General features: G+C 70.4%; 40 protein-coding genes, 1 tRNA gene, 3 pseudogenes and 1 riboswitch. Of the genes and pseudogenes, 26 read left to right on the top strand and 18 right to left on the bottom strand.

Annotation, left to right across the window (positions count from 1 at the left end; translation table 11 throughout):
- Positions 1-216 precede the first annotated feature (216 nt).
- The 7 genes from ACFVYK_RS27020 to ACFVYK_RS26990 all read left to right on the top strand — a co-directional run bounded on the left by ACFVYK_RS27020 (position 217) and on the right by ACFVYK_RS26990 (position 8456).
- A complete protein-coding gene (locus tag ACFVYK_RS27020) occupies positions 217-867 on the top strand; it encodes an SCO family protein (protein ID WP_389778457.1) in 651 nt (216 codons plus the stop codon).
- A 77-nt stretch (positions 868-944) separates the two neighbouring features.
- A complete protein-coding gene (locus ACFVYK_RS27015) occupies positions 945-1388 on the top strand; it encodes a copper chaperone PCu(A)C (protein WP_389778463.1) in 444 nt (147 codons plus the stop codon).
- 13 nt (positions 1389-1401) lie between these two features.
- On the top strand, positions 1402-3423 hold the full coding sequence (locus tag ACFVYK_RS27010; protein ID WP_389778455.1) for a copper resistance CopC/CopD family protein: 2022 nt from the start codon (positions 1402-1404) through the stop codon (positions 3421-3423).
- A gap of 7 nt (positions 3424-3430) precedes the next feature.
- The gene (efeB, locus tag ACFVYK_RS27005) at positions 3431-4759 is read left to right on the top strand and encodes an iron uptake transporter deferrochelatase/peroxidase subunit (protein WP_389778453.1); all 1329 of its coding nucleotides are present in this window, start codon (positions 3431-3433) and stop codon (positions 4757-4759) included.
- Between the two features lie 90 nt (positions 4760-4849).
- A complete protein-coding gene (gene pheA / locus ACFVYK_RS27000) occupies positions 4850-5782 on the top strand; it encodes a prephenate dehydratase (RefSeq protein WP_389778451.1) in 933 nt (310 codons plus the stop codon).
- A gap of 581 nt (positions 5783-6363) precedes the next feature.
- Positions 6364-7641, top strand: a complete 1278-nt coding sequence (gene serS, locus ACFVYK_RS26995; RefSeq protein WP_389778449.1) for a serine--tRNA ligase — start codon at positions 6364-6366, stop codon at positions 7639-7641.
- Positions 7638-8456, top strand: a complete 819-nt coding sequence (locus ACFVYK_RS26990; RefSeq protein WP_389778447.1) for an HAD family hydrolase — start codon at positions 7638-7640, stop codon at positions 8454-8456. Before serS ends, ACFVYK_RS26990 begins: the two co-directional genes overlap by 4 nt.
- A 438-nt stretch (positions 8457-8894) precedes the next feature.
- Here the strand turns inward: ACFVYK_RS26990 and ACFVYK_RS26985 are convergent.
- The 6 genes from ACFVYK_RS26985 to ACFVYK_RS26960 all read right to left on the bottom strand — a co-directional run bounded on the left by ACFVYK_RS26985 (position 8895) and on the right by ACFVYK_RS26960 (position 13129).
- Positions 8895-8981 (bottom strand) — tRNA-Ser (locus ACFVYK_RS26985).
- Between the two features lie 296 nt (positions 8982-9277).
- A complete protein-coding gene (locus tag ACFVYK_RS26980; RefSeq protein WP_389778445.1) occupies positions 9278-9502 on the bottom strand; it encodes a hypothetical protein in 225 nt (74 codons plus the stop codon).
- 113 nt (positions 9503-9615) lie between these two features.
- Entirely contained in the window at positions 9616-10335 is a 720-nt protein-coding gene (locus ACFVYK_RS26975; protein WP_389778443.1) for an ABC transporter permease subunit, read from the bottom strand.
- A gap of 10 nt (positions 10336-10345) precedes the next feature.
- On the bottom strand, positions 10346-11257 hold the full coding sequence (locus ACFVYK_RS26970) for an ABC transporter ATP-binding protein (RefSeq protein WP_389778441.1): 912 nt from the start codon (positions 11255-11257) through the stop codon (positions 10346-10348).
- Positions 11254-12162: an ABC transporter permease gene (locus ACFVYK_RS26965; RefSeq protein WP_389778440.1), complete on the bottom strand. Its 909-nt coding sequence runs from the start codon at positions 12160-12162 to the stop codon at positions 11254-11256. Before ACFVYK_RS26965 ends, ACFVYK_RS26970 begins: the two co-directional genes overlap by 4 nt.
- Positions 12152-13129 carry an ABC transporter ATP-binding protein gene (locus ACFVYK_RS26960; RefSeq protein WP_389778461.1) on the bottom strand — a complete coding sequence of 326 codons (978 nt, stop codon included), beginning with the start codon at positions 13127-13129 and terminating at the stop codon, positions 12152-12154. Before ACFVYK_RS26960 ends, ACFVYK_RS26965 begins: the two co-directional genes overlap by 11 nt.
- Positions 13130-13377: 248 nt before the next feature.
- Here ACFVYK_RS26960 and ACFVYK_RS26955 point away from each other — a divergent pair.
- The 7 genes and pseudogenes from ACFVYK_RS26955 to ACFVYK_RS26925 all read left to right on the top strand — a co-directional run.
- Positions 13378-13752, top strand: a pseudogene (locus ACFVYK_RS26955) (Xaa-Pro aminopeptidase); the annotation flags it as partial.
- On the top strand, positions 13749-15557 hold the full coding sequence (locus ACFVYK_RS26950) for an SDR family oxidoreductase (RefSeq protein ID WP_389778438.1): 1809 nt from the start codon (positions 13749-13751) through the stop codon (positions 15555-15557). The pseudogene ACFVYK_RS26955 and the gene ACFVYK_RS26950, both read left to right, overlap by 4 nt.
- A gap of 142 nt (positions 15558-15699) precedes the next feature.
- Positions 15700-16680, top strand: a pseudogene (locus ACFVYK_RS26945) (MerR family transcriptional regulator).
- A gap of 122 nt (positions 16681-16802) precedes the next feature.
- A complete protein-coding gene (locus ACFVYK_RS26940) occupies positions 16803-17366 on the top strand; it encodes an RNA 2'-phosphotransferase (RefSeq protein WP_389778436.1) in 564 nt (187 codons plus the stop codon).
- A gap of 76 nt (positions 17367-17442) precedes the next feature.
- The gene (locus ACFVYK_RS26935) at positions 17443-17886 is read left to right on the top strand and encodes a hypothetical protein (RefSeq protein WP_389778435.1); all 444 of its coding nucleotides are present in this window, start codon (positions 17443-17445) and stop codon (positions 17884-17886) included.
- 41 nt (positions 17887-17927) lie between these two features.
- The gene (locus ACFVYK_RS26930; RefSeq protein WP_389778433.1) at positions 17928-18830 is read left to right on the top strand and encodes an LLM class flavin-dependent oxidoreductase; all 903 of its coding nucleotides are present in this window, start codon (positions 17928-17930) and stop codon (positions 18828-18830) included.
- Positions 18831-18920: 90 nt separating this feature from the next.
- Positions 18921-19790, top strand: coding sequence for an HAD hydrolase family protein (locus ACFVYK_RS26925; protein ID WP_389778432.1), 870 nt, complete (start codon positions 18921-18923; stop codon positions 19788-19790).
- A 3-nt stretch (positions 19791-19793) separates the two neighbouring features.
- On the opposite strand, the gene cydD is transcribed toward ACFVYK_RS26925, so the two are convergent.
- The 4 genes from cydD to hisC all read right to left on the bottom strand — a co-directional run bounded on the left by cydD (position 19794) and on the right by hisC (position 27217).
- Complete coding sequence (gene cydD / locus ACFVYK_RS26920; RefSeq protein ID WP_389778430.1) at positions 19794-23324, bottom strand: thiol reductant ABC exporter subunit CydD; 3531 nt, start codon at positions 23322-23324, stop codon at positions 19794-19796.
- Positions 23325-23416: 92 nt separating this feature from the next.
- Positions 23417-24421 (bottom strand): cytochrome d ubiquinol oxidase subunit II, encoded by a 1005-nt coding sequence (gene cydB, locus ACFVYK_RS26915; protein WP_389778428.1) that lies wholly within the window; start codon positions 24419-24421, stop codon positions 23417-23419.
- A 20-nt stretch (positions 24422-24441) separates the two neighbouring features.
- The gene (locus tag ACFVYK_RS26910; protein WP_389778459.1) at positions 24442-25950 is read right to left on the bottom strand and encodes a cytochrome ubiquinol oxidase subunit I; all 1509 of its coding nucleotides are present in this window, start codon (positions 25948-25950) and stop codon (positions 24442-24444) included.
- 187 nt (positions 25951-26137) lie between these two features.
- Positions 26138-27217: a histidinol-phosphate transaminase gene (gene hisC, locus ACFVYK_RS26905; RefSeq protein ID WP_389778427.1), complete on the bottom strand. Its 1080-nt coding sequence runs from the start codon at positions 27215-27217 to the stop codon at positions 26138-26140.
- Between the two features lie 495 nt (positions 27218-27712).
- Here hisC and ACFVYK_RS26900 point away from each other — a divergent pair, with 495 nt between their 5' ends.
- From ACFVYK_RS26900 to ACFVYK_RS26890, 3 genes are all read left to right on the top strand, one after another.
- Positions 27713-28825, top strand: coding sequence for a LacI family DNA-binding transcriptional regulator (locus ACFVYK_RS26900; RefSeq protein WP_389778425.1), 1113 nt, complete (start codon positions 27713-27715; stop codon positions 28823-28825).
- A 719-nt stretch (positions 28826-29544) separates the two neighbouring features.
- A complete protein-coding gene (locus tag ACFVYK_RS26895; protein ID WP_389778423.1) occupies positions 29545-30630 on the top strand; it encodes a metallophosphoesterase in 1086 nt (361 codons plus the stop codon).
- A gap of 305 nt (positions 30631-30935) precedes the next feature.
- Positions 30936-31802 (top strand): hypothetical protein, encoded by an 867-nt coding sequence (locus ACFVYK_RS26890; protein WP_389778422.1) that lies wholly within the window; start codon positions 30936-30938, stop codon positions 31800-31802.
- A 254-nt stretch (positions 31803-32056) separates the two neighbouring features.
- On the opposite strand, the gene ACFVYK_RS26885 is transcribed toward ACFVYK_RS26890, so the two are convergent.
- Together ACFVYK_RS26885 and thiC are read right to left on the bottom strand one after the other, a co-directional pair.
- A complete protein-coding gene (locus ACFVYK_RS26885) occupies positions 32057-33529 on the bottom strand; it encodes a VWA domain-containing protein (protein WP_389778420.1) in 1473 nt (490 codons plus the stop codon).
- A 209-nt stretch (positions 33530-33738) separates the two neighbouring features.
- Positions 33739-35565: a phosphomethylpyrimidine synthase ThiC gene (gene thiC / locus ACFVYK_RS26880; RefSeq protein WP_389778418.1), complete on the bottom strand. Its 1827-nt coding sequence runs from the start codon at positions 35563-35565 to the stop codon at positions 33739-33741.
- Positions 35558-35745, bottom strand: a riboswitch (TPP riboswitch). It overlaps the preceding gene by 8 nt.
- A 413-nt stretch (positions 35746-36158) precedes the next feature.
- On the opposite strand from thiC, the gene ACFVYK_RS26875 reads away from it, so the two are divergent.
- Positions 36159-37691 (top strand): YibE/F family protein, encoded by a 1533-nt coding sequence (locus tag ACFVYK_RS26875; protein WP_389778417.1) that lies wholly within the window; start codon positions 36159-36161, stop codon positions 37689-37691.
- A 191-nt stretch (positions 37692-37882) separates the two neighbouring features.
- Here the strand turns inward: ACFVYK_RS26875 and ACFVYK_RS26870 are convergent, their stop codons facing one another.
- The 4 genes from ACFVYK_RS26870 to ACFVYK_RS26855 form a co-directional block, all read right to left on the bottom strand.
- Positions 37883-38329 carry an SsgA family sporulation/cell division regulator gene (locus ACFVYK_RS26870; protein ID WP_389778416.1) on the bottom strand — a complete coding sequence of 149 codons (447 nt, stop codon included), beginning with the start codon at positions 38327-38329 and terminating at the stop codon, positions 37883-37885.
- 100 nt (positions 38330-38429) lie between these two features.
- The gene (locus ACFVYK_RS26865) at positions 38430-39167 is read right to left on the bottom strand and encodes an IclR family transcriptional regulator (RefSeq protein ID WP_389778412.1); all 738 of its coding nucleotides are present in this window, start codon (positions 39165-39167) and stop codon (positions 38430-38432) included.
- A 338-nt stretch (positions 39168-39505) separates the two neighbouring features.
- Positions 39506-39718: a DUF5326 family protein gene (locus ACFVYK_RS26860; RefSeq protein ID WP_389778410.1), complete on the bottom strand. Its 213-nt coding sequence runs from the start codon at positions 39716-39718 to the stop codon at positions 39506-39508.
- A 182-nt stretch (positions 39719-39900) separates the two neighbouring features.
- Complete coding sequence (locus ACFVYK_RS26855) at positions 39901-40218, bottom strand: cupin domain-containing protein (RefSeq protein WP_389778409.1); 318 nt, start codon at positions 40216-40218, stop codon at positions 39901-39903.
- A gap of 58 nt (positions 40219-40276) precedes the next feature.
- On the opposite strand from ACFVYK_RS26855, the gene ACFVYK_RS26850 reads away from it, so the two are divergent.
- The 6 genes and pseudogenes from ACFVYK_RS26850 to ACFVYK_RS26825 all read left to right on the top strand — a co-directional run bounded on the left by ACFVYK_RS26850 (position 40277) and on the right by ACFVYK_RS26825 (position 44807).
- Positions 40277-40654 carry a phage holin family protein gene (locus ACFVYK_RS26850; protein ID WP_389778407.1) on the top strand — a complete coding sequence of 126 codons (378 nt, stop codon included), beginning with the start codon at positions 40277-40279 and terminating at the stop codon, positions 40652-40654.
- 7 nt (positions 40655-40661) lie between these two features.
- Positions 40662-41156: a low molecular weight protein-tyrosine-phosphatase gene (locus ACFVYK_RS26845; RefSeq protein ID WP_389778405.1), complete on the top strand. Its 495-nt coding sequence runs from the start codon at positions 40662-40664 to the stop codon at positions 41154-41156.
- Positions 41153-42310 (top strand): cystathionine gamma-lyase, encoded by a 1158-nt coding sequence (locus ACFVYK_RS26840; protein ID WP_389778403.1) that lies wholly within the window; start codon positions 41153-41155, stop codon positions 42308-42310. Before ACFVYK_RS26845 ends, ACFVYK_RS26840 begins: the two co-directional genes overlap by 4 nt.
- Before the next feature lie 118 nt (positions 42311-42428).
- Positions 42429-43220 (top strand): annotated as a pseudogene (locus ACFVYK_RS26835) (LysR family transcriptional regulator); the annotation flags it as partial.
- An 87-nt stretch (positions 43221-43307) separates the two neighbouring features.
- Positions 43308-43790 (top strand): NUDIX domain-containing protein, encoded by a 483-nt coding sequence (locus ACFVYK_RS26830; protein WP_389778402.1) that lies wholly within the window; start codon positions 43308-43310, stop codon positions 43788-43790.
- Between the two features lie 150 nt (positions 43791-43940).
- Positions 43941-44807: a GNAT family N-acetyltransferase gene (locus ACFVYK_RS26825; RefSeq protein WP_389778400.1), complete on the top strand. Its 867-nt coding sequence runs from the start codon at positions 43941-43943 to the stop codon at positions 44805-44807.
- A gap of 73 nt (positions 44808-44880) precedes the next feature.
- Here ACFVYK_RS26825 and ACFVYK_RS26820 read toward each other — a convergent pair whose 3' ends face one another.
- The gene (locus ACFVYK_RS26820; protein ID WP_389778399.1) at positions 44881-45300 is read right to left on the bottom strand and encodes a heme-binding protein; all 420 of its coding nucleotides are present in this window, start codon (positions 45298-45300) and stop codon (positions 44881-44883) included.
- A gap of 127 nt (positions 45301-45427) precedes the next feature.
- Positions 45428-46645 carry an MFS transporter gene (locus ACFVYK_RS26815; RefSeq protein ID WP_389778397.1) on the bottom strand — a complete coding sequence of 406 codons (1218 nt, stop codon included), beginning with the start codon at positions 46643-46645 and terminating at the stop codon, positions 45428-45430.
- 142 nt (positions 46646-46787) lie between these two features.
- On the opposite strand from ACFVYK_RS26815, the gene ACFVYK_RS26810 reads away from it, so the two are divergent.
- On the top strand, positions 46788-47258 hold the full coding sequence (locus tag ACFVYK_RS26810) for a MarR family winged helix-turn-helix transcriptional regulator (protein WP_389778395.1): 471 nt from the start codon (positions 46788-46790) through the stop codon (positions 47256-47258).
- A gap of 10 nt (positions 47259-47268) precedes the next feature.
- Positions 47269-47721: a GNAT family N-acetyltransferase gene (locus tag ACFVYK_RS26805; RefSeq protein WP_389778393.1), complete on the top strand. Its 453-nt coding sequence runs from the start codon at positions 47269-47271 to the stop codon at positions 47719-47721.
- The last annotated feature ends 65 nt before the right edge of the window (positions 47722-47786 follow it).

Genomic DNA, 47786 nt, shown 5'->3' with positions numbered 1-47786 from the left:
GCGTGCTCGCCGGCCGCCGCCCCCCCACCCCCGCGGCCTGATCCGCGCCGGGGTGGGGCGGCGGCCGCCGCCCCCCCCGGGCTCCCGACGATGCGCACAGGGCGCACAGGCTGCACGGGGCGCACGGGGTGCACAGCCCTTCTGCACACCCCTCGCGGCACGCTCGCCTCCGACCCCCGGTGCGCGCCGGATTTCCTACATCTGGGACATTTCTCTATGCGCAAGAAGACGCTCGCCGTGGCCGCGCTGCTCGCCGCCGCCACCTTCACCCTCTCCGCCTGCGGCAGCGACGGCGACAGCGGCAGTGCCGTCGCCGTCGTCTCCCAGGAGGCCGAGCAGCAGGCCGCGACCGTGCTCGACCAGCCCTTCACCAAGCCCCCCCTGGTCCTCACCGACACCCAGGGCAAGCCGTACGACCTCCGCAAGGAGACGGCCGGCCGGCCGACGCTGATCTACTTCGGCTACACCAACTGCCCGGACGTCTGCCCGCTGACGATGAACAACATCGCCGTCGCCAAGAAGCAGCTGCCCCAGGCCGACCAGGACGCGTTGCGCGTCGTGTTCGTCACCACCGACCCCGACCGTGACACCCCGGCGGCGCTCGGCAAGTGGCTCAGGGGCATCGACCCCCAGGTCATCGGCCTGACCGGAAAGTTCGCCACCGTCAAGGACGCCGCCTACCACCTCGGCATCACCGTCGAGGCGCCGCACAAGGACAAGAACGGCAAGATCGTCTCCACCCACGGCACCCAGGTCGTCGCCTTCTCCCCGAAGACGAACGCCGGCTACGTGCTGTACGGCGAGGAGGCCACGGTCGACGACTACACCAAGGACCTCCCCAAGATCGTCAGGGGCGAGAACCCGTGAGGCCGACCCGGTACACGAGCTCTCGCCGGGGCACCGGGCCCGGGCGGCGCACCCGTCCCGCCCGCCGCGCGCGCCTGATCGCCGTGCCCGCCTCGGCGGTCGCCGGCGCGCTGCTGCTGGCGGGCTGCGGTTCGGACGCGGACGGCAGGCCGGAATTGTCCGTCCGGGCCGCCTACATCCCGCAGCCCGTCTCCGACACCATGGCCGCCGGTTTCCTCACCATCGTCAACCAGGGCGGCGCGAAGGACGAGCTGACCTCCGTCACCAGCCCCACCGCCGGCAGCGTGACCCTCCACGAGACCGTCGGGTCGTCGATGGAGCAGGTCAGCTCCCTCGATGTGCCCGCACACGGTCAACTCGTGTTCAAGAGCGGCGGCAACCACCTCATGTTCGAGATGCTGAAGAGCAGACCGGTGCAGGGCGAGACCGTGACCGTCCAACTGCACTTCGCCGCCTCCGACCCCCTCAAGGTCGAGATCCCGGTGAAGCCCGCCACGTACACCCCCAAGACCGGCCACTGAGGGAGGGACCACCTTGACGCAGACCATCGCCCCCCGCGTCCGGATGCTCGCGCTGCTGTTCCTGGCGGTCGCCGCAGTACTCCTGGCCGGCGCCGGACCCGCGTCCGCGCACGCCGCGCTGACCGGCAGCGACCCCGCGCAGGGGGTGGTGGTCGACAAGGCGCCCACACAGGTGTCGCTGACCTTCTCCGAGACCGTCTCCATGAACGACGACTCGCTGCGCGTCCTGGACCCCAAGGGCGCCCGGGTCGACACCGGCAAGCCGTCCGACGTCGGCGGCGCCACCTACGCGGTGCAGCTGCACTCGGGACTGCCCGACGGCACGTACACCGTGACGTACCAGGTGATCTCCGCCGACAGCCACCCCGTCGCCGGCGCCTACACCTTCTCCATCGGCAGCCCTTCCAAGACCACCGTCTCGGTGTCCGATCAGGTCGCCGGCGGCGGAGTCGTCGGCTGGCTGTACGGCTTCGGACGGTACGCGTCCTACGCCGGGTTCATCGTGATGGTCGGCGGGGCCGTCTTCGTGCTGGCCTGCTGGCCGCGCGGCACCCGGGTGCGGGCCATCCAGCGGCTCGTCCTCTCCGGCTGGCTCACGATGACCGCCGCCACCCTCTTCCTGCTGCTCGTGCGCGGCTCCTACGCCGGCTCGGGCAAGCTCGGGGACGTCTTCGACCTCGACCTCCTGGGACAGGTCCTGCAGACCAAGACCGGCGCGGCCCTCGTCTCCCGGCTGCTCCTGCTCGCCGCGGCCGCGCTGTTCATCGCCGTGCTCTTCGGCGCCTACGACAAGCGCGAGCACGAGGAGAAACGGGACCTGGTCTTCGGGCTCGCGATCGGCGGGACCGTCGTGTCCGCCGGGCTCGCGGCGAGCTGGGCCATGGCCGAGCACGCCTCGACCGGCCTGCAGCCGGGCATCGCGATGCCCGTGGACGTCCTGCACCTGCTGGCCGTCGCCACCTGGCTCGGCGGCCTCGTCACCCTCCTCGTCGCGCTGTACCGGGCCCCCGCCGACCGGCCCGTCGAGGCCGCCGCCGTCCGCCGGTTCTCACAGGTCGCGTTCGGCAGCGTCCTCGCCCTGGTCGCCACAGGCGTCTACCAGTCCTGGCGCCAGCTCGGCTCCTGGTCCGCCTTCACCGACACCCGCTACGGACAGCTGCTCCTCGTCAAGATCGGACTCGTCGCCCTGCTCGTGGGCATCGCCTGGATCTCCCGACGCTGGACCGCACGACTGGCGGACACGACGACCGGGAAAGCGGCGACCGCCGTCTCCAGGTCCGCGTCTGCTTCTGGCCCGGCGACGGAGGCGGCCGTGTCCCAGAAGTCGGTGGTCACGGCCGGCAAGCGGACAGGTGACGCCCAGAAGACGGCCGCCGGCGACGCCAAGAGCGCAGCCGCCGACGGCAAGGGCGGATCCAAGGGCGCCAAGGCTGTTTCCGGAAGCGACGCGCGGGCCGCGCAGCTCGCCCGGCAGCGGGCCGCCGTCGACGCCACGCGCCAGAAGAGGCTCCGGGACTCCGACGCCGACCGCTTCGGACTGCGGCGCTCGGTGCTCGCGGAGGCCGGCGTCGCCGTCGTCCTGCTCGCCGTCACCACCGTTCTGACGTCGACCGAGCCGGGCCGTACGGAGCAGGAGGCCGCCAAGGCCACCGGTTCCTCGTCGTCCGCCTCGTCGTCGTCGGACTCCGCCTCCGGCGCGCTGACCCTGGACATGTCCTTCGACACCGGCGGCACGGACGGCAAGGGCGTGGTCAGCGTCGACCTCGACCCCGCACGCGCCGGCGCCAACGAGATGCACGTCTACGTGACCCGGCCCAACGGCCGCGCCTTCGACGTGCCCGAGGTCAAGGTCGCCTTCACCCTCGAAGCCAAGGACATCGGGCCCCTGCCCGTCACCCCCGACCACATCACCACCGGCCACTGGTCGGCGAGCGCGGTGCAGATCCCCCTGGCCGGCGAGTGGAAGATCGCCGTGACCGTGCGCACCTCCGACATCGACCAGGTGACCGTCTCCAAGAACGCTCAGATCGGCTGACCGCACCATGCCCGACCAGTCCCTCCCCGACGCGCGCACACCTGACGTCCGCCCGTCCAAGACCGCCCGTACCTCCGCGGAGCAAAGCGCCCTCCCGGATTCCGCCACCGCCCCCGTCGAGGGGCTGACGCGGCGCAAGCTGCTCGGCACCGCCGGAGCGACCGGACTGGTCCTCGGCGCGGCAGGCGCGGCCGCCGGATACGCCGCGGCCCCCGCGCAGGCGGCCCCGCTCTCCTCGATCGGGTCCGGGCAGGCGATGTTCCACGTGAAACATCAACCCGGGATCACTCAGGGCCTCCAGGCCCGCGGCCATCTCGTCGCCTTCGACCTCGCCGCGGGAGCCGGCCGCAAGGAAGCCGCCGCGCTGCTGCGCCGCTGGTCGCAGACGGCCCGGCTACTGATGGCGGGCGAGACCGCCGCGCACGGCGACACCGACGTGGCCCGGGACGCCGGCCCCTCCTCCTTGACGATCACCTTCGGCTTCGGCAACAGCTTCTTCGCCCGCACCGGTCTGGAGAAGCAGCGCCCGGTCGCTCTCGATCCGCTGCCGGACTTCTCCTCCGACCACCTCGACACCTCCCGCAGCAACGGTGACCTGTGGGTGCAGATCGGCGCGGACGACGCCCTGGTCGCCTTCCACGCACTGCGCGCCATCCAGAAGGACGCGGGCAGCGCGGCGAAGGTCCGCTGGCAGATGAACGGCTTCAACCGTACGCCGGGCGCCACCGCGCACCCCATGACGGCCCGCAACCTGATGGGCCAGCTGGACGGCACCCGCAATCCGAAGACGACCGACTCCGACTTCGACGAGCGCATCTTCGTCCCGGCCTCCGGCGCCAAGGACCCGGCGTGGATGGCCAACGGCTCCTACGCCGTCGTACGCCGGATCCGCATGCTCCTCGACGACTGGGAGAAACTGCCGCGCACAGCGCAGGAGCAGGTCATCGGGCGTCGCAAGGCGGACGGCGCGGCGCTGTCCGGAGGGACCGAGACCACCGAGATGGACCTGGAGAAGACCGACGCGAACGGCGATCTGGTCGTCCCGATCAACGCGCACGCCCGCATCGCGCGCCCCGACCAGAACGGTGGCGCCGCCATGCTGCGGCGGCCCTTCTCCTACCACGACGGCATCGACCCGGACGGCACTCCTGACGCCGGTCTGCTGTTCGTCTGCTGGCAGGCGGATCCCTTGCGCGGCTTCGTCACGGTGCAGCGCAAGCTGGACCGGGGCGACGCGCTGTCCCCGTACATCCGCCACGAGTCCAGCGGCCTGTTCGCGGTGCCCGGCGGGGCGGCGGAGGGCGAGTACGTGGGGCAGCGGCTGCTGGAGGCGTGAAAGTCACGCCCGGTCGTGCGGATTCATTCCCGCGAGGGGCGGTCGTGAGACACGCCCGCCCACCTCGGCAAGGGCCATTAGGGTGAGGTCATGCCATCGAGCTATGCCTATCTCGGCCCCGAGGGCACCTTCACGGAGGTCGCCCTGCGCACGCTTCCGGAGGCGGCCACCCGGCAGCTGATGCCGTACGTCTCGGTGCAGTCCGCGCTCGACGCGGTGCGCTCCGGCGAGGCCGAGGCCGCGTTCGTGCCCATCGAGAACTCGGTCGAGGGCGGGATCACCACGACCCTGGACGAGCTGGTCGCGGGCGCGCCGCTGATGATCTACCGCGAGGTGCTGCTGTCGATCACCTTCGCGCTGCTGGTCCGGCCGGGCACGAAGCTCGCGGACGTCAAGACCGTCTCCGCCCACCCTGCCGCCCAGCCCCAGGTGCGCAACTGGCTGAAGGCGAACCTCCCGGACGCCACCTGGGAGTCGGCCGCCTCGAACGCGGACGCCGCCCGACTGGTCCAGGAGGGCCGTTACGACGCCGCCTTCGCCGGCGAGTTCGCGGCCGCCCGGTACGGGCTGACCGCCCTGGAGACCGGGATCCACGACGCCGAGAACGCGCAGACCCGGTTCGTGCTGGTGGGCCGGCCGGCCCGCCCGGCGGCGCCGACCGGCGCGGACAAGACGTCCGTGGTGCTGTGGCAGCGCGACGACCATCCCGGCGGCCTGCGCGACCTGCTGGGCGAGTTCGCCACCCGCGGCGTCAACCTCATGCTGCTGCAGTCCCGCCCGACGGGCGCCGGCATCGGCAACTACTGCTTCTGCATCGACGCCGAAGGACATATCTCCGACCGTCGGATGGCCGAGGCCCTCATGGGGCTGAAGCGGATCTGCCGTGAGGTGCGCTTCCTCGGCTCGTACCCGCGTGCGGAGGTCAGTGCGGCGGACGTCGAGGCGCCGTTGCCCGGGACGTCGGACGAGGAGTTCGTGGCGGCCTCGGACTGGGTGGCGCGCTGTCAGGACGGCCGTTTCTAGCCGTTCCCGCCCGCCAGGCCTCGGCCCCACCTGCATGTCTTCGTTATCCACAGAAGTTATCCACAGGGCAGCTTCTCGACCTGGGGACAAGTCGACAACGAAGCACCATGCAGTCGACAAATCGGTCTCCGACCCTGCGGGGCGACTCGCCACCCGCAGGTCACCCCTCGTCCACCTGCTTCCTGCGATCAACCCCTTGGAGCGATGCATTTCCACCGAAAGTGGGCCCAGGTCGCGTTTGAGCAGGGAATTCCCCGGACCGCGAAGCGGCTACGGAATGATCCATTCCGATGTCCACAGATCTTTCGCACACCCTGTGGATAACTCACGCGGGGTGTGAACTCCTGTGGACAACCACGCCCCCAAATCCCGTGCGGCGCAAGGAAATCGGTTCCCTGCGACGCCGGTCGTCCGCTTCGTCCCGGGGAGGCAGACACGCTTCCCTGACACACAGGGCGATTAGCTCATAACGCCTCGTAAACAACGATTCGGAACACTCCGCGGCCCGCGTCGGAACACTCGGCGTGCGCCGCCGGAATCTGAGTCGTGAGCCGCAACCCCGCACGGGTAGCCTTGGCCGCGTGATTGACCTTCGCCTGCTCCGTGAGGACCCCGACCGTGCGCGCGCCTCCCAGCGTGCCCGTGGAGAGGACGTCGCGCTCGTCGACTCCCTCCTCTCCGCCGACGAGCGGCGCAGGTCGTCCGGCGTCCGCTTCGACGAGCTGCGCGCCGAGCAGAAAGCGCTCGGCAAGCTCATCCCCAAGGCCTCCGCGGACGAGAAGGCCGAGCTGCTGAAGAAGGCGAGCCAGCTCGCCGCCGACGTCAAGGCCGCCGACGCCGAGCGCGACACCGCCGACGCCGAGACCCAGGAGCTCCTCCAGCGGCTCGGCAACCTCGTGCACCCCGACGTGCCGGTGGGCGGTGAGGAGGACTTCGTCACCCTCGAGACGCACGGCACGATCCGCGACTTCGGCGCCGAGGGCTTCGAGCCCAAGGACCACCTGGAGCTCGGCCAGATCCTCGGCGCGATCGACGTCGAGCGCGGCGCGAAGGTCTCCGGCTCGCGCTTCTACTTCCTCACCGGCGTCGGCGCCCTGCTGGAGCTGGCCCTGGTGAACGCGGCGATCGCGCAGGCCACGGCGGCCGGCTTCACGCCGATGCTGACCCCGGCGCTGGTACGCCCGCAGTCCATGGCGGGCACCGGCTTCCTCGGCCAGGCCGCCCAGGACGTCTACCACCTCGACAAGGACGACCTCTACCTGGTCGGCACCTCCGAGGTCCCCCTCGCCGCGTACCACATGGACGAGATCATCGACGCGGACAAGCTGCCGCTGCGCTACGCCGGCTTCTCGCCGTGCTTCCGCCGCGAGGCCGGCTCGCACGGCAAGGACACCAAGGGCATCTTCCGCGTCCACCAGTTCGACAAGGTCGAGATGTTCTCGTACGTCACGCCCGAGGACTCGCAGGCCGAGCACCAGCGCCTGCTGGCGTGGGAGAAGCAGTGGCTGTCCGCCCTGGAGCTGCCGTTCCGCGTCATCGACGTCGCCTCCGGTGACCTCGGGTCGTCGGCCGCCCGCAAGTTCGACTGCGAGGCCTGGATCCCGACCCAGGGCAAGTACCGCGAGCTGACGTCGACCTCGGACTGCACCGAGTTCCAGTCCCGCCGTCTGTCGATCCGCGTCCGCGAGGGCAAGCAGGTCCGCCCGCTGGCCACGCTGAACGGCACGCTGTGCGCCGTCCCGCGCACGATCGTCGCCATCCTGGAGAACCACCAGCAGGCCGACGGGTCCGTGTACGTGCCCGAGGTGCTGCGCCCGTACCTCGGTGGCCGGGAGGTCCTGGAGCCGGTCGCCAAGTGAGCACCGTGCCCGCCGACGCGGCGTTCCCGTACCGCCTGATCGCGACCGACCTCGACGGAACGCTGCTGCGCTCCGACGAGTCGGTCTCGGGGCGCACCCGTGACGCCCTCGCCGCGGCCACCGCGGCGGGCGCCGCGCACATCGTCGTGACGGGCCGCGCGGTCCCGTGGACCCGGCACATCCTGGACGACCTCGGCTACGACGGCCTCGCGGTCTGCGGACAGGGCGCCCAGGTCTACGACGCCGGTTCGCACCGCCTGCTGACCTCGGTGACCCTGGACCGCCAGCTCGCCGGGGTGGCTCTGGCCAAGATCGAGTCGGAGGTCGGCCCGCTGTACCTGGCGGCCAGCCGCGACGGCCTGGAGGGGGACGTGCTGGTGGGGCCCGGTTACGCGGTCACCGGCAAGCTCCCGGCGACGCCGTTCACCGAGGCGTCCGACCTCTGGTCGGCTCCGCTGAACAAGATCTACATCCAGCATCCCGAGCTGTCCGACGATGAGCTGGCCGAGGCCGCACGACGGGCCGCCGGCGGCTTCGTCACGGTCGCGATGGCCGGCCAGGGCATCGTGGAACTGCTCCCGCTGGGCCTGTCCAAGGCGACGGGCCTCTCCCTGGCCGCCCGCCGTCTGGGCGTGAAGGCCGCCGAGACCATCGCCTTCGGCGACATGCCCAACGACATCCCGATGTTCGCCTGGGCAGCCCGCGGCGTGGCCATGGCCAACGCCCACCAGGAACTGAGGGCAGTGGCCGACGAGGTGACCTCCTCCAACGAGGAGGACGGAATCGCCGAAGTCCTGGAACGCCTCCTGCCCTGAGACGGGGCCCCGCACGAGCCCGCCCCGCGCACGGCAGACGATCAGGGGCGGGCGCGTGGTCCATGGGCCTGTGCCGATCACCGCAGGCGAGCACCGACCCCCGTGGACCACGGGCCCTGCACCACGGGCCCTGCACCGCGGGCCCTGGCACCGCAGCCGGTCCGGGCCGGGCGTGGACCACCGTCCCGGTCGCCGCGACGATCAGGGGAGCGGGGACTGCGCGACCGGCCACGACGCACCCGCGCCCGCACCCGCACCCGCACAGCCCACCGCCAGAGGCACAGGCACAGGCACAGGCACAGGCACGACAGCCCGCGGAACGCGAGGGCAGCACCGCCGCCCTCCGGCCCGCAAGGGCAGGAGACCCCGGCCCGGCCGCCGTCCATCAAAGGCGTCCCGAGCCAGAAAACCCGCCCCGGTCCCAGTGACGACGTCTCGCGGAGGATGCACGGATCGAACGTGCGCGGGGTGTGACCCCCGACCACGGCTTAGCAAGCCGGTGCCTTGCCACTCGGCCAATCCTCCGGGTGGGCGGCCCACGCGAGAGCGACATCGCGTGCTCGAAGCGGCCGCCCCGGGCAGCTCCCCTGTGTGAGCGGGTTCGACGGAGCCGTAACTACTCCGGAACCCGCCACGGGCTGCCCCGCAGGGAGCTCGACGTACTGCCGTGCATGGGCATCGTCGAACTCCTCACCCGGTCTGCGCCGCCGGATGTCCTCCGGCCGCCCCCGCTCCCTGCGGGTACGACCACTGTGCCCGCAGGGCGAGTCGGACGCCACCGAATAAAACACCCGTGCGACGACCGGGGTCGGGCGGGGTGACTAGCGGCGGCGCCACCTGCGCCGACGCGCCTTGCTGAAGAACCAGCCCGCCGGCGGGTCGTCGGAGCGCCAGGGCTGCGGCTCGGGCGCCCCCGCACGCCACCGCGCGGCGAGCATCCGGGCGCGGGCGGACGGTTCGGACGTCTCGGCGGCCCGTATGAAGGCCTCGTCCAGGACGAGGTCGTCGAAGAGCGCGTCCTCGGACCGCTCACGACCGCCGTCCACCGTGTCGTCGTCCGCCGTCCCCGTCCTCCCCGGGCTGTCGGCTGCGCCCGGTCTGCCGGGGCGCGGGTGAAGCCACCGTCAGAGACGGTCGCCCCGCGCCCCGGCAGGGTCGCTCACTCCTCGCCGGCGAGCGTCAGCGCCCGCAGCTTCTGTCCCGCGTACCAGGTGGCCAGCACGGTCACCACGACCAGCAGCACCGTCGCCGTGGTCAGTCCGACGTCCGACCTGACGAGGTCTCCGCCCGCCACCTTGTGGGCGACGGCCAGCGACCACTGCTGGACGCTGAGCGTGCGCGCGCCCGGCACCAGGGAGCCGAACAGGGCTTCCCAGACGAGGGCGTAGACGAGACCGAACACCACCGCGTGCCGGGAGACGGTGCCCAGGAGCAGGAAGACGGCGGCGTAGGCGATGGAGGAGACCAGCGCGGCCACGGTGTAGGCGACCGCGATCTGCTGGCCGTTGCCGTTGAGGATGAACCCGGCGATCAACGTCGGCAGGGCCGAGAAGACCATCGTCACCGCGACCGCCACGATCAGCTTGGTGAAGATGATCGTCGGCCGCTTCAGCGGTTTGGACAGCAGGTAGACGACGGAGCCGTCGTCGATCTCGGGCCCGATGGCGCCGGTGCCCGCGATCACGCCGATGATGGGGACCATGGTTGCCAGCGCGAGGCCGCCGAGCAGGTCGGACGCCGTCTGGTCGTCGGCTCCGGCGAGGCCGCGCACGACCACCGAGATCGCGATCAGCAGCAGGGGCAGCGCGCTCAGGATGAGAGCCCGGCGACGGCCGAGCAGGGCCCGGTAGGTGAGCCGGGCGACTGTGGGGTCGTACATCTTGGGCCTCCTACGCCGCGACGAGATACGAGAAGACGGACTCGAGGGACTCGTCGGACGGCGAGACCGTGAGCAGCCGGATGCCGTGGTCCTTGGCGACCCTCGGCAACAGGGCCGTGAAGCGGCCGAAGTCGACGGCCTGGACGCGCAGTGCGCCCTCGGCGAGGTCGACCTCGATGCCGGACGTCGACGGGTCGGCGATCAGCGCGGCCGCGAGGGCGCGGTCGTCGCTGGAGCGCACCAGATAGCGGTGCGGCCGGTCGGTCATCAGCCGGCGGATCTTGCGGAAGTCGCCGCTGGCCGCGTGCCGGCCGGCGACGACGACCTCGATGTGCCAGGCGAGTTGCTCGACCTCTTCGAGGATGTGCGACGAGAACAGCACGGTGCGGCCCTCGTCACCCATGCGCCGCAGCAGGTCCATGAGCTGCATGCGCTGGCGCGGGTCCATGCCGTTGAAGGGCTCGTCGAGCAGCAGCAGCGACGGGTCGTGGACGAGGGCGCTGGCCATCTTGACGCGCTGGCGCATGCCCTTGGAGTACGTCTGGATCTTGCGGTCCTGCGCGTACTCCATCTCGACGGTGGCCAGCGCCTTTTGGGCGGCCTTCGCGCTCAGGCCGTGCAACTCCGCGTTGGCGACGACGAATTCGCGGCCGGTGAGGAAGTCGTACATGGCCTCGCGCTCGGGGACGATGCCGATGTGCCGGTAGATGTCCTCGTTGCGCCAGACCGGCTGTCCGTCGAGGGTGACCGTGCCGGTGGAGGGGGCCAGGAAGCCGCCCATCATGTTGATGAGGGTGGACTTCCCGGCGCCGTTGGGTCCGAGCAGCCCGGTCACGCCGGGTCCGATGGTCATGGTGATGTCGTTGACGGCGACCACGTTGCCGAACCAGCGGGAGACGTGATCGATGTTGAGCGTGGTCACAGGCCCACCTTCCGGTAGCGGCGGATCAGGATGCCGTAGCCGGCGGCGATCAGGCCGAGGACGACGAGGACGTAGACGACGCCCTGGCCGTCGGAGGGGCCGACCCCGCCCGGGAAGGCGGAGGAGGCGCCCAGGAACGCCGACTGCACGCCGTCGATCAGCGTGACGGGGGAGAAGAGGCCGATCCAGGGAATGGAGCCGGTGCTGTTCTGGGCCTCGGCGATGGCCTGGAGCGTGGAGACGGCGCCGTAGGAGATCGTCAGCACGGCGATGACGGCGGCGATGCCGAAGCCGCGGCGCGGGGTCACCGAGGCGATGACCAGGCCGATCCCGGCGAAGAGCAGCGAGAGCAGTGCCACGGAGACGAGTCCCTGACCGAATCCCTTGGTCTGGTCGGCGAAGTCGAGCTTGGCCAGCAGGGCGCCCACGTAGAGCACCAGCAGCGGGGCCGCGGTGAGCACGAACAGCGCGGAGGCCAGCGCGGCGAGCTTGGCGCGTACGTAGTCGGCGGTCTCGATGGGACGCGAGAAATACAGCGGCACGGTCTTGAAGCGCAGGTCGCGCGAGACGGACTGGGGCGCCTGCGAGGCGACGTACAGGCTGATCACGGCCTGCATGATGATCGCGTAGCGCGTGTAGTCGACGGGCAGTTCCTTGGCCTTCGTGGCGACCGCGACGGCGACCATGATGGCCGCGGGCACGCACATCACCACGAAGAGCAGCATCGGCAGCACCTTGGACTTCACCGAACGGCCGAGGCCGTACGCGCCGCGCAGGGACTGCGAGTAGAGGGAGCGGCGGGCGTAGGCGCGGCCCAGCCGGGGGCCGTCGTAGCTGCGGTAGCCGATGTTGTGGATGCGGGTCTGGTCCCCCGCGGGGGCGGTGACCGGGTGTTCAACTGCCATGGCCTACGGCCTCCTTCCGCTGCTGGTCGTTTTCGGCGTCGCTGTCCGTGAAGACCTCGGAGATGTGGTGCCGGCGCTGTTCCATGCGGACCAGGCCGAGGCCCAGGTCGGCGACCGCGTCCCGGACGACGTCGTAGGTCTCCTCGCCCTGTGCGGTCAGCAGCAGGACGTGACCGGCGCCCGGCAGAGCGCTGTCGGCGTCGAGGACCTCCACCCCCCGCGCGCGGAGCGCCTCGCGCACCGCGCGGGTGCCGTCGGGGTGCGTGTCGGTGTCGGTGACCTCGATCGCGAGGGTGGTGGTGGTCTGGGTGAAGTCGGTGGTGGAGCTGGAGCGCAGGAGCTTGCCGCCGTCGACGACCACGACGTGGTCGCAGGTGCGCTCCAGTTCGCCCAGCAGGTGGGAGGTGACCAGGACCGAGATGCCGAAGTCGGTGTGGATGCGGCGGATCAGGCCGAGCATCTCGTCGCGGCCGACCGGGTCGAGGCCGTTGGTCGGCTCGTCCAGGAAGACCAGTTGGGGATCGTGGACGAGGGCCTGGGCGAGCTTCACGCGCTGCTTCATGCCGGTCGAGTAGCCGCCGATGGGACGGTAGCGCTCCTCGTACAGGCCGACGTGGCGCAGGGTGTCCGCGGTGCGCTCGCGCGCGGCGGTGGGCGGCAGGCCGGACATGCGGGCCATGTGCACGACGAACTCGGTGGCCGAGACGTCGGGTGGCAGGCAGTCGTGTTCCGGCATGTAGCCGACGCGCTCGCGGATGGCGGCGCCCTTGGTCGCGACGTCGAGGCCGAGCACCTCGGCTCGGCCCTCCGACGCGGGCGACAGACCCAGCAGGATCTTGATCAGGGTGGACTTGCCGGCTCCGTTGGCTCCGACGAGCCCGGTCACACCGGGTCCGACGTCCACGGAGAGCCGGTCAAGAGCGGTCACCCGGGGGAACCGCTTGCTCAGGCTTTCGGTCGCGATCACAGTCACGCCCTCAAAAATAGTGATGCACACCACGAAATTCGTCAGACCTCAGAGCCGTCTTCGCCTCAGACCTCAGATGTACGGGCCCGTAGGGGATGCCATGCCTGAGAGCTACGGGGGCCGGGAGCGGGCGGCGGACGGGTTCTCCCCAGGGCGGACCCGGCCTATTGACGCCGCCTCTAACAACTGTCACATTCGGTGATGCCAAGTTACGGGCGCGTAGCGCGGTCGGCGGGGCCGCGAGGCGCGTGATCGCGCACAAGGTGGGCCGGGTGTGGAAGCGCCGCTTCGCACCCCGCGTGTTCCGGTTCGGCACCCAGTCGCTCAAGGGGCCGGCCTCCGACGCGCTGCACGGCCACCGCGAGAGCTGGTCGCCGCTGTGGTCGCCGTACCGCTTCTGCGACCATCCGCCGAAGCCGGACCTGTGGGCGGTCGAACCCCATCTCGGGTTCCGGGGGACGGGCGCGGAGTTCGAGGAGATCCTCGTGGCCACCGACTCGGACGACCCGCGGGAGCGCGCCTTCCGGCTGGACGACGACCTGCCGCACGTGCGGCGCTGGGCGCGGGGGAAGGCGGAGGGAAAGGTGGCGGGCGGAGTGACGGGCGAGGTGGAGGACGAGTGACGTTGCCGCAGGGCGCGCGTGAGCGCCGGGTGCGAACGGGCGGGATCGAGCTGTGCGTGGCCGAGCTGGGCGATCCCGGCCGGCCGACGGTGGTCCTGGTGCACGGCTATCCCGACAGCAAGGAGGTCTGGTCCGAGGTGGCGACGCGGCTGGCCGACCGCTTCGGGCTGCACGTGGTGCTGTACGACGTGCGCGGCCATGGCCGGTCCGGCACGCCGAAGCCGCTGCGGGGCGGGTTCACCCTGGAGAAGCTGACGGACGACTTCCTGGCCGTGGCCGACGCGGTCAGCCCGGACCGGCCGGTGCACCTGGTGGGTCACGACTGGGGCTCGGTACAGGCGTGGGAGTTCGTCACGGTGCGGCGCACGGAGGGCCGGATCGCGTCCTTCACGTCCATGTCCGGCCCGTCCCTCGACCACTTCGGCCACTGGATCGACAAGCGCCTGAGGCGGCCGACCCCGCGCCGGGTCGGCCAGCTCCTCGGTCAGGGGGCGAAGTCCTGGTACGTGTACCTGCTGCACACGCCCGTGCTGCCCGAACTCGCCTGGCGGGGTCCGCTCGGCAAGCGTTGGCCGGGGATCCTGCGGCGGGTCGAGAAGGTGCCCGAGGGCGCGTATCCGACGCCGTCGCTGCCGTCGGACGCGGCCCACGGGGCGTGGCTGTACCGGGACAACGTGCGAAGCCGGCTGCGCCGTCCACGCTCCGACGCGTACGCGCACGCGCCCGTGCAGCTCATCACGCCCCTGGAGGACAGGTTCCTCTCGGAGCGGCTGTACGACGGGCTGGAGGAGTGGGTCCCGAGGCTGACCCGGCGCACCCTCGCGGCCGGGCACTGGATCCCGCGCACCCGCCCCGACCAGCTCGCTTCGTGGATCGACGACTTCGTCACGTCGGTGGAGCGCGAGCGGGCGGGCGAGGCGGCGGGCACGGGCCGGGAAGAGGGCGACACGCCGGTGCGCAAGGCGGCCGCGGGCCGGTACGCCGAGCGCTTCGGCGGTCAGCTGGTGCTGGTCACCGGTGCGGGCAGTGGCATCGGGCGGGCCACGGCGTTCGCGTTCGCCGAGGCCGGCGCGCGCGTGATCGCCGTCGACCGGGACGCGCAGGCCGCCGCCCGGACCGCCGAGCTCTCCCTGCTGATCGGCGCGCCCGAGGCCTGGGCGGAGACGGTGGATGTCTCCGACGAGCAGGCGATGGAGGAGTTGGCGGCGAAGGTCCACACCGAGCACGGCGTGCTGGACGTGCTGGTGAACAACGCGGGCATCGGGCTGTCGGGATCCTTCTTCGACACGACGTCCGACGACTGGCGCAGGGTTCTGGACGTCAACCTGTGGGGCGTGATCCACGGTTGCCGACTGTTCGGCCGGCAGATGGCCGACCGCGGGCAGGGCGGCCACATCGTCAACACGGCGTCGGCGGCCGCCTATCAGCCGTCCAAGGCGCTGCCCGCCTACAGCACGTCCAAGGCGGCGGTCCTGATGCTGAGCGAGTGCCTGCGCGCCGAGCTCGCCGGCCGGGGCATCGGCGTCTCGGCGATCTGCCCCGGTCTGGTGAACACCAACATCACCGACACGGCGACCTTCGTGGGAGTGGACGCCGAGGAGGAACGACGCCGTCAGAAGCGCTCCTCGCGCGCGTACAGGCTGCGCAACTACCCGCCGGAGAAGGTCGCGAACGCGATCCTGCGGGCCGTCATGCTCGACGAGGCGGTGGTTCCGGTCACTCCGGAAGCAAGGGTCTCCCACGTTCTGTCGCGTTTCCTGCCCAGGGCGTTGAGGGCGCTGGCCCGGGTCGGGCCGCCGCTGTGAGCCGCCGGACCGGCCGCCCGCAACGTTCTGTCGCGTTTCCTGCCCAGGGCGTTGAGGGCACTGGCCCGGGTCGGGCCGCCGCTGTGAGCCGCCGGACCGGCCGCCCGCGCGCGTCCCGAGCCGGTGCGAGCGCGGTGTGGGCATGGACGACGAGGCTTTCGGTGACGGCGAGTTGACCGCCCCCTCGTCGCCCCGCCCGCCGTACCGCATCGAGACCCTCGCACATCTCTCCGGCGCGACCGTCCGCACCACCCCGCGCCTACCAGGACCGCGGTCTCCTGCCCCGCCCGGAGCGCCAGGGGCGGGCCAACCACTATGCGAACGCCCCCCTCACGCGGCTGCACCAGATCGCCGATCTTCTGGACCGCGGCTACACCCTCGCCTCCATCAAGGAGCTCCTGGACGCCCACGACACCGGGCGTGACCTGGGCCGGATCCTCGGCCTGGTCGCGGAGGTCGACGGCCCGTGGACGGACGAGCAACCCGCGCGGATCTCCCACGCCGAGCTGACGCCCGCTTCGGCGGCCTCCCCGACGACACCGCGATCGCCGACGCGGTCGCCCTCGGCGTGCTGGAGCCCACGCCCGGCGAGGACGACGCCTTCCTCGTGCCCAGTCCTCAAGAGCTGTCGGTGGCAGGGAAGTTGCACGCGTCCGGGGTCCCGCTGAGCGAGATCACCGCGCATCTGCGCGAGTTGAGATCGCAGGTCGAGCACATCGCCTCCCGTTTCCTGGAGTTCACCCGCGAGCACGTCTTCGCTCCTGCGTTTGGACGGTCCGCATCGTCGACCGACGCCGACGTGGCCGAAGCGGCCTCGCTCGTACGGCGGCTGCGGCCGCTCGCCCGGCTGACCGTCGACACCGAACCGGCGCGGGCCATGGGGCTGTTCGCCACTCTCCAGCTGCGTCGACACCTGGGCTCGGGCGAGGCGCCCGCCGCCGCCTCCAGGACACGTTCCGTGGCGATGCCGGCCGAGACAATGCGGGCCGTGGAAGCTCTGGTCGGCGTGGATCACGCCGTCGAGTTCCTTCGCCTGGCGGCCGAACGCGAGCTGCACGCAAGGCGGTTGGATGAGCTCACCTTAAGTGATCTGCGATTGAATGATGTTGCCGAACACCCCTGAATCGACAGTCCGTTGTCCACAGAATCGCCAATTTGCCTGTGGATAACACCAGTTGCTTGTGGATCAAACCTCGAGCGCAAAACACCGTGCGTGATCCTCGTCTCGCACGCCATGCTGAGCGGATGAACGAGAAGGACCATGCCGAGAGACGCACCGTGAAGGTGTCGAAATACCTCTCGAAGCATCTGCGACACCAGCCCGAACGCATCGGCCTCACGCTCGACGAGGCGGGCTGGGTCGAGATCGACGACCTGATCGCGGCCAGCGCCGCCCACGGCTTCCCCTTCACCCGCGACGAATTGGACCATGTCGTCGCCGCCAACGACAAGAAGCGCTTCGCGATCGAGGGCACCCGGATCCGCGCCAGCCAGGGCCACAGCGTCGACATCGACCTCGGACTGCCCCCGGCGACCCCTCCGCCGTACCTCTACCACGGGACGGTGGGCCGCTACCTGGACGCGATCCGGGCCGAGGGGCTGCGCCCCATGAACCGTCACGACGTACACCTGTCGGCCGACCGCGAGACGGCGACCCGGGTCGGCGCACGTCGAGGGCGCCCCGTGGTGCTCTCCGTCGAGGCGGGGGCCATGCACCGCGACGGCCACGTCTTCCACGTCAGCGCCAACGGGGTGTGGCTGACGAAGACCGTCCCTCCCCGGTACCTGCGGTTCCCCGAGCGGCACTGAGACGCCTGCTCGCCTCGATGGAGCCGCGTGCACCTGCGCCTGCGCGTCCGCATCCTCGTTCGGGATGATCGCCGACATGACTCACCTTCCCTCCACCGAGGCGGCCGTCACCGCCCTTCGCGCCCTCGCCGCCGAGTACGCGCGCGAGATCGAGGTCACGCATGACATCGGGGCCGATCAGACCTCCCGACGCACCTCCGCCGGAGTGGGGGTGACCGCCGACCCGGACGGGTCGCTGCCGCACGAGGCGCTCGTCGAGCTCGGTGGACGGCCCAGCGTGAGCGTGCGGCTGTACCCCGATGACGACGCCCTGATCACCGTCGACGGCGTCGAGTGCCCGGACATCGAACGCGACGACGTGCCCGCATTCCTGCGTTCCCTCTACGACGGCCACGCCTGGGTGAAGGTCCGCCGCTTTCCTCCCGGCCACTTCCTGATGGTGCCGCTGCCCCGCGATCGGGTGCACAAGGAGTACATCCTGGTCGGGCTCAGCCCGTGGCTGGGCCACCGCGCCCGGTGAGCGTTTCACGTGAAACCGGCCGTCCGCATACGCTCGACGGCATGAGTCTGCGTCTGAGCACCGTGATCCTCCCCCACCGCCGCTGGCACGAGGGGGGCCGTTCCGCATGGATGCGGGCCGAGCAGCTCGGCTTCCACACCGCGTACACCTACGACCACCTGTCCTGGCGGAGCTTTCGCGACGGCCCCTGGTTCGGCGCGATCCCGACCCTGACCGCCGCCGCGTGCGCCACCGAGCGACTGCGCCTGGGCACGCTGGTGACCTCGCCCAACTTCCGGCACCCGGTGACCCTCGCCAAGGAACTGATCTCCCTGGACGACATCTCCGGCGGCCGGGTGACCCTGGGAATCGGCGCCGGCGGAACCGGCTTCGACGCCACCGCCCTCGGCCAGGAACCGTGGACCCCGCGTGAGCGCGCCGACCGCCTCGGCGAGTTCGTACCGTTGCTCGACCGGCTGCTCACCGAGGACTCGGTGTCCTACGAGGGCGACCACTACTCGGCGCACGAGGCGCGCAACATCCCCGGTTGCCTCCAGCGTCCCCGGCTGCCCTTCGCGGTAGCCGCGACCGGGCCGCGCGGGCTGCGGCTCGCCGCCCGCTACGGACAGGCGTGGGTGACCACGGGCGACCCCAAGCTGTACGAGACGGGCACGCCCGAGCAGTCGGTCCGGGCCCTTCGCGACCAGGCCGAGAAGCTCGCCGACGCCTGTGCCGCGCGTGGCCGGGACGTGACGGAGCTGGACAAGATCCTGCTCACCGGGTTCACCCCGGACCGCGGACGGCCCCTGGAGTCGCTGGCCGCCTTCGTCGACTTCGCGGGCCGGCACCAGGAGCTCGGCTTCACGGAGATCGTGGTCCACTGGCCCATCCCGGACTCCGACTTCGCCGCCGACGAGAAGGTGTTCGAGCGGATCGCCATGGAAGCCCCGGCACAGCTTGGCTGACCCGGGCGTCCGAGCCGGGCGCTGCCCGCCCCGGCCTCCTGTGGGCGGGCTCTCGCACGGCCGTGCGGGCATATACGCGAGAATAGCCCGGTGACTTCAGCCACTCGACAGCCCGAGACCCCGGCCGCCGCCCTCCCGCCGCGACTGATCGCCACCGATCTCGACGGCACCCTGCTGCGCGACGACAAGTCGGTGTCCGCCCGCACGGTCGCCGCCCTCGCCGCCGCCGAGGAGGCGGGCATCGAGGTCTTCTTCGTCACCGGCCGCCCGGCCCGCTGGATGGACGTCGTCAGCGACCACGTCCACGGGCACGGCCTGGCGATCTGCGGCAACGGCGCCGCCGTGGTCGACCTGCACGGCGGCCCGGGCGCCCACCGGTTCGTGAAGGTGCGCGAACTGGCGCGGGAGAACGCGCTGGACGCCGTGCGGCTGCTGCGGGAGGCCGCGCCGGGGACCATGTACGCCATCGAGCAGACGTACGGCTTCTACCAGGAGCCCGAATACCCGAAGATGCACCTGGAGATCCCCGACAACCTCGCGCCGGCCGAGCGACTGCTGGCCCCGGACGCCCCTGGGGCCGACGAGCCCGTGCTGAAGATCCTCGCGTTCCACCCCACGATCGACCCCGACGCCTTCCTCACCCTGGCCCGGCTGGCCATCGGCGACCGCGCCAACGTCACCCGCTCCAGCCCCAGCGCCCTGCTGGAGATCAGCGGCCCGGACGTGTCCAAGGCCAGCACGCTCGCCCTGTGCTGTGCGGAGCGCGGCATCTCGCACGAAGAGGTCGTCGCGTTCGGGGACATGCCGAACGACGTCGAGATGCTCACCTGGGCCGGCCGGTCCTACGCGATGGGAAACGCCCACCCGGACGTGCTCGCCGCGGCCTCCGGCCGGACTGCCGCCAACAACGAGGACGGGGTCGCCGTCGTCATCGAGCAGCTGCTCACCGAGCGGGCGTAGCGCTCACGACCCCACGGACGCGCCGCGAAGGGTCGTGACCGGCTCCGCGCCGCCGAGCAGCTCCGCGGCGTCCTCCCGCTCGGTCATTCGCCGCAGCGGGCCGTCCACGAGGGCCAGCTCCGCGTACGGGCCTCGCTGCACCACCTGGCCGCCCTCCATCACGAGCACCTCGTCGACCGCGTCGAGTCCGGCCAGCCGGTGGGTGATGAGCAGCGTCGTCCGGCCCTCCGTCGCGGCCAGCAGATCCCGTGTCAGCGCGTCGGCGGTCGGCAGATCCAGATGCTCGGCCGGCTCGTCGAGCACCAGGACGGGGAAGTCGGCGAGCAACGCCCGTGCGAGGGCGAGCCGCTGTCGCTGCCCGCCGGAGAGCCGGGCCCCGTGCTCGCCGACGAGCGTGTCGAGTCCGTCGGGCAGCCCGTCGGCCCACTCCAGCAGCCGGGCCCGCGCCAGCGCGTCCCGCAGGTCTTCCTCGCTCGCGCCCTTCCTTGCGAGCAGCAGGTTCTCCCGCACGGAACTGTCGAAGAGGTGCGCGTCCTGGGCGCACAGTCCGACCATGGCCCGGACGTCGTCGCCGGACAGGGAGCGGGCGTCCATCCCGGCCAGCGTGTACGAACCCGCGTCCGCGTCCAGGAACCGCAGCAGCACCTGCGCGAGCGTGGTCTTGCCGGAGCCGGAGGGCCCCACGACGGCGATCCGGCGGCCCCGGGTCAAGGTCAGGCCGACTCCCGTGAGCGCGTTCCGGTCCTGTCCGGCGTACCGGGCGGACAGCCCCTCGACCACGAGCGGGAAGGGCGACGCAGGCGCCTCACGAGGGCGCTCCGGCTCCCGTACCGGCTCGGGGGAGTCCAGCACCTCGAAGACCCGCTGCGCGCTTCTGCGCACCCGCTGGCGGTACTGCACGGCCGCGGGCAGTCCCAGGACGGCTTCGAAGGCGGCCAGCGGGGTCAGGACGACGACGGCCATGATCACGCCCGCGAGCCGACCGTCGGCCACGGCCCGCACGCCCACGAGGGCGGCCGCCGTGACCGTCAGGCCGGAGACGAGGGCGGTCAGCCCGTCGCCGAGCGCGGTGGCGGTCGCCGCACGCGAGGCGATCCGGGTGAGCACGCCGTCGGCCGCGCGCACCTGTGCCGCCCGGGCAGGCAGTGCGCCCGCGACGGTCAGTTCGGCGGTGCCGGTGAGCAGGTCCGCCGTGCGGGTGGCGAGCAGCCCCCGCGCGGGCGCGAGCCGGTGCTCCGCCCGGCGCGCCACGGCGGCGGTGACCAGCGGGACGCCCACCCCGGCCGTCAGCAGTCCGACGGCCAGCACGGCTCCCGCCTCGGGAAGCAGCCACACCGTGAACGCGACCGACCCGGCCGAGACGACGACGGCCGCGCCGGCGGGCAGCAGCCAGCGCAGCCAGTAGTCCTGCAGGGCGTCCACGTCGGCGACCAGCCGGGTCAGCAGATCGCCCCGCCGGGTCCGGCGGAGCCCGGCGGGCGCCAGCCGCTCCAGCCGCCGGTAGACGGCGACCCTGGTGTCGGCCAGCATCCGTAGCACGGTGTCGTGCGACACGAGCCGCTCCGCGTAGCGGAACACCGCCCGCCCGATGCCGAAGGCGCGGGTCGCCGTCACGGCCACCATCAGATACAGCACCGGCGGCTGCTGCGCGGCCCGTGAGATGAGCCACCCGGAGGTGGCCATGAGACCCACGGCGCTGCCGAGAGCGAGGCTGCCCAGCAGCAGGGCGAGGCCGAGCCGGCCGCGTCGGGCTCCTGCCATGGCGCGAACCCGGGCCGGCACACCGTCGCCATGCCGCACGGCGCCCGGCTCCACCGCCCGCCCGACGGTCGCCGTCGCCGTCGTCGTCCCCTCCGGCAGGACGGGCACGTGCTTGGGCGCGGCCGTCACGGGCTCACGCGGCTCGGTCCCGGCGAGTCGCACCACACGGTCCGCCACCGCCAGCAACGCCGGCCGGTGCACGACGAGCAGCACCGTCCGCCCGGCCGCGAGCCGCCGCACCGCCGCCACGACCTCCGCCTCGGTCTCTCCGTCGAGCGCCGCCGTCGGCTCGTCCAGCAGCAGGACGGGGCGGTCCGCGAGAAACGCACGGGCGAGCGCGAGCCTCTGCCGCTGCCCGGCGGAGAGCCCGGCGCCGTCCTCGCCGAGCACGGTGTCGGCCCCGGCGGGCAGCGCGTCGACGAACTCCAGCGCGCCCGCGTCCGCCAGCGCCCTGCGCAGGGACGCGTCGTCGGCCTCGGGACGCGCCAGCCGTACGTTCTCGGCGATCGTGCCGGCGTAGAGGTGCGGGCGCTGCGGCACCCACGCGATCCGCGACCGCCACTGCTCCAGGTCGGCCTGAGCGAGGTCGACTCCCCCGGCCAGCACCCGCCCCTCGTCCGGCCGTACGAAGCCCAGCAGGGCGTGCAGCAGCGTCGACTTGCCCACCCCGCTCGGGCCCGTCAACGCGACCGTCTCGCCGGGCCCGACGGTGAGGCTCACGCCGGAGACGGCGTCGCCGGAGCGTCCCGGGTAGCGGACGGTCACCGCCTCGAAGGCCACCCCGCCCTCGGTCACCGCGACCGTTCCCGACGCCGGTACCGGAGTCTCCAGCACTGCGAAGATCTCCTCCGCGGCCGCGAGTCCCTCGGCGGCCGCGTGATACTGCGCGCCGACCTGCCGGAGCGGGAGATACGCCTCGGGGGCCAGCACGAGGATCACCAGGCCGATGTACAGGTCCATCTCGCCGTGCACGAGTCGCATGCCGATCGTCACGGCGACGAGGGCCACGGAGAGCGTCGACAGCAGCTCCAGCGCGAACGACGAGATGAACGCGATCCGCAAGGTCCGCATGGTCGCCTGGCGGTACTCGCCGGTGATGCGCCGGATCGACTCGGCCTGCGCCTTGGCCCGTCCGAACACCTTCAGCGTGGGCAGCCCTGCGACGACGTCCAGGAAGTGCCCGGACAGCCGGGACAGCAACCGCCACTGGCGGTCCATCCGCGACTGCGTGGCCCAGCCGATCAGCATCATGAAGACCGGGATCAACGGCAGGGTGCTGACGATGATCGCGGCGGAGACCCAGTCCTCCGTCACGATCCGCGCGACCACCGCCACCGGCACGACCACCGCCAGACCCAGCTGAGGCAGATAGCGCGAGAAGTAGTCGTCGAGGGCGTCCACACCCCGCGTGGCGAGAGCCACCAGCGAACCGGTGCGCTGTCCGCTGAGCCAGCCGGGCCCCAGGGCGGCAGCCCGTTCCATCAGCCGCCCGCGCAGCTCCGACTTCACGGCGGCGCTCGCACGGTGCGCGGCGAGTTCGGTGAGCCAGGCGACCAGCGCCCGACCGACCGCCACGGCGGCCAGCAGCAACAGGGGAGTGCGCAGTTCGGCGACCGACATGCCGTGCTCGAACGCGCCGACCACCGCCCCGGCGATGAGCATGGCCTGAGCGATGACCAGCATCGCTCCGACAGCGCCCAGACCGACGACCGCTACCAGGAAGACGCGTGTGGCGCCGGCGTACCGCAGCAGACGCGGGTCGATCGGTTTCACGTGAAACACCCTCTTCTCGCAGAGCGTGTTTCACGTGAAACGCGCTCGCTCCTCACAGGGGGTGTTTCACGTGAAACCCCCCCGCCCAGGACTCAGTGAGCGGACTCGGCGATGTGCTGCGTACCGATCCGCTTGCGGAACACCCAGTACGTCCAACCTTGGTAGAGCATCACCAGCGGCGCGGCGACTCCCGCGCACCAGGTCATGATCTTCAAGGTGTAGGGGCTCGACGAGGCGTTGGTCACCGTCAGGCTCCAGTCCGCGTTGAGCGTGGACGGCATGACGTTCGGAAAGAGCGTCAGGAAGAGCATCGCCACGGCGGCCACGATGGTGACCCCGGAGAAGGCGAAGGACCAGCCCTCACGCCCCGCCCGGATCGTCACGAGCGCCGCGAGCAGTGCGGCAACCGCCACGACCAGGGCGACCAGGCTCTTGGCGTCACCGCTGTCGATCTGCGTCCACAGCAGGAAGACCAGCGCGACCACAGCGGTCAGGAGGCCCACCTTCAGGGCCAGTTTCCGCGCCCGCTCCCGAATGTCGCCGACGGTCTTGAGCGCCGTGAACACCGCGCCGTGGAAGGTGAAAAGCGTCAGCGTCACCAGGCCGCCGAGCAGCGCGTACGGGTTGAGCAGGTCCCAGACGTCGCCCACGTACTCGAAGTTCCGGTCGATCTTCACGCCCCCCACGATGTTGCCGAACGCGACGCCCCACAGGAACGCGGGCAGCAGCGAGGTCCAGAAGATCGCGGTTTCCCAGTTGCGCTGCCAGTCCTCCTCGGGCCGCTTCGCCCGGTACTCGAAGGCGACGCCGCGCACGATCAGACAGACGAGGATGAGCAGCAGGGGCAGGTAGAACCCCGAGAAGAGGGTGGCGTACCACTCGGGGAAGGCGGCGAAGGTGGCACCGCCCGCGGTGAGCAGCCACACCTCGTTGCCGTCCCAGACCGGCCCGATGGTGTTGATGAGCACCCGCCGCTCGGGCCGGTCGCGGGCGAGCAGCCTGGTGAGGATGCCGACCCCGAAGTCGAAGCCCTCCAGGAAGAAGTAGCCGGTCCACAGGACGGCGATCAGAACGAACCAGACGTCGTGCAGTTCCATGATGGTGCAGCTCCCTCGGCCTAGTAGGAGAAGGCCATCGGCTTGTCGGCGTCACGGGAGTCGCCGCCGATCTTCGTGGGCGGGGTGAGGTCGGACTCGGTGAGCTCGGGCGGGCCGGCCTTCACGTACTTGACCAGCAGCTTGACCTCGATGACGGCGAGGACCGCGTACAGCGCCGTGAAGATGATCATCGAGGTGAGCACCTCGCCCTGGGACACTCCGGGGGAGACCGCGGCGCGGGTCTGCAGGACGCCGTAGACCGCCCAGGGCTGGCGGCCCATCTCGGTGAAGATCCAGCCCCAGGAGTTGGCGATCAGCGGGAAGCCCAGGGTCCAGACCGCCGCCAGCCAGTAGAGCCTGGTCAGCTTGGGGCTCAGCGCCTTGTTCCGGAAGAGCACCACGTGCGGCACCTCGTCCTCGCCGACCCTCAGGTGCTGGGGCAGCAGGAACTTCTTACGGGTGAGCCAGAGCCCGGCCAGTCCGAGCGCGACGGACGTCATGCCGAAGCCGATCATCCAGCGGAAGCCCCAGTAGGCGACCGGGATGTTGGGCCGGTAGTCGCCGGGACCGAACTTCTCCTGTTCGGCCTTGTTCACGTCGTTGATGCCGGGGACGTACGAGCTGAAGTCGTCGTTCGCGAGGAAGGACAGCAGGCCCGGGATCTCGATCGCGACTTTGTTGTGCCCTTCCTCGACGTCGCCGTAGGCGAAGACCGAGAAGGGCGCCGGCGCCTCGCCGTCCCACAGGGCCTCGGCGGCGGCCATCTTCATCGGCTGCTGCTTGAACATGACCTTGCCGAGCACGTCACCGCTGACCGCGGTGAGCAGACCGGCGATGACCACGGTGATCAGGCCAAGCCGCAGCGAGGTCTTCATCACGGGGATGTGCTTCTTGCGGTACAGGTGGAAGGCGGCGATGCCGACCATGAAGGCGCCGCCGGTGAGGAAGGCAGCGGACATGGTGTGGAAGACCTGGCTGAGCGCGGTGTTCTGGGTCAGCACGGCCCAGAAGTCGGTGAGCTCGGCCCGGCCCTTCTCCTTGTTGATCCGGTAGCCGACCGGGTGCTGCATCCACGAGTTGGCGGCGAGGATGAAGTAGGCCGACAGGACCGTGCCGATGGAGACCATCCATATGCAGGCCAGGTGAACCTTCTTCGGCAGCTTGTCCCAGCCGAAGATCCACAGCCCGATGAAGGTGGACTCGAAGAAGAAGGCGATGAGGGCCTCGAAGGCCAGCGGCGCGCCGAAGACGTCGCCGACGAAGCGCGAGTAGTCGGACCAGTTCATGCCGAACTGGAACTCCTGCACGATGCCGGTGACGACGCCCATCGCGATGTTGATCAGGAAGAGCTTGCCCCAGAACTTCGTCGCCCTCAGGTACTTCTCGTTCTCCGTCCGCACCCAGGCGGTCTGCAACCCGGCGGTGAGGGCCGCGAGGGAGATCGTCAGGGGAACGAAGAGGAAGTGGTAGACGGTGGTGATGCCGAACTGCCAGCGCGCCAGTGTCTCCGGTGCCAGAGCCAGGTCCACGTCGTCACTCCTAACCTCACGCTCGTGGATCACGCTTGTGAAAGCGTTCACATTCACAAGCTAGTATGCCGCAAGGATTTTCGACATGCCGAAGGGGGGTCCCCTTACCCGCGGGAACCCCCCTGCCGACTGCCTGCCGACCGCCTGTCTAGCGCCTCTGACCAGCAGCGATCCGCTGGTCAAGGCATCACAGGTCCTTGCGGAACCCCTCCGCCACCTTCAGGAAGATGTCGTTCGCCTCGGTCTCTCCGACCGTCACCCGCACGCCCTCGCCGGGGAACGGCCGCACCACGACACCCGCCTGCTCACACGCCCCCGCGAAGGGCACCGTGTGCTCGCCGAGCCGCAGCCACACGAAGTTGGCCTGCGTCTCGGGCACCGTCCAGCCCTGCGCGCGCAATCCCTCGACCACGCGCAGACGCTCGCACACCAGCGAGCCGACCCGGCCGAGCAGCGCGTCCTCGGCGCGCAGCGAGGCGATGGCGGCTTCCTGCGCCAGCTGGCTCACCCCGAACGGCACCGCCGTCTTGCGCAGCGCCTCCGCCACCGGCTCGTGGGCGATGGCGAAGCCGACACGCAGGCCCGCCAGGCCGTAGGCCTTGGAGAAGGTCCGCAGAACGCAGACATGCGGCCTCTTCCGGTACAGCTCGACACCGTCGGGCACCTCGGGGTCGCGGATGAACTCCCGGTAGGCCTCGTCGAGCACCACCAGCACGTCACTCGGCACACGGTCGAGGAACCGCTCCAGCTCGGCCCGCCTGACCACGGTGCCGGTGGGGTTGTTGGGGTTGCAGACGAAGATCAACCGGGTCCGGTCGGTGATCGCGTCGGCCATCGCGTCCAGATCGTGCACGTCACCCGGGGTCAGCGGCACCTGCACGGCCTTGGCGCCACTGATCTGCGTGATGATCGGATAAGCCTCGAAGGAACGCCAGGCGTACATCACCTCGTCCCCCGGGCCCGCGGTCGCCTGGACGAGCTGCTGGGCGACGCCCACGGAACCGGTGCCCGTGGCCAGATGGGAGGCGGGCACCCCGAAGCGCTCGGCGAGCTCGTTCACCAGGCCCGTGCAGGCCAGGTCGGGGTAACGGTTGAACGAGGCGGCCGCGGCCGTCACGGACTCCATCACGCCCGGCAGTGGCGGATAGGGGTTCTCGTTGGAGGACAGCTTGTAGGCCACGGGACCGCCGACCATGGCCGGCTTGCCCGGCTTGTAGGTGGGGACCCCCTCCAGCTCGGCGCGCAGCTTGGGGCTCGTCTCGCTCACCGCAGTCCTCCTCATGACCACCACCGGCTTCAATACTGCTCACCTTATGAGGATTCGGCCCCCGTGCGAACAGGTCGTCGGCCGGAGATCGCCGCCCGGAACGCGCAGACCACGCAGGGCGGACGGGAGGGACGACGGAGGAACCGCGCAGCGACCGCCGGGTGGACGACGCAAGGAGGCCCGGGGGACCTCTACGACTTCTGAGGACGAAGGGCACGAAGGCGTACTCGTCGGGGGGCGCGCTGCACATATATCTACGCGCCGGTGGCTCACTCCGTGGCGCGCATCCCTCGTGCAGGTGAGTTGAGACCTCTTCGAAACATCGGTGCCTTGGCAGGCTCATCCGTGCCGACACGTCACGTACTGGCACAGAAACGATCAATTGGCTTTGTTTCCAAGGCAATTGGCCCCCACAAGCCTTGCAGAAACGTGCCTGTCAACGCGTGCATATGCGTCCGCCCTACCCCACCTGATGAGCCCTACTATCGGCTCGCCATGACAGCAGCAGGGAAGCACCAGGTGAGCCGCGCGGAAACCTCACGCCGAGGCAGCCGACCGGGCCGGGCGGGCATCAGGGACGTGGCCGCCGCCGCCGGAGTCTCCATCACGACCGTCTCCGACGCCCTCAACGGCAAGGGCAGGCTCCCAGACGCCACCCGACGCCATGTCCGCGAGGTCGCCGACCGACTGGGCTACCGCCCCTCCGCGGCCGCCCGAACCCTTCGTACCGGCAAGTCGGGCCTCATCGGCCTGACCGTGACCACGTACGGGGATGAACCTTTCACCTTCACCGAGTTCGCGTACTTCGCGGAGATGGCGCGCGCCGCGACCTCGGCCGCGCTCGCCCGCGGCTACGCACTCGTCATCCTCCCGGCGACCTCACGGCACGACGTGTGGTCGAACGTCGCCCTGGACGGCACGGTCGTCATCGACCCCTCCGACCACGACCCGGTGGTCAGCGAACTGGTCCGGCAGGGCTTACCGGTCGTCTCCGACGGCCGCCCGGCCGGCACGCTCCCGGTCACCGCCTGGGTGGACAACGATCACGAGACCGCCGTCCTCGACATCCTCGACCACCTGGCCGACGCCGGCGCCCGCCGCATCGGCCTCCTCACCGGCACGACGACCGACACCTACACGCACCTGTCGACCAGCGCGTATCTGCGGTGGTGCGAGCGGGTGGGCCAGGACCCCGTCTACGAGGCCTACCCCGCCCACGACCCCTGCGCCGGCGCCGTGGCAGCCGACCGGCTGCTGGCCCGCCCCGACCGCCCCGACGCCGTCTACGGCCTGTTCGACCCCAACGGCACGGACCTGCTGGCCGCCGCCCGCCGCTACGGGCTGCGGGTGCCGGAGGATCTGCTGATCGTCTGCTGCAGCGAGTCCACGGTGTACGCCAACACCGAGCCGCCCGTGACGACCCTCTCGCTGAAGCCGCGCCGCATCGGAACAGCGGTCGTCCAACTCCTCATCGACGCGATCGAGGGCGTGGATGCGGACGGGCCGGTCGAGCAGGTGGTCCCGACCGAGCTGATCGTGCGGACCTCGTCCCAGCGACGCCCCCCTCGGACGACGGTCAGCCCGCCGAGGGGCCCGGAGGGGAAGTAGGCCGAGCAGCTGCCGCCGTCCCGCCGCCGTCCCGTCGTAGTTCTCCAACGGGGGTGGGACGGTGCCGGGTTCGGGTTCGCGCTCGGGTTCACGTCCGGGTTCGCGTCCGGGTTCGGTTCGGGTTCGGGCTCACGTCCGGGGTCGGGTTCGGGTTCGGGCCCATGTCCGGGGTCGGGTTCGGGTTCGGGCTGATGTCCGGGTTCGGGTTCGGGTTCGGGCTGATGTCCGGGTTCGGGTTCGGGTTCACGTCCGGGTTCGGGGTCACGTCCGGGGCCGGGTTCGGCGGCGTTCGTCACCGGCGGCGTTCGTCAACGTAGGTGGGCGAGTGGCGCGTATGGGCGATTTCCGTTCCGCCTCCCGGCCGGGAATCGGCGCCCCCGGCTCCCGCTCGCGGCCGCCGTCCACCGTCTGCGGTCCACAGCCCGCAGGCCCGCAGGCCCCGGAAGGGGGACCGCCGCAGAGCACCGTTTGTCCCGGCGGAGCCTGTCGTGGAGGTGGGGCGCGGGCAGGGGCGCGGTGTGTTCCCTGTGAGTTCCGACTGCCGAAGCCCGGTCCAATCGGGGCGAAAGCCGCGATGAACTGGAGCCTTGCTCCGATTCACCACCCCTGGGTCATCACACGGCACGATCCGCATTCCTATGATGGGCGCACGGCACCGCGGGCCGCTGCGACCAAGCAGCCCGAAGGGTGCAGATGCGGCGCGATGGTGGAGGGGTCTGATGACTCAGGGGGCCGGTCAGGGACCCGAGGTGGAGCGGACGGCGACGTTGCGCGACTTCCGGGTGCCCGCGTACGTCAACGAGACCGGTCCGTACGACCACGGCACACAGCCCGGCGACGCGGCGCCGCCCCTCGACGAGCCGCTGGAGCATCCCGACGGCTACACGCCCACCCAGCGCGATTTGCCCGTCATCAACCGCCGCGGCGACACCCTCCAGGTGGCCGTGGACCCGGCGACCGCGCAGGCTCCGCTGCCCGCGACCGGCCCTGGCCCGCTCTTCGTCGTCGGCGACGTGCACGGTTACCTCGACGAACTGGTGGCCGCACTGCAGGAGAAGGGCCTGATCGACGACGCCGGCAACTGGTGCGCGGGCACCGCCCGGCTGTGGTTCCTCGGCGACTTCACCGACCGCGGGCCGGACGGCATCGGCGTCATCGACCTCGTCATGCGGCTGTCCGCCGAGGCCGCCGCCGCCGGCGGATACTGCAAAGCCCTCATGGGCAACCACGAACTGCTGCTGCTCGGGGCCAAGCGCTTCGGCGACACGCCCGTCAACTCCGGCGCCGGCACCGCCACCTTCCAGGCGGCCTGGCTGCTCAACGGCGGCCAGAAGTACGACATGGACCGTCTCCAGGATCACCACCTTCAGTGGATGGCCCGGCTCGACGCCGTCGAGGAGGTCGACGGTCATCTGCTCGTCCACTCCGACACCACCGCCTACCTCGACTACGGCGACTCGATCGAGGCCGTCAACGACACCGTCCGCGAAACGATCACGCGCAACGACGCGGACGAGGTGTGGGACCTGTTCCGCAAGTTCACCAAGCGCTTCTCGTTCCGCGACGAAGGGGGCGCCGCCGCCGTCCGCTCCCTGCTCGATACGTACGGCGGCACCCGCATCGTTCACGGGCACAGCCCGATTCCCTATCTGCTCGGCGAGGTCGGCTCCGAGGAGGACGAGGACAGCGGCGGCCCCCACGTCTCGGGCCCGCACGTCTATGCGGACGGACTGGCCATCGCGATGGACGGGGGCGTGACGATGGCCGGCAAACTGCTGGTCCAGCAACTTCCCCTGGACGTCTGAGCGTTCCGGCAAGGCTCGCCGGCGGCCCCTCGGGGTCTTTCTCGGACCTTCGCGGGGCCTCCTCGGGAGCTATCTCGGGAGCCCTTCTCGGTGGCTTCAGGGTTTTCCCAGGGTCTTCTCGACGACCGACGCGCCTCGTTCCGGGATCACTCGCGACACCCGAGGCCGGGGGCCAATTTCGGCAAACCCCCTGTCACCCCATGCCGTCGCCGCTCTACCATCGGCTTATCCGTAGCAGGCTCCCCTCCGTTTCTGCCCGACGGCTCGTTGGCATGCGAGCCCCAAGCCCTACGGAGCATCGGGGGATGCACATGAACAGCGTTCCGCAGCACCTGCACAGCGAGGACCGCCAAGAGTACGAGCGGATCCTCGAAGAGGCGCTGCGCTCCGCCCCACACCACCCGGACCTCGTCGCTGTGGGACAGCGGCTCAACTCCGAGCAACTGCGCACCATGGCGCTCAACGCCTCCGCGCTCATAGCGGTGGCCGCGGCGGCCGAGTACCAGCACTACGTGAAAGTCCGCGAGGAACTGCGCCACCCCGCGCCGTCGACCGCGACGGCCACGCCCGAGTCCGCTCCCGTCGAGCCGGGCGCGGCCACGATGGACCTGACCACGACCATGGGTGATGCGGCCGAGGCCGCCGGGGCGGGCGCCGTCGCCGCCGTCCTCACCCCCGTACTCGCCGGAACCGCGGCGGTGATCTTCCTTCTGGTCGGGTACGTCCTCAGGGCACTCGCCCCCGAACAGGGGTTCGCCCGGACCATGGTCGCGGCCGGCTGGGCGTTCGGTGCGGTCGCCGCCGCCGCGATCCTCGTCGCCACCGTCGCTCTGCTGCTCACCGCCCTGCGCAACCGGCCCTCTCTGGAGGCCGGGCCGTACGGCGAGCTGAACGAGGAGGTCAGCCGGGCCAAGGAAGCCTGGCGCGAAGCCCTGCTCGAACGCGGCATCCTGCCGTTCCTCCGGGAGGCTCTCGCGGATCCCGGCACGGCGACCGCCCTGGACACCGAACCCAACCCACCGGCTCCCACCGGTCGCCTCCCGAAGATCGGTTACGGCCGCCCGGGCTTCAGCAGCCCCGACGACGGCCGCTCCACCGGTCCTCGTCCGAGCTTCAGCAGCCCCGACTACTCGAGCCCCGATTTCGGCGGCCCGGAACACCACCCGGAATAGGCACCACTGCGACACAGGCCGGAGGAGGGCGGGCCGTACCGCGCCGCGTCGGGCCGGATGGGGCTGAATTGGGCCGGCCCGTATTGCGCCGGGTCGGCTCGGGCCGGACGGGGCCCGCGCTGCACCGGTCCTGAACCTGTCGGCCAGGGGCCCGCGCTGCTTCCGGTCCTGAACCTGTCGGCCTGGGCACATCGGCTCCGCCCGCACCGGCCCGGGGCCCCTCCCTGCGGGCTTCCGTGCGGCCCGGCGTCTCATCAGAGGATGCCGGCCCGCGTCGCCGCCTTGATCCAGTCGGGGAACTCGGACAAGAGCCGGTCATAGAGCTCCTGGTCGGGGACAGTGCTGATGTCGTCCACCGCGAAGAATCCCACGTTGTCGACGCGCCGCCCGGGCAGCGTATCGAACCGCTCCAGCACCCCGTAGTCGGATCGCCCGAGCCCCACGAACTGCCAGAAGATCGGCTCCTCGACCGCAGCCCTCAGCTCCCGCTCGATCGCCGCGTCGCGGTAGACCCCGCCGTCGGAGAAGAACAGCACCAAGGTCGGAGCGCTCGCCGGATTCTCTCGCACATAGGCTCTGACCTGGGCGATCGCCTTCTGCTCCTCGTTCTGGATGCCGACCGTGCGCATGTCGACCTGCCCGGGCTCCAGCCCCTTGCGGGGCTTCTTGGACCGACGGAAGAGACTCATCTCACCCACCCGCACATGCAGCCGCAGCCACTCGGGGAGTTCACCCAGGCGCAGGTCGGGCAGACGCGCGGCCTCACTGGCGAACGTCCAGGCCTGCATCTCACCGTCGTCGTCGAGCTGGGCCGCCACCGCAGCCATCCGCTCCACGACGTCCGCCACCACGCCCTTGGAGTACAGGAACGACATGGACCCGGAGGCGTCGAGGACCAGCAGGATGCGCGCGCTGATGCCGGTCGCCCCGCGCTTGCTGAGGCTGACGGCGACCTGCTCCTTCCGCAACGACAGCCGCTTGCGCATGTCGACGGGAAGCCGCTCCTCGCCCTTCGTCAGACGAGGCTCTGAAAACGGACCCGCCGCGGTCGACTCCGGGCGGACGACCGAAGGCGGCGCCGGACGGACGGCCGGGGGCGATTGCGGGCGGCTGGGCAGCGGCACGTCCGCACGGGCGGGTGTCGGCGACCCGGGCTGAACGGGCGACACAGGCGGAACGGTCGTCGCGTCCGGTTCCTCGTCGACCGTGATCCCGAAGTCGATGGCCAGTCCCGCCAGTCCGGAGGCGTACCCCTGTCCGACCGCGCGGAACTTCCACCGGCCTTCGCGCTGGTACAACTCACCCCCGATGAACGCCGTCTCCGTGCCGGCCTGCATGTCGAAGCGAGCCATCTCATACCCACCGCCCGTACCGAACAGCCGCAGCATCAAACCGGTCACCTGCCCGAAGGTGCCGCCGTCGGCGGACGCGCACAGCACCACCCGGGTGATCGCCCCCTCCAGCGAGCGGAGATCGACGTCGACGGCATCGGTGATGACGCCGGCGGCACGACGCTTGCCGACGTGCCGCACGGCGCCGGACGCATGCAGCGGCTGGTTGTAGAAGACGAAGTCCCCGTCGTTGCGGACCCGCCCGTCGTCGGTCAACAGCAACGCCGAGACGTCGATGTCCGGCCCGCCGACGCCCTCGGCCCAGCTGAGTTCGACCCGGACATCCGGTGAGTCGACCGGCAGATTGGCACTCTTGCTCATGGATCGCGCTGTCATGGAGGCAAGTCTGCCGAGTCGACGTCCGACTTCAATGAACGAACAAGCACGTCACCTGTACCCGTTGATCCGTCCATCGGCCCCCTCGGTAGGTGCTTCGTTCGGTTCCCCCGTCAGCTCCCCCAGCACTGCCGGTTCGGGGATGCGCCCGAACCGACAGCACCGACGGCACCGACGAGGATCGACGAGGATCGATCAGGACCGTCCGGTCAGTCGGCCAGCGGCAGGTACACCCGGTTCCCGTTCGCGGCGAACTCCTTCGATTTCGCCAGCATCCCCTCGGCGATCTCGTCGGCCGAGGCGCCCTCTGTGGCCCCGGCGCCGAACCGCTCCGTGATGCTCTGGCTGATCTTCATCGAGCAGAACTTCGGCCCGCACATCGAGCAGAAGTGCGCCGTCTTCGCGGGCTCGGCCGGCAGCGTCTCGTCGTGGAACTCCCGTGCTGTGTCCGGGTCGAGAGCAAGGTTGAACTGGTCCTCCCAGCGGAACTCGAACCGCGCGTCGGACAGCGCGTCGTCCCATTCCTGCGCACCGGGGTGGCCCTTGGCGAGGTCGGCTGCGTGGGCGGCGATCTTGTAGGTGATGACGCCGGTCTTGACGTCGTCGCGGTTGGGCAGGCCCAGGTGTTCCTTGGGCGTGACGTAGCAGAGCATGGCCGTGCCCCACCAGGCGATCATCGCGGCGCCGATGCCGGAGGTGATGTGGTCGTACGCCGGCGCGACGTCCGTGGTCAGCGGGCCGAGCGTATAGAACGGAGCTTCATCACAGATCTCCTGCTGAAGGTCGATGTTCTCCTTGATCTTGTGCATCGGGACATGGCCCGGGCCTTCGATCATCGTCTGTACGTGAAAACGCTTGGCGATCGTGTTGAGTTCCCCGAGCGTCCTCAACTCAGCGAACTGGGCCTCGTCGTTGGCGTCCGCGATCGACCCCGGACGCAGGCCGTCACCGAGCGAGTAGGTGACGTCGTAGGCGGCGAGAATCTCGCAGAGTTCCTCGAAGTTCTCGTACAGGAAGGACTCCTTGTGGTGCGCCAGGCACCAGGCCGCCATGATCGAGCCGCCGCGCGAGACGATGCCGGTCTTGCGGTTGGCCGTGAGCGGGACGTACGCAAGACGGACTCCGGCGTGGACCGTCATGTAGTCGACGCCCTGTTCGGCCTGCTCGACGACCGTGTCCTTGTAGATCTCCCAGGTCAGCTCTTCGGCGCGACCGTCGACCTTCTCCAGCGCCTGGTACAGCGGCACCGTGCCGATGGGGACGGGGGAGTTGCGCAGCACCCACTCGCGAGTGGTGTGGATGTTGCGTCCGGTGGACAGGTCCATGACCGTGTCGGCGCCCCACCGGGTCGCCCAGGTCATCTTCTCGACCTCCTCCTCGATGGAGGAGGTCACGGCCGAGTTGCCGATGTTGGCGTTGACCTTCACCAGGAACCGCTTGCCGATGATCATCGGCTCGATCTCCGGGTGATTGACGTTGGCCGGCAGCACCGCACGGCCTGTTGCGATCTCCTCGCGGACCACTTCGGGAGAGACGTTCTCCCGGATGGCCACGAACTCCATCTCGGGCGTGATCTCCCCCTGGCGCGCATAGGCGAGCTGGGTGACCGCCTTGCCGTCCCGGCTGCGGCGCGGGAGCCGCGGCCGGCCGGGAAAGACTGCGTCGAGGTTGCGCAGACCACCGCGCGGCGCGGTGTGCTTGATGCCGTCGTCCTCGGGGCGGACCGGACGGCCGGCATACTCCTCGGTGTCTCCGCGGCCGATGATCCAGCTCTCACGCAGCGGCGAGAGCCCCCTGCGGACGTCGGTCTCGACGAGAGGATCGGTGTACGGGCCGGACGTGTCGTACAGCGTGACCGACTTCCCGTTGGTGAGGTGCACCTGACGGACCGGCACCCGCAGATCGGGGCGAGTGCCCTCGACGTACCCCTTGTGCCAGCCGATGGACTTCCTGGCCTCCGCATCGGCGACGTCGACCGCGTTCTCGCTGGTCGCGTCCTGCATGGAGGCAGGCGTGCGTGCGTCCTTCTTGGTCATGAGACCTACTCCCTACGCCGGCATTACCCGGTAACAGGTTCGGCGGTCGACGCAGCGGCTACCGTCTGCCGACGTTTCCTGTGAAACCTCACTCGCCGTGAGACGTTCCACGTGAAACATCGCGAAAACGGAGGTCAGCGCCCTCTCAGCCCGGTGCTCCGAGCTCCCGCGTGTGCAAAAGTGCCTCCACGCTAGCGTCAATTCGGGCGCGGTGAACAGAGGGCCCCCTTCGTTCTTGCGATGATCGGTCGGTGACCACGACACCCCATCCCCCGCTTCCGCCCGAGCCGCGCCGTCGGTCGGGTACCGGAAACGGCCCCGCCGACGGTCCCGGTCCCGCGCAGGAGCCGGGGTATGCGGGAGGACTGGGCGGCCTGGCCCGCGGTCGAGCCCCCGGTCATCAGGGCCCGGCCTCCGGGCCCGACCGCGCCCCTGCCCCTGCTGGTCCCGGCCCTGAGCCCGAACGCGGGTACGGGTACGGATACGGCAGCGGCAGGCATGGCGATGGTGGCGGTGACAGCCACGAGAGCCGTCATGGGTACGCATACGGTCCCGGTCCCAGCACCGGCACCGGCGGCGGCACCGGTCAGGGCATGGGATCCGGGGGCGGGCACGGGGCCGGTTACGGCGGTGCACATGACCCCGGCCACGGCGAGGAGCAGCATGCCCAGGAGCGCAGCGACGGGCGCGGGCCCGGTCAGGGCGAGGGGCAAAGGCCCGCGCACGAAGAGGGCCACGGGCATGCCCACGGCCACAGCCACAGTCACGGCCCGGCCGCGCCCGTCTCCCGGCACCTGCGCAAGGTCATCGCTGCCATCCTCATCCCGTTCGGCGCCGCGGTGCTGGTCGGGCTCGTGGTGCTGTGGCCCGGCGGCGCCCCGGCGCACGAACGCACCGGGGTCGGCTTCGATCGGCAGACTCAACAGGCCACGGTCACCAAGGTCGTGAGCGTGAGCTGCGCCTCGGTGAACGCCTCGGGCGACACTCCGACCGGCGACACCTCCACAGCCGAGGGCTCCTCGGCGCAGCAGCAGGCGAGCGGCATCTGCAAGAGGGCCACGATCCGGGTGGACACCGGCCACGACAAGGGCCGTACGTTCGCCGAGATCATCCAGCCGGACCAGACCCGGCAGTTGGACCAGGGCGAGAAGGTGGTGGTCGCCTACGAGCCTTCGGCGCCGAGGGAGCTGCAGTACTCGGTCACCGACGTGAACCGCCGCATCCCGATGTCGGTGCTGGCCATCGTCTTCGCCGTGGCCGTCGTGATCGTCGGGCGGCTTCGGGGCGTGATGGCGCTGGTCGCGCTGGCCATCAGCTTCCTGGTGCTGAACTTCTTCGTGTTGCCGGCGATCCTGCAGGGCTCGAACCCGTTGGTGGTGGCCGTGGTGGGGGCGAGCGCCATCATGCTGATCGCGCTCTATCTGTGTCACGGTCTGTCGGCCCGCACCTCCGTCGCGGTACTCGGCACGCTCGTCTCCCTGCTGCTCATCGGCGTCCTCGGCTCGGTCTTCATCGACTGGGCGTCCCTGACCGGCAACACGGACGACAACACCGGCCTGATCCATGGCCTGTATCCGTCCATCGACATGAGCGGCCTGCTGCTCGCCGGCGTCATCATCGGCTCGCTCGGGGTCCTCGACGACGTGACGGTCACGCAGACGTCAGCGGTCTGGGAACTGCACGAGGCCAATCCGTCGATGGGCCGACGCGGGCTCTACCGGGCCGGCATCCGCATCGGCCGCGACCACATCGCCTCGGTGGTCAACACGCTCGTCCTCGCCTACGCCGGCGCCGCCCTGCCGCTGTTGCTGCTCTTCTCGATCGCGCAGAGCAGTGTGGGCGCCGTCGCCAACAGTGAGCTGGTGGCGGAGGAGATCGTGCGCACGCTCGTGGGGTCGATCGGCCTGGTGGCCTCGGTGCCGGTGACGACACTTCTGGCCGCTCTCGTGGTCTCCGCCGATCGTCCGGGAACCGACGCGGCGGCCGTGGCGGCTCCGAAGGCGCCTGCCGCGGGTGCGCTGGGTCCGGTGAGTTCCGCGGACCCGGTGGGTGCTGGGGCTTCGGTGGCTGCGCCGACCGGTCCGGCGCCGGCCTGGGGCGGCCGGGGCAAGCGCCGCAAACGCTGACCCGGCCGGACCACGCCCAGCCCCCGAATGGGAGCCGGGCGCTCGCCCGACGGACCGGTGGGACCGTGGGAGCGGCGAGTGGCATGCGTGGTGCCGGCGGCACCGGCAACACCGCGGAGAAGCGTTACTGCGCGCCCGCACCCGGTGACGGAGCTCTCCGTTGCCGCTCGCCGCCGCTCGCCGCCACTTAGTCAGCCCGCGCTCTGTTCCTCCGCCAGAATGCGGCCCAGCGCCTCGTCCAGATGCGCGTCGAAGTCGGCGAGCGCCCCCTCCTGCCCCAGAGGCACCAGCTTGTCGGTGCGATCGAGGAAGGCCACCAGAGGGGCCGCCGAGGAGCGGAACACAGCCTGGTCCCCACAGACCTGAAGCCGGATCAGGACCTCTCCGAGCACGTCCGGATCCACGGGCGAGACGCGGACGTCGCCCTCACCGCACGGCCTGCCCACTCCGTCGATGAGCAGTTCTCGACCGAAGGCCCAGGTCACCGGGGCGTCGCCGGGCAAATGGAAGGTGAGCCGCACCGCGTAGGGATCGCACGACTCGTAGCCCAGCTCCACCGGGATGCGGAACGAGAGATCCTCGGACACGAGGAAGCTCATCATGACCTCTGCCTGTACTGCCTGCACGGACTCGCGCATCGCCTAACCCCGTCATTTGCCGTCGATTGGCCGGGAATGAACCTTCTGACACTGCAGGCATCTTGCTGAACGTACACAACAGATCACAAGGAGTGAGTTTTCAGATACTGATAGAGATGGCGAGGGAGCCCAGCAGGCGTCCGACCTCGTTCTGCAGTTGGCGGGCCGCGGCGTGCAGCCGGTCGGCATGATGGGCGGGCAGCGAGATGGCCATCGTCGCCGCCGTGGTGCCCACGGTGATCGGAATGGCGGCGCACACGGTGCCCAGCGCGTACTCCTGTCGTTCGACGACCGGTTCCATGCGCGGCATCCGCTCCAGGCGCCGCAGCAGGGTGTGGTTGTCCCGCACGGTGTACGGGGTGATCGACCGCGCCGCGTAGCGGCTCAGGTGGTCCCGGCGGGCGTCCTCGTCCAGTTGGGAGAGCAGGCACTGGCCGATGGCGTGGGCGTGTCCCGTCTCGCGGAAGTCGGCCCATTCCTCGACCGCCGGGTTGCCCGGGGTGTCGGAGACGCACATGATCTCGATCTCGCCGTCCCGATACCGTGCGTAGTACACGGGGACACCGATCGAATCGCGCCATTGAGCGAGCGTGTCGGCGACGGTGCTGCGACGTTTCTGCGCCGCTCCGCTGCTGCCGAGTCGTTCGGCGGCGTCACCGAGGAAGAACAGACCCTTGTCCCGGCGCAGATAGCCCTCGTGCACAAGAGTGCGCAACAGGTGGTAGGCCGTGGGCAGGGCGAGACCGGTCTCACGGGCCAGTTGCTTCGCCGGGGCTCCGAACTCGTGCTCGGCGACGGTTTCCAGCAGCCGCATGGCGCGCTGCACGGATCCGATCAAGGTGGCCGCCGAGTGGGGCTGCTCGGGGTCGGCCGCGTTCGGCGGGCGCTGGAGCGGAGGTACGAGGGAACGCGGTGGGGTGGGGGGTGCATACGGTTGCGCGGTTGCGGTGTCGACCGTGGGCAAGGGGGCTCCCGAGGCGCGAGGGGGCGGTCCGTGCGGGGGGACACGGGAGGGGGCGTACGCCGCTCGCGGGGCGTCGTCCCCGCGTCGAGTTCCGGACTTTAACCGTCTGCCACCGCTTGCAGACCGGCTGTGGGAAAACTTCCCCCGGCCGAGGGAACCGGTGATTCCTGTTACCGATCACCGGTCTCCGGCACCGCTCACCCGCCCGCGCCTCACCAGTCGCTGCGCGACGACGAACTCGACATGAACTTACGTACGACATAGATCAGTCCGCCGACCAGCGCCACGAAGACCAACAGCTTGAAGAGCAGGCCGATCACGAAGCCGACGACGCTGGCTATCAGCCCGCCGAACACGACCAGGGCGATGACCGGCACCGCGACCCACTTCACCCACCACGGCAGTCCCGTGAAGATCTCTTGCATCGCTCTCGTCCTCATCCTCTTCGATCGACGTCCGGCGCTCGTGTCGCGCCGGATCCTTTCGATGTCCTGCGTCGATGCTAGGGCCGAAGAGGGCACGGACGGGGTCCTCGCATCCCTTGTCCTCCCCTGATCGAACCCTTAGGGAACCCCGAGACGGCGCGTCGGCTGGGAGACGGAGAAGCTCAGCCCTCGGGCGGCGAGAACACCACCAGGACCCGCAGATCCTCGCTGATGTGATGGAACTTGTGGGCGACGCCCGCCGGGACGTACACCACGCTCCCGCGGGCCACCTGCGTGGTCTCCAGGCCGACGGTGATCGAGGCGCGCCCGCTCACCACGAAGTACACCTCGTCCTGCTGGTGCGGGCTCTGGGGATCATGCGTGCCGGCGTCGAGCGCGTACAGCCCGACAGACATGTTGCGCTCACGCAGAAACTGCAGATAGGCACCGTCGTTGGCGGCTCGCTCCGCCTCCAGTTCATCCAACCGGAATGCCTTCATCGATCTTGTCCGCTCTCGTCCGGTGCTCGTTGGCGATCTCTCTGCCACGATCAGACACATGATGAATTTCGTAGTCAAGACGATCGCCAACGCAGGCGCCCTGGCGGTCGCCGTCTGGCTGCTCGACAAGATCACCCTGACCGGTGACAGCACGGGCAAGAAGATCGGCACCCTCCTTGTCGTCGCCTTGCTCTTCGGTCTGGTGAACTTCCTGGTCAAGCCGGTCGTCAAGGTGCTGACCTTCCCCCTGTTCATCCTCACGCTGGGGCTGATCACCCTGGTGGTCAACGCCCTGATGCTGCTGCTCACTTCATGGCTGGCCGACAAGCTCGACGTGAGCTTCCATGTGGAGGGCTTTTGGACCGCCGTCCTGGGCGGCCTGATCATCTCGGTCGTCTCGTGGGCGCTCAACGTCGTGATGCCCGACGAGGACTGAGCCGGCGATGACCTACCGCGTCTGTTTCGTCTGCACCGGCAACATCTGCCGTTCGCCGATGGCCGAGTCGGTCTTCCGCGCGCGGGTCGAGGACGCGGGTCTCGACGGGCTGGTCGAGGTCGACAGCGCCGGGACGGGCGACTGGCACGAGGGCGAGAACGCCGACCCCCGCGCCCTGTCCGTACTGGAGGAGCACGGCTACGCGCTCGACCACACGGCCCGTCGCTTCGAGCCGTCCTGGTTCGCCCGCCTCGACCTGGTGATCGCCCTGGACTCCGGTCACCTCAGGGCGCTGCGCCTTCTCGCGCCAACCGTGCAGGACGCCGCGAAGGTGCGGCTCCTTCGTTCCTACGACCCCGCCGCGGCCGACCAGGATCTCGACGTCCCCGACCCTTATTACGGGGGCCGCGACGGCTTCGAGGAGTGCCTTGAGATGGTGGAGGAGGCGAGCACCGGTCTGCTCGCCGCTGTGCGTGACGACGTGGAAGGACAGGTGGCATGAGCGGTTCCGCTACGACCGGGGGGATCTCCCCGGGTTCCGGCGACGGCACGCGCGCGGTGCGGGCCGGACTGCCCGAGCCGGTGAAGTACGAGCCCACCCTTCCCGGCCCGGTCTTCGCGGCGCACTTCCACCTGCCGGGCGAGCCGACGGGCCCGTACACCTACGGTCGTGACGAGAACCCGACCTGGACGCACCTGGAGCACGCGATCGGCGAACTGGAGGCGCCGGGGGAGGACGGCGTCGAGACGCTCGTGTTCGCCTCCGGCATGGCCGCGATCTCCTCGGTGCTCTTCTCGCAGCTGCGCGCCGGGGACGCGGTCGTACTGCCCAGCGACGGTTACCAGGCGCTGCCGCTGGCCCGCGCTCAGCTGGAGGCGTACGGCATCGAGGTGCGCACCGCGCCGACCGGCTCGGACGCCCAGATCGAGGTGCTCGACGGCGCGAAGCTGTTGTTGATCGAGTCCCCCTCGAACCCGGGGCTCGACGTGTGCGACATCCCCAGGCTCGCCGAGGCGGCACACGCGCGTGGCGCGCTGGTGGCCGTGGACAACACCCTCGCCACTCCGCTCGGGCAACGCCCGCTGGAGCTCGGCGCCGACTTCTCCGTGGCCAGCGGAACCAAGCAGCTCACCGGTCACGGAGACATCCTCCTCGGCTATGTCACCGGACGAGCCGGCGAGCCGATGACGGCCGTACGACGCTGGCGCAAGATCGTCGGGGCGATCCCCGGGCCCATGGAAGCCTGGCTCGCACACCGCTCGATCGCCACGCTCCAGATGCGCGTCGACCGGCAGGACGCCACCGCCCTGGCCGTCGCCGAGGCCCTGCGCGGCAGGCCCGAGGTGAGCGGGCTGCGGTATCCGGGGCTGCCCGACGATCCCTCCCACAAGATCGCCGCGCAGCAGATGCGCCGATACGGGTGCGTGGTCTCCTTCACGCTGGCCACACGCGCACGAGCCGAGCGATTCCTGGACGCGCTGCGCCTCGTGGACGAGGCGACGAGCTTCGGCGGGGTGCGCTCCACCGCTGAGCGGCGCGGACGCTGGGGCGGGGACGCCGTGCCGGAGGGCTTCATCCGACTGTCCGTCGGCGCCGAGGATCCCGAGGACCTGGTGGCGGACGTGCTGCGCGCGCTGCGGGAATCGGAGCGGTGATGGGTTTACGGAGGCCCTGTCCGGACCCCGCTGACCGCGGCGGACGGTCCGAGCCTCCCCCCTCGTGGCTCGGACCGTCCTCGGTTCTGCGCGCGAAGAACCGCGCGAACCAGGCTAGTTGGAGCGGCAACTGGGCCGGCCCCTGTTTCTGCGGCAGGCCCGCGGTGTGACCCCGACGAGCATCGGGGACGAGCTCGCCCACAAGGCCGCTCCCCATCTCGACGCTCTGGTGGAGATCGCCGAGACCGGCCTCGACGACGAGTCCTCCGTACGGACCTTGCACCTGGCCGGCCCTCCGGAGTTCACCGCCGAACGGGCTCTTCCCGCGCTCACCGAACTGTCCGGCGACGATGGTCAGCGCTTCGCCCTGCGCGCCTCGTTCGGTAACGCCGAGGAGGTTCTGGAGGGGCTGGCCGCAGGGCACCACGACCTGGCGATCAGCACGGCCCGGCCCCGTGGAGCGCTGCTCACGGCCGCCCCGCTGTGCGCCGAGGAGCACGAGCTGATCGCCGGCCCGCAGTGGGTCGAGCAGATCGACACCGCGAGACTGCGCCGCCAAGGCGCGCCCGCGCTGAAGAACCTCCCCGTGGTCGAGGTGCACGAGTCGCTCCCGTTGGTCTCCCGCTACTGGGCCTCCGTCTTCGATTCCCGTCCCACCGCCTCGGGCGCCGTCATCGTCCCCGATCTCCGGGCGGTCCTCGCCTGCGCGGTCGCGGGAGCCGGTCTGGCCGTGCTGCCGCGCTATCTGTGCGCGGCCCCTCTGGCGCGCGGGGACGTCGTCGCGGTGCACGAACCTGCGGTGCCGCCGCTGCGGACCTACGTCCTGGTGGTACGCACCGGGACGCTGGCGATGCCGCATGTCGCGCGGGCACACGACTGGCTGCTGGGTGCGGCAGCCGAGTGGTGCTGACCTGCTGGACAGTGAGGTCACGAGGTGAACTCGACCAGTGGCCTCTCGCGATGTTTCACGTGGAACCAGCAGGGCCACATTTCTCCCATGACCGTCCGACCCGTGGTCAAGCGCACCGCACGAGCCGTTCTGCTGGACGGCGACAACCTGATCCTGATCAAGCGCACCAAGCCCGGTGTCGATCCTTACTGGGTGACGCCCGGTGGCGGGGTCGAGCCGGACGATGCCACGGTCGTGGACGCACTACACCGGGAGGTCTATGAAGAACTCGGCGCCAAGATCAAGGACGTGGTGCCCTGCTTCGTCGACACCGTCGAACACATCGGCGCGGACGCCACCGCGACCGGTGTGAAAGTGCAGCACTTCTTCGTGTGCCGTCTGGAGTCCATGGACCCGGCGCTGCGGCACGGACCCGAGGTGGAGGAACCCGCGGGCGAGTACGAGATCGTCCGCGTGCCGTTCACCCGGGTCGGCATCGCCTCCGTCCACCTCGTGCCGCTGTCCCTGCGGCACTATCTGGACGGGAACATCGAGGGCGTCCGGGCCATGCACGCGCCCGACCTCGGCTGAGGCCGCGAGATCCAGACGGGAGATCTTTCCTGTTTCACGTGAAACGCTCCCGTCGACGCACTTCACGGAAGGCCACTGGGTGGCCAAAACAACGCACGTCCAGGCCAATCAGGTGGACGACGACCCCGCGGTTCGGACAGCCTGGCTCGCGTGCCGACTCCTTCTGACACCGCTCTGCCCATCCGCCGTCTGACCCACCGCGATCTCACCGCCTGTGCCGACTTGTCCGAGGATCGGGGGTGGCCACGTGAGGAGCACAAGTGGGGCTTCCTGCTGTCCGCCGGACAGGGTTACGGCATCGACGATCCCGCCGGAGGCCTCGTCGCCGCATGCGTCGTCACCGAGTACGGTCCGCACGGACACCCGCGCCTCGGTGCCATCGGCATGGTGCTGGTCGCCGAGCGGCACGCCCGGCAAGGTGTCGGCCGGAGGCTGATGCGGCAGGTGGTGTCGCTGATGGGGACCACGCCTCTCACCCTCCACGCCACGCCGAACGGCCGGCCGCTCTACGAGGAACTGGGCTTCAAGTCCACCGGACGGGCGGAAATGGTGTGCGGGCACTTCACTGCGACGGAAGCGGCCGCCGACGTGGCCACCCGCGCGGCCACGGCCGAGGACCTCACGTCGATCCTGCGACTCGACGAAGAGGTGTTCGGCGTTGATCGCACGCATGTGATCACCCGGCTCCCGGCCTTCTCCGACCAGCTGCGGGTCGCGGAGGACGGGGGCCACATCATCGGCTACGCGGCCGCGTGGCCCAACATGGAGACCCAGGTCGTGGGTCCGGTGATCGCCCGGGACACGGAGACCGCGAAGGCTCTCGTGGCCTCCCTCGCCTCCGGCACGGACCGACCCCTGCGCACCGACATCGACGTACGGCACGAGGAACTGCTGGCCTGGGTGAAGGCGCGCGGTCTGGAAACCGTGGCCTTCAACTCCGTGATGACCTACGGAATCCCGGAGTTGCCCGGCGACTGGCGTCGCCGTTTCGCTCCGCTGACGGTGGCGGCCGGCTGACGACCCGCGAGCACACACCGGAGCGCCGACTGCCCGTTCACGGGAGTCGGCGCTCGTCGTGAGGGGGCCGGGGTCAGGCCAGTGCCTTCACGGCGGTCGTGGCGAAGCAGTGATCCTGCTCCGGAGCGCCGCCGCCGACCCCGATCGCGCCGACGAGACGGCCGTCGCGGTGAACCGGCACCCCGCCCGCGATGAACAGCAGCGGCCGGTCGAGCGCGGTGGGCAGGGTGTGGAAGAGGCCGCCGGGCTGAACGGCGTCGACGAGGTCCGCGGTGGGCGTGTTCAGCTGGAGGGCGGTGTACGCCTTGCGCGTGCTCGTCTCCCCGGAGATCAGTACAGCTCGGTCGTCCCTGCGGAAGGCCAGCAGATGGCCGCCCGCGTCCAGGACGGTGACGCTGACCGTGGCCCCGGCGGCCTCGGCGGCAGTGCGGGCCGCCGAGACGAGGGCTTCGGCGTCGTGAATGGTCAGGGGCGCGACAGTGGTGGTGCTCATGACGGAGGTGCTCCCTCTGGATACGGGATACGGGATACGGGATGCGGGAGTGTCGGCGGGCGGCGGGGCGTGTCGAACGCCTGACAGCCCGTTCGTCGGGACGGTGCTGTCGGCCATCCGGACGGATTCAGTGCTGGGCGGCCGTCTGCCGCTCGGCGGCGGTGCCGCCCGTGACGACGTGATCAGTTGCGCCGCGGGCGTTGTCGCGGCGCTCCAGGGCGGCCGAGACGACGGCGAGCAGCAGGGCGCCCGCCGCGAGGGCGGCGCCGACCCAGTTGGGCGCGGTGTAGCCCAGGCCGGCGGCGATCACGAGCCCGCCGAGCCAGGCGGACAGCGCGTTGCCGAGGTTGAAGGCGCCGATGTTCACCGCTGACGCCAGCGTGGGGGCGCCGTGGGCCTGGTCCAGGACGCGCTTCTGCAGCGGTGGGACGGTGGCGAAGCCCAGGGCGCCGATCAGGGCGATCGTGACGGCCGCCAGAACCTTGTTGTGGGCGGTGAAGGTGAAGAGCGCCAGGACGACCGCCAGTGCCCCCAGGGAGACGTAGAGCATGGGCATGAGAGCGCGGTCGGCGTACCGGCCGCCGATCAGGTTGCCGCCGACCATGCCCAGGCCGAAGAGGACCAGCAGCCAGGTGACGGAGCCGTCGGCGAATCCGGCGACGTGCGTCATCATCGGCGCGATGTAGGTGATGGCCGCGAAGACCCCGCCGAAACCCAGGACGGTCATCGCCATGGCGAGCAGGACCTGCGTGTTCTTGAACGCGGCCAGTTCGTGCCGAAGGCGCACGCCCTGGGCCCGTGGTATCTCGGGCACCAGCCTGGCGATGCCGACCAGACCGACGACACCGAGCGCGGCGACCAGGGCGAAGGTGACCCGCCAGCCGATGCTCTGTCCGACGAGCGTGCCCAGGGGGACGCCGACCACGTTCGCGACAGTGAGCCCGGTGAACATCATCGCGATGGCCCCGGCCTTCTTGTCCGGGGCGACCAGGCCGGCCGCGACGACGGAACCGATGCCGAAGAACGCGCCGTGGGCGAGAGAGGCGACCACCCGGCCGATCAGCATCACGGCGAAGACCGGGGCGACGGCGGAGAGCAGGTTGCCCACGACGAACAGGCCCATCAAGAGCATGAGCATCCGCTTGCGGGACACCTTGGTGCCCAGGACCGTCATGAGCGGGGCGCCGAACAGGACCCCGAGCGCGTAACCGGTCACGAGGAAGCCGGCGGTGGGGATGGAGACCCCGAAGTCGTCCGCGACCTCAGGCAGCAAGCCCATGATCACGAATTCGGTGGTTCCGATTCCGAAGGCCCCGATCGCGAGGGCCAGTAGCGCGAGAGGCATAGGGGGTGACACCTTCCGATGATTGCAGGAGCGCTTTGAGTGCTTCGACAATAGTTGCAGACGCGGGCTATGGGCAAGCGCCGACAATTGCAGGAGTGCTCTATCCTGGGTGTCAGCCGTTCTGGGACGGAGGAGAAACGCCATGACTGCGACGGACCCCGCACTCACCGCCCTCGCCCAGGGCTGGTGCGCCCTCTCTCTGCTGCACGGGAGGATCGAGGCTCACATCGAACGCGCGCTGCAGGCGCGCCACGACCTCAGCGTGCGCGAGTACTCGCTGCTCGACGTACTCAGTCGGCAGCACGACGGCGAGGGCGGGCATCTGCAGATGAAGCAGGTGGCCGACGCGGTCGTCCTCAGCCAGAGCGCGACCACCCGGCTGGTGACCAGGCTCGAGGACCGCGGACTGCTGGAGCGCTACCTGTGCCCCACCGACCGCCGCGGCATCTACACCAACGTGACCGACCCCGGCCTGAAGCTGCTCGCCGAGGCCCGTCCGACCAACGACGCAGCCCTGCGCCAAGCCCTCGACGAGGCTGCCACGAATCCGGAACTCGCCCCGCTCGTACAGGTCGTCGAATCGCTCAAGGCGCCGGTGACCCTGCCTGCGTAGAGTGACGGGCATGGGAGATCTTGAGATACGGCCCGCCATCGCCGAGGACATCCCCGCGATCGTCGGCATGCTCGCGGACGACCCGCTGGGCGCTCAGCGCGAATCACCGGACGACCTCAGCCCGTACCTGGCCGCGCTGGAACGGCTCACCGCCGACCCGAACCAGCGCCTGGTCGTCGCCGTCCGGGAGGGACGCGTGGTGGGCACCCTCCAGCTGACGATCGTCCCGGGCTTGTCCCGGCGTGGTTCGACCCGCTCCATCATCGAAGGCGTCCGCGTACACGCCGATGAACGCGGCAGCGGTCTGGGCACCAGGTTCATCGAGTGGGCGATCGACGAATCCCGTCGGGAGAACTGCCAGTTGGTGCAGTTGACCTCCGACAACACCCGCGCGGACGCTCACCGCTTCTACGAACGGCTCGGGTTCGTGGCCTCCCATGTGGGTTTCAAGCTGCAGCTCTGAAGGCTCCCCTTCCGAAAAGGAAAGTACCGGCAGCGGGGAGGCCGCTGTTTCACGTGAAACAGCGG

Source organism: Streptomyces sp. NPDC058291, from assembly GCF_042880855.1.
Lineage (GTDB): Bacteria > Actinomycetota > Actinomycetes > Streptomycetales > Streptomycetaceae > Streptomyces.
Note: the sequence above shows the minus strand (reverse complement) of the source record. Positions and strands in the feature narration are given on the sequence as shown.

Bases quoted from the DNA above. Each gene is read 5' to 3' on its own strand.
- ACFVYK_RS26850 (WP_389778407.1), top strand. From the start codon at position 40,277: ATGATGAATTTCGTAGTCAAGACGATCGCCAACGCAGGCGCCCTGGCG.
- ACFVYK_RS26830 (WP_389778402.1), top strand. From the start codon at position 43,308: ATGACCGTCCGACCCGTGGTCAAGCGCACCGCACGAGCCGTTCTGCTG.
- cydB (WP_389778428.1), bottom strand. From the start codon at position 24,421: ATGGAACTGCACGACGTCTGGTTCGTTCTGATCGCCGTCCTGTGGACC.
- pheA (WP_389778451.1), top strand. From the start codon at position 4,850: ATGCCATCGAGCTATGCCTATCTCGGCCCCGAGGGCACCTTCACGGAG.
- ACFVYK_RS26845 (WP_389778405.1), top strand. From the start codon at position 40,662: ATGACCTACCGCGTCTGTTTCGTCTGCACCGGCAACATCTGCCGTTCG.
- ACFVYK_RS26815 (WP_389778397.1), bottom strand. From the start codon at position 46,645: ATGCCTCTCGCGCTACTGGCCCTCGCGATCGGGGCCTTCGGAATCGGA.
- ACFVYK_RS26930 (WP_389778433.1), top strand. From the start codon at position 17,928: ATGAGTCTGCGTCTGAGCACCGTGATCCTCCCCCACCGCCGCTGGCAC.
- ACFVYK_RS27020 (WP_389778457.1), top strand. From the start codon at position 217: ATGCGCAAGAAGACGCTCGCCGTGGCCGCGCTGCTCGCCGCCGCCACC.
- ACFVYK_RS26965 (WP_389778440.1), bottom strand. From the start codon at position 12,162: ATGGCAGTTGAACACCCGGTCACCGCCCCCGCGGGGGACCAGACCCGC.
- ACFVYK_RS26875 (WP_389778417.1), top strand. From the start codon at position 36,159: ATGGGATCCGGGGGCGGGCACGGGGCCGGTTACGGCGGTGCACATGAC.
- ACFVYK_RS26810 (WP_389778395.1), top strand. From the start codon at position 46,788: ATGACTGCGACGGACCCCGCACTCACCGCCCTCGCCCAGGGCTGGTGC.
- efeB (WP_389778453.1), top strand. From the start codon at position 3,431: ATGCCCGACCAGTCCCTCCCCGACGCGCGCACACCTGACGTCCGCCCG.
- ACFVYK_RS26860 (WP_389778410.1), bottom strand. From the start codon at position 39,718: ATGCAAGAGATCTTCACGGGACTGCCGTGGTGGGTGAAGTGGGTCGCG.
- ACFVYK_RS26935 (WP_389778435.1), top strand. From the start codon at position 17,443: ATGACTCACCTTCCCTCCACCGAGGCGGCCGTCACCGCCCTTCGCGCC.
- ACFVYK_RS26870 (WP_389778416.1), bottom strand. From the start codon at position 38,329: ATGCGCGAGTCCGTGCAGGCAGTACAGGCAGAGGTCATGATGAGCTTC.
- ACFVYK_RS26940 (WP_389778436.1), top strand. From the start codon at position 16,803: ATGAACGAGAAGGACCATGCCGAGAGACGCACCGTGAAGGTGTCGAAA.
- ACFVYK_RS26805 (WP_389778393.1), top strand. From the start codon at position 47,269: ATGGGAGATCTTGAGATACGGCCCGCCATCGCCGAGGACATCCCCGCG.
- ACFVYK_RS26885 (WP_389778420.1), bottom strand. From the start codon at position 33,529: ATGACAGCGCGATCCATGAGCAAGAGTGCCAATCTGCCGGTCGACTCA.
- ACFVYK_RS26895 (WP_389778423.1), top strand. From the start codon at position 29,545: ATGACTCAGGGGGCCGGTCAGGGACCCGAGGTGGAGCGGACGGCGACG.
- ACFVYK_RS26890 (WP_389778422.1), top strand. From the start codon at position 30,936: ATGCACATGAACAGCGTTCCGCAGCACCTGCACAGCGAGGACCGCCAA.
- ACFVYK_RS26840 (WP_389778403.1), top strand. From the start codon at position 41,153: ATGAGCGGTTCCGCTACGACCGGGGGGATCTCCCCGGGTTCCGGCGAC.
- ACFVYK_RS26855 (WP_389778409.1), bottom strand. From the start codon at position 40,218: ATGAAGGCATTCCGGTTGGATGAACTGGAGGCGGAGCGAGCCGCCAAC.
- ACFVYK_RS26820 (WP_389778399.1), bottom strand. From the start codon at position 45,300: ATGAGCACCACCACTGTCGCGCCCCTGACCATTCACGACGCCGAAGCC.
- thiC (WP_389778418.1), bottom strand. From the start codon at position 35,565: ATGACCAAGAAGGACGCACGCACGCCTGCCTCCATGCAGGACGCGACC.
- ACFVYK_RS26900 (WP_389778425.1), top strand. From the start codon at position 27,713: ATGACAGCAGCAGGGAAGCACCAGGTGAGCCGCGCGGAAACCTCACGC.
- ACFVYK_RS26975 (WP_389778443.1), bottom strand. From the start codon at position 10,335: ATGTACGACCCCACAGTCGCCCGGCTCACCTACCGGGCCCTGCTCGGC.